This window comes from Methylobacterium sp. A54F, from assembly GCF_053346035.1.
In genome coordinates this window covers 1-55,446 of the sequence record NZ_JBKFBF010000003.1, presented here as the reverse complement: position 1 = coordinate 55,446, position 55,446 = coordinate 1, and the positions used below count along the sequence as shown (strand labels likewise).

49 protein-coding genes, 1 tRNA gene and 1 pseudogene (1 of these 51 only partly in view) are annotated in these 55,446 nt (G+C 73.2%); 26 read left to right on the top strand and 25 right to left on the bottom strand.

Annotated elements, in window-relative coordinates; translation table 11 throughout:
• Positions 1-537 carry the 5' end (the start) of an acyl-CoA dehydrogenase family protein gene (locus tag ACLBXP_RS06535; protein WP_447666783.1) on the bottom strand. The gene continues 606 nt to the left of window position 1, outside the view, so 537 of the gene's 1,143 nt are visible here — the first part of the coding sequence; its start codon is at positions 535-537; its stop codon lies off the left edge, out of view.
• A 65-nt stretch (positions 538-602) separates the two neighbouring features.
• Positions 603-2,099: a CoA-acylating methylmalonate-semialdehyde dehydrogenase gene (locus ACLBXP_RS06530; protein WP_447666782.1), complete on the bottom strand. Its 1,497-nt coding sequence runs from the start codon at positions 2,097-2,099 to the stop codon at positions 603-605.
• Positions 2,100-2,271: 172 nt separating this feature from the next.
• Between ACLBXP_RS06530 and ACLBXP_RS06525 the strand changes: the two genes are divergently transcribed.
• A complete protein-coding gene (locus tag ACLBXP_RS06525) occupies positions 2,272-3,189 on the top strand; it encodes a LysR substrate-binding domain-containing protein (RefSeq protein WP_447666781.1) in 918 nt (305 codons plus the stop codon).
• A 149-nt stretch (positions 3,190-3,338) separates the two neighbouring features.
• Positions 3,339-4,502 (top strand): iron-containing alcohol dehydrogenase, encoded by a 1,164-nt coding sequence (locus ACLBXP_RS06520; protein ID WP_447666780.1) that lies wholly within the window; start codon positions 3,339-3,341, stop codon positions 4,500-4,502.
• A gap of 88 nt (positions 4,503-4,590) precedes the next feature.
• Here the strand turns inward: ACLBXP_RS06520 and ACLBXP_RS06515 are convergent, their stop codons facing one another.
• The 3 genes from ACLBXP_RS06515 to ACLBXP_RS06505 all read right to left on the bottom strand — a co-directional run bounded on the left by ACLBXP_RS06515 (position 4,591) and on the right by ACLBXP_RS06505 (position 8,070).
• Positions 4,591-5,814, bottom strand: a complete 1,224-nt coding sequence (locus tag ACLBXP_RS06515) for an ABC transporter substrate-binding protein (RefSeq protein ID WP_447666779.1) — start codon at positions 5,812-5,814, stop codon at positions 4,591-4,593.
• Between the two features lie 290 nt (positions 5,815-6,104).
• Positions 6,105-7,154 (bottom strand): substrate-binding domain-containing protein, encoded by a 1,050-nt coding sequence (locus tag ACLBXP_RS06510; protein WP_447666778.1) that lies wholly within the window; start codon positions 7,152-7,154, stop codon positions 6,105-6,107.
• A gap of 145 nt (positions 7,155-7,299) precedes the next feature.
• Positions 7,300-8,070, bottom strand: a complete 771-nt coding sequence (locus tag ACLBXP_RS06505) for an ABC transporter ATP-binding protein (RefSeq protein WP_447666777.1) — start codon at positions 8,068-8,070, stop codon at positions 7,300-7,302.
• A 388-nt stretch (positions 8,071-8,458) separates the two neighbouring features.
• Between ACLBXP_RS06505 and ACLBXP_RS06500 the strand changes: the two genes are divergently transcribed.
• Together ACLBXP_RS06500 and ACLBXP_RS06495 are read left to right on the top strand one after the other, a co-directional pair.
• Entirely contained in the window at positions 8,459-8,752 is a 294-nt protein-coding gene (locus ACLBXP_RS06500) for a type II toxin-antitoxin system RelE/ParE family toxin (protein ID WP_447667104.1), read from the top strand.
• Positions 8,721-9,047 (top strand): helix-turn-helix domain-containing protein, encoded by a 327-nt coding sequence (locus ACLBXP_RS06495; protein WP_447666776.1) that lies wholly within the window; start codon positions 8,721-8,723, stop codon positions 9,045-9,047. The genes ACLBXP_RS06500 and ACLBXP_RS06495 overlap by 32 nt, the downstream gene beginning before the upstream one ends.
• Positions 9,048-9,283: 236 nt before the next feature.
• Here ACLBXP_RS06495 and ACLBXP_RS06490 read toward each other — a convergent pair whose 3' ends face one another.
• The 4 genes from ACLBXP_RS06490 to ACLBXP_RS06475 form a co-directional block, all read right to left on the bottom strand.
• A complete protein-coding gene (locus tag ACLBXP_RS06490) occupies positions 9,284-10,321 on the bottom strand; it encodes a FecCD family ABC transporter permease (RefSeq protein ID WP_447666775.1) in 1,038 nt (345 codons plus the stop codon).
• The gene (locus tag ACLBXP_RS06485; RefSeq protein ID WP_447666774.1) at positions 10,321-11,376 is read right to left on the bottom strand and encodes an ABC transporter substrate-binding protein; all 1,056 of its coding nucleotides are present in this window, start codon (positions 11,374-11,376) and stop codon (positions 10,321-10,323) included. The genes ACLBXP_RS06490 and ACLBXP_RS06485 overlap by 1 nt, the downstream gene beginning before the upstream one ends.
• Positions 11,377-11,491: 115 nt before the next feature.
• Complete coding sequence (locus tag ACLBXP_RS06480; RefSeq protein ID WP_447666773.1) at positions 11,492-13,642, bottom strand: molybdopterin-containing oxidoreductase family protein; 2,151 nt, start codon at positions 13,640-13,642, stop codon at positions 11,492-11,494.
• A 176-nt stretch (positions 13,643-13,818) separates the two neighbouring features.
• Positions 13,819-14,523, bottom strand: a complete 705-nt coding sequence (locus ACLBXP_RS06475; RefSeq protein ID WP_447666772.1) for an ArsR/SmtB family transcription factor — start codon at positions 14,521-14,523, stop codon at positions 13,819-13,821.
• Between the two features lie 243 nt (positions 14,524-14,766).
• On the opposite strand from ACLBXP_RS06475, the gene ACLBXP_RS06470 reads away from it, so the two are divergent.
• Positions 14,767-15,114: an antibiotic biosynthesis monooxygenase family protein gene (locus ACLBXP_RS06470; protein ID WP_447666771.1), complete on the top strand. Its 348-nt coding sequence runs from the start codon at positions 14,767-14,769 to the stop codon at positions 15,112-15,114.
• Between the two features lie 17 nt (positions 15,115-15,131).
• Here ACLBXP_RS06470 and ACLBXP_RS06465 read toward each other — a convergent pair whose 3' ends face one another.
• A complete protein-coding gene (locus ACLBXP_RS06465; protein ID WP_447666770.1) occupies positions 15,132-16,052 on the bottom strand; it encodes a LysR family transcriptional regulator in 921 nt (306 codons plus the stop codon).
• 137 nt (positions 16,053-16,189) lie between these two features.
• Between ACLBXP_RS06465 and ACLBXP_RS06460 the strand changes: the two genes are divergently transcribed.
• The 9 genes from ACLBXP_RS06460 (at position 16,190) to ACLBXP_RS06420 (ending at position 24,112) form a co-directional block, all read left to right on the top strand.
• Positions 16,190-17,167, top strand: a complete 978-nt coding sequence (locus ACLBXP_RS06460; protein ID WP_447666769.1) for a ring-cleaving dioxygenase — start codon at positions 16,190-16,192, stop codon at positions 17,165-17,167.
• 76 nt (positions 17,168-17,243) lie between these two features.
• Positions 17,244-17,864 (top strand): alpha/beta hydrolase, encoded by a 621-nt coding sequence (locus tag ACLBXP_RS06455; protein WP_447666768.1) that lies wholly within the window; start codon positions 17,244-17,246, stop codon positions 17,862-17,864.
• A gap of 96 nt (positions 17,865-17,960) precedes the next feature.
• Positions 17,961-18,377, top strand: coding sequence for a MarR family winged helix-turn-helix transcriptional regulator (locus tag ACLBXP_RS06450; RefSeq protein WP_447666767.1), 417 nt, complete (start codon positions 17,961-17,963; stop codon positions 18,375-18,377).
• Positions 18,378-18,419: 42 nt separating this feature from the next.
• Positions 18,420-19,736, top strand: coding sequence for an MFS transporter (locus ACLBXP_RS06445; RefSeq protein ID WP_447666766.1), 1,317 nt, complete (start codon positions 18,420-18,422; stop codon positions 19,734-19,736).
• A gap of 43 nt (positions 19,737-19,779) precedes the next feature.
• Entirely contained in the window at positions 19,780-21,219 is a 1,440-nt protein-coding gene (gene selA, locus ACLBXP_RS06440; protein ID WP_447666765.1) for an L-seryl-tRNA(Sec) selenium transferase, read from the top strand.
• Between the two features lie 101 nt (positions 21,220-21,320).
• Positions 21,321-21,413, top strand: a tRNA-Sec gene (locus ACLBXP_RS06435).
• Positions 21,414-21,634: 221 nt separating this feature from the next.
• A complete protein-coding gene (locus ACLBXP_RS06430; RefSeq protein WP_447666764.1) occupies positions 21,635-22,654 on the top strand; it encodes a calcium-binding protein in 1,020 nt (339 codons plus the stop codon).
• A 62-nt stretch (positions 22,655-22,716) separates the two neighbouring features.
• Positions 22,717-23,124 carry an Ivy family c-type lysozyme inhibitor gene (locus tag ACLBXP_RS06425; protein WP_447666763.1) on the top strand — a complete coding sequence of 136 codons (408 nt, stop codon included), beginning with the start codon at positions 22,717-22,719 and terminating at the stop codon, positions 23,122-23,124.
• Positions 23,125-23,155: 31 nt separating this feature from the next.
• Positions 23,156-24,112, top strand: coding sequence for a hypothetical protein (locus ACLBXP_RS06420; protein ID WP_447666762.1), 957 nt, complete (start codon positions 23,156-23,158; stop codon positions 24,110-24,112).
• Positions 24,113-24,162: 50 nt separating this feature from the next.
• On the opposite strand, the gene ACLBXP_RS06415 is transcribed toward ACLBXP_RS06420, so the two are convergent.
• From ACLBXP_RS06415 to ACLBXP_RS06385, 7 genes are all read right to left on the bottom strand, one after another.
• Complete coding sequence (locus ACLBXP_RS06415; protein WP_447666761.1) at positions 24,163-25,197, bottom strand: hypothetical protein; 1,035 nt, start codon at positions 25,195-25,197, stop codon at positions 24,163-24,165.
• A gap of 79 nt (positions 25,198-25,276) precedes the next feature.
• Complete coding sequence (locus ACLBXP_RS06410) at positions 25,277-26,449, bottom strand: glycosyltransferase (protein ID WP_447666760.1); 1,173 nt, start codon at positions 26,447-26,449, stop codon at positions 25,277-25,279.
• A gap of 63 nt (positions 26,450-26,512) precedes the next feature.
• Complete coding sequence (locus ACLBXP_RS06405) at positions 26,513-27,568, bottom strand: glycosyltransferase family 2 protein (protein ID WP_447666759.1); 1,056 nt, start codon at positions 27,566-27,568, stop codon at positions 26,513-26,515.
• Between the two features lie 175 nt (positions 27,569-27,743).
• Positions 27,744-27,974, bottom strand: coding sequence for a DUF6894 family protein (locus ACLBXP_RS06400; protein ID WP_447666758.1), 231 nt, complete (start codon positions 27,972-27,974; stop codon positions 27,744-27,746).
• Between the two features lie 271 nt (positions 27,975-28,245).
• Complete coding sequence (locus tag ACLBXP_RS06395) at positions 28,246-28,515, bottom strand: DUF6894 family protein (RefSeq protein ID WP_447666757.1); 270 nt, start codon at positions 28,513-28,515, stop codon at positions 28,246-28,248.
• Positions 28,516-28,911: 396 nt separating this feature from the next.
• On the bottom strand, positions 28,912-29,742 hold the full coding sequence (locus ACLBXP_RS06390; RefSeq protein WP_447666756.1) for a family 16 glycosylhydrolase: 831 nt from the start codon (positions 29,740-29,742) through the stop codon (positions 28,912-28,914).
• A 53-nt stretch (positions 29,743-29,795) separates the two neighbouring features.
• Complete coding sequence (locus ACLBXP_RS06385) at positions 29,796-30,665, bottom strand: sugar transferase (RefSeq protein WP_447666755.1); 870 nt, start codon at positions 30,663-30,665, stop codon at positions 29,796-29,798.
• Between the two features lie 316 nt (positions 30,666-30,981).
• Here ACLBXP_RS06385 and ACLBXP_RS06380 point away from each other — a divergent pair, with 316 nt between their 5' ends.
• The 3 genes from ACLBXP_RS06380 (at position 30,982) to ACLBXP_RS06370 (ending at position 34,156) form a co-directional block, all read left to right on the top strand.
• On the top strand, positions 30,982-31,998 hold the full coding sequence (locus tag ACLBXP_RS06380) for a glycosyltransferase family 2 protein (RefSeq protein WP_447666754.1): 1,017 nt from the start codon (positions 30,982-30,984) through the stop codon (positions 31,996-31,998).
• A complete protein-coding gene (locus ACLBXP_RS06375; RefSeq protein WP_447666753.1) occupies positions 31,998-32,969 on the top strand; it encodes a glycosyltransferase family 2 protein in 972 nt (323 codons plus the stop codon). Before ACLBXP_RS06380 ends, ACLBXP_RS06375 begins: the two co-directional genes overlap by 1 nt.
• A gap of 236 nt (positions 32,970-33,205) precedes the next feature.
• Positions 33,206-34,156, top strand: coding sequence for a glycosyltransferase family 2 protein (locus ACLBXP_RS06370; protein ID WP_447666752.1), 951 nt, complete (start codon positions 33,206-33,208; stop codon positions 34,154-34,156).
• Between the two features lie 12 nt (positions 34,157-34,168).
• Here the strand turns inward: ACLBXP_RS06370 and ACLBXP_RS06365 are convergent, their stop codons facing one another.
• Positions 34,169-35,227 (bottom strand): glycosyltransferase family 2 protein, encoded by a 1,059-nt coding sequence (locus tag ACLBXP_RS06365; RefSeq protein WP_447666751.1) that lies wholly within the window; start codon positions 35,225-35,227, stop codon positions 34,169-34,171.
• A 322-nt stretch (positions 35,228-35,549) separates the two neighbouring features.
• Between ACLBXP_RS06365 and ACLBXP_RS06360 the strand changes: the two genes are divergently transcribed.
• From ACLBXP_RS06360 to ACLBXP_RS06350, 3 genes are all read left to right on the top strand, one after another.
• The gene (locus ACLBXP_RS06360; RefSeq protein ID WP_447666750.1) at positions 35,550-36,437 is read left to right on the top strand and encodes an ABC transporter permease; all 888 of its coding nucleotides are present in this window, start codon (positions 35,550-35,552) and stop codon (positions 36,435-36,437) included.
• Positions 36,437-37,714, top strand: a complete 1,278-nt coding sequence (locus tag ACLBXP_RS06355; RefSeq protein WP_447666749.1) for an ABC transporter ATP-binding protein — start codon at positions 36,437-36,439, stop codon at positions 37,712-37,714. Before ACLBXP_RS06360 ends, ACLBXP_RS06355 begins: the two co-directional genes overlap by 1 nt.
• A 129-nt stretch (positions 37,715-37,843) precedes the next feature.
• Entirely contained in the window at positions 37,844-38,935 is a 1,092-nt protein-coding gene (locus tag ACLBXP_RS06350) for a glycosyltransferase family 2 protein (protein ID WP_447666748.1), read from the top strand.
• Positions 38,936-39,123: 188 nt separating this feature from the next.
• On the opposite strand, the gene ACLBXP_RS06345 is transcribed toward ACLBXP_RS06350, so the two are convergent.
• From ACLBXP_RS06345 to ACLBXP_RS06315, 7 genes are read right to left on the bottom strand one after another with little or no spacing between them, the layout of a single operon-like run.
• The gene (locus ACLBXP_RS06345) at positions 39,124-40,077 is read right to left on the bottom strand and encodes a glycosyltransferase family 2 protein (protein WP_447666747.1); all 954 of its coding nucleotides are present in this window, start codon (positions 40,075-40,077) and stop codon (positions 39,124-39,126) included.
• Between the two features lie 23 nt (positions 40,078-40,100).
• Positions 40,101-40,937 (bottom strand): polysaccharide deacetylase family protein, encoded by an 837-nt coding sequence (locus tag ACLBXP_RS06340; RefSeq protein WP_447666746.1) that lies wholly within the window; start codon positions 40,935-40,937, stop codon positions 40,101-40,103.
• Positions 40,934-42,079 (bottom strand): DegT/DnrJ/EryC1/StrS family aminotransferase, encoded by a 1,146-nt coding sequence (locus ACLBXP_RS06335; protein ID WP_447666745.1) that lies wholly within the window; start codon positions 42,077-42,079, stop codon positions 40,934-40,936. The genes ACLBXP_RS06340 and ACLBXP_RS06335 overlap by 4 nt, the downstream gene beginning before the upstream one ends.
• Positions 42,080-42,087: 8 nt before the next feature.
• A complete protein-coding gene (locus ACLBXP_RS06330) occupies positions 42,088-43,071 on the bottom strand; it encodes an NAD-dependent epimerase/dehydratase family protein (protein WP_447667103.1) in 984 nt (327 codons plus the stop codon).
• Between the two features lie 28 nt (positions 43,072-43,099).
• Entirely contained in the window at positions 43,100-44,215 is a 1,116-nt protein-coding gene (locus tag ACLBXP_RS06325) for a DegT/DnrJ/EryC1/StrS family aminotransferase (protein WP_447666744.1), read from the bottom strand.
• Complete coding sequence (locus ACLBXP_RS06320) at positions 44,212-45,240, bottom strand: Gfo/Idh/MocA family protein (RefSeq protein WP_447666743.1); 1,029 nt, start codon at positions 45,238-45,240, stop codon at positions 44,212-44,214. The genes ACLBXP_RS06325 and ACLBXP_RS06320 overlap by 4 nt, the downstream gene beginning before the upstream one ends.
• A gap of 2 nt (positions 45,241-45,242) precedes the next feature.
• Positions 45,243-45,773 carry an acyltransferase gene (locus ACLBXP_RS06315; protein ID WP_447666742.1) on the bottom strand — a complete coding sequence of 177 codons (531 nt, stop codon included), beginning with the start codon at positions 45,771-45,773 and terminating at the stop codon, positions 45,243-45,245.
• 441 nt (positions 45,774-46,214) lie between these two features.
• Here ACLBXP_RS06315 and ACLBXP_RS06310 point away from each other — a divergent pair, with 441 nt between their 5' ends.
• From ACLBXP_RS06310 to ACLBXP_RS06285, 6 genes and pseudogenes are all read left to right on the top strand, one after another.
• Positions 46,215-47,528, top strand: a complete 1,314-nt coding sequence (locus ACLBXP_RS06310; protein ID WP_447666741.1) for a polysaccharide biosynthesis/export family protein — start codon at positions 46,215-46,217, stop codon at positions 47,526-47,528.
• A gap of 94 nt (positions 47,529-47,622) precedes the next feature.
• Positions 47,623-49,980, top strand: a complete 2,358-nt coding sequence (locus tag ACLBXP_RS06305; protein ID WP_447666740.1) for a GumC family protein — start codon at positions 47,623-47,625, stop codon at positions 49,978-49,980.
• A gap of 130 nt (positions 49,981-50,110) precedes the next feature.
• Positions 50,111-51,373, top strand: coding sequence for a glucosyl transferase (locus tag ACLBXP_RS06300; RefSeq protein WP_447666739.1), 1,263 nt, complete (start codon positions 50,111-50,113; stop codon positions 51,371-51,373).
• Positions 51,374-51,685: 312 nt separating this feature from the next.
• Positions 51,686-53,128 (top strand): hypothetical protein, encoded by a 1,443-nt coding sequence (locus ACLBXP_RS06295; RefSeq protein ID WP_447666738.1) that lies wholly within the window; start codon positions 51,686-51,688, stop codon positions 53,126-53,128.
• Between the two features lie 242 nt (positions 53,129-53,370).
• Positions 53,371-54,636 (top strand): O-antigen ligase family protein, encoded by a 1,266-nt coding sequence (locus tag ACLBXP_RS06290; RefSeq protein WP_447666737.1) that lies wholly within the window; start codon positions 53,371-53,373, stop codon positions 54,634-54,636.
• Between the two features lie 620 nt (positions 54,637-55,256).
• Positions 55,257-55,446, top strand: a pseudogene (locus ACLBXP_RS06285) (hypothetical protein); the annotation flags it as partial.

The window sequence follows — 55,446 nt, the reverse complement described above, 5'->3', positions numbered from 1 at the left end:
GATCCCCTTCGGCCCCGCCTCGCCGGTGCGCACCAGGCAGACGTAGAGGTCGCTGACCCCGGCCCCCGAGATGAACTGCTTGGCGCCGTTGAGGACGTAGGTGTCCCCCCGCCGCTCGGCCCGGGTGCGGAGCGCCGCCGCGTCGGAGCCGGAGCCGGCCTCCGTCAGGCAGTAGCTCGCGATCGCCTCCATGGACATCAGGCCCGGGAGCCAGCGGGCGCGCTGCCCGTCGTCCCCGTAGGCGTCGATCATCCAGGCGCACATGTTGTGGATCGACAGGAAGGCCGCCACCGTCGGGCAGCCCGTGGCCAGCGCCTCGAAGATCAGCGCCGCCTCGAGGCGCCCGAGCCCCGAGCCGCCATGGGCCTCGCCGACGTAGATCCCCGCCATGCCGAGGCCTGCCGCCGCCCGCAGGGTCTCGACGGGGAAGTGCTTCTCCGCGTCCCAGGCCAGCGCCTGCGGGGCGATGTGCTCGGCGGCGAAATCCGCCGCCATCGCGCGGATCGCGATCTGGTCCTCGTCGAGCCCGAAGCGCATGGCGGTCCTCCGATGGGTGTCTCGGGCTGCCCTCCCCCCGCGGAGGGGGAGGGACGCGGCGGGCCTCAGCGCATGGTCGGGATCGAGAACTCGGCGCCGCTCTTGATGCCGGAGGGCCAGCGCGAGGTGACCGTCTTGGTCTTCGTGTAGAAGCGCACCGAGTCCGGCCCGTGCTGGTTGAGGTCGCCGAAGCCGGAGCGCTTCCAGCCCCCGAAGGTGTGGTAGGCGATCGGCACCGGGATCGGCACGTTGACGCCGACCATGCCGACGTTGACCCGGGCCGTGAAGTCGCGCGCCGCGTCGCCGTCCTGGGTGAAGATCGCGACGCCGTTGCCGTACTGGTGCGTCGTCGGCAGCGCCAGCGCCTCCTCGTAGTCCTTCGCCCGCACCACCGAGAGCACGGGGCCGAAGATCTCCTCCTTGTAGATCGTCATCTCGGGGGTCACCCGGTCGAACAGCGAGCCGCCCATGTAGAAGCCGCGCTCGTAGCCCTGGAGCCGGAAGTCGCGCCCGTCGACGGCGAGCTCGGCACCTTCCCGGAGCCCCGTGTCGATGTAGCCCCTGACCCGCTCCACGGCCTCGGCGGTGACGAGCGGCCCGTAATCGGCCGAGGCGTCGTGCGAGGGGCCGATCTTGAGCGATTCGACGCGCGGGATCAGGCGCTCCATCAGGCGGTCGGCGGTCTCCTCGCCCACGGGGACGGCCACCGAGATCGCCATGCAGCGCTCGCCGGCCGAGCCGTAGCCGGCGCCGATCAGCGCGTCGACCGCCTGGCCCATGTCGGCGTCGGGCATCACGATCATGTGGTTCTTGGCCCCGCCGAAGCACTGGGCGCGCTTGCCCGTCTGGGCGGAGCGCACGTAGATGTACTCGGCGATCTGCGAGGAGCCCACGAAGCCGACCGCGCGGATGTCCTCGTCGTCCAGGATCGCGTCCACCGCCTCCTTGTCGCCGTTGACGACGTTGAGCACGCCCGGCGGCAGGCCGGCCTCGAGGAACAGCTCGGCGATGCGGATCGGCACGCTCGGGTCGCGCTCGGAGGGCTTCAGGATGAAGCTGTTGCCGCAGGCGATGGCGGGCGCACACTTCCAGAGCGGGATCATCGCGGGGAAGTTGAACGGCGTGATGCCGGCCACCACGCCGAGCGGCTGGCGCATCGAGTAGACGTCGATGCCGGTGCCGGCCCCTTCCGTGTACTCGCCCTTCAGGAGGTGCGGGATGCCGGTGGCGAACTCCACCACCTCGACGCCGCGCTGGATGTCGCCCTTGGCGTCCGGCACCGTCTTGCCGTGCTCGGAGGCGAGGAGCTCGGCCAGCGCCTCGTGCTCGCCCCGGATCAGCTCCAGGAAGCGCATCAGCACGCGGGCGCGCTTCTGCGGGTTCTGGGCGGCCCAGCCGGCCTGCGCGTCGCGGGCGTTCTCCACGGCGGCGCGCAGCTCCGCGCGGCTCGCCAGGGCGACCCGGGCCTGGACCTCGCCGGTGGTCGGGTTGAACACGTCGGCGTAGCGGCCGCTGGTGCCGGCCACCGCCCGGCCGCCGATGAAATGCCCGATTTCGCGCATGGTCTCGCGCTCCCTTGCTCGACGCTTCCTCAGGATCCGGGCACGCCACGGGCGCCCCGATTTTGGCGTGAGCCTATCAGCGTTTCGCGCACGGCAAAGCGCCGCGTCTTCCCATCGGCTGTGCATCCATGCACAGTCGGGGCGGATCACCGCGCGGGATCGGGGGCGTGCGATGGGGGGCCGCAGGCCGGGGCGGAACTGGGATGACCTGCGCTTCTTCCTGGCGGTGGCGCGGGCCGGCACGCTGACGGCCGCGGCTGCCCGCACCGCGACGGAGCACACCACGGTGGCGCGCCGCATCCAGGGGCTCGAAGAGGGCCTGGGCCTGCGCCTGTTCCACCGCAGCCACCTCGGCTACGGCCTGACGGAGGCCGGCGAGGGGCTGCTCGCCGCCGCCGAGGCGATGGAGAGCGCCTTCGTGGCGGCCACCGCCGGGGCGGGCTCCACGGCCCGCACCATCGTGGGCACCGTGCGGATCGGCGCCCCGGACGGGTTCGGCAGCGTGTTCCTGGCGCCCCGCATGCACCGGCTGACCGCGCGCCACCCGGGGCTCGAGGTCGAGATCCTGGCCACAGCCCGGATCTTCAGCCTCTCGAAGCGGGAGGCCGACATCGTGATCAGCCTGTCGAGCCCGCAGCAGGCCCGGGTGGTGGCCCGCCGCCTCACCGACTACCGCCTGCATGTCCACGCCGCGCCGGCCTACCTCGCCGGGGCGCCCCCGATCCGAACCGTCGCCGACCTGCGCGCGCACCCGTTCGTGGGCTACATCGAGGACATGCTGTTCGCCAAGGAGCTCAACTACCTCAACGTGGTCGGGCCGGAGGTGGCCGCGCGCCTGCGCAGCACGAACCTCCTCGCCCAGGTCCACGCGACCCTCGCGGGGGCGGGCCTGTGCATCCTGCCGGCCTTCATCGCGGCGGCCCATCCGGGGCTGGTCCCGGTGCTGCCGGGAGAGCTCTCCCTGACCCGCGCCTTCCACATGCACATCCACGAGGACCACCGGAAGGCCGCCCACATCCGCGAGGTCGCGGCCTTCATCGCCGCCGAGGTCGCGGCCGCCCAGGCGCTGTTTGCCGGGCCGGCCGGCTGAGGGGACCCGCCCGCGCCGGGGCGCACGCAATCGGCCGTCCCTGTCTCGCGGCGGGCCCCCGCAACCCTTGCGGGCGGCCCCGAACCGCGCCAGCCTCGGTTCCCACCCGGCCCCGCCAGGGCCCACGGACAAGAAAGCCGGAGGAGACCATGGTCAGCGCGATCGCCCTGCCCCGCCTGATGCGGATCGGGGCCGGAGCCTCGGGGCTCCTGCCGGAGGTGCTGGGCCAGCTCGGCCTGAGCCGGCCGTTCGTGGTCACCGACCCGTTCCTGGCCGGCAACGGCCGGGTCGAGACCCTGATGGCCCGGCTCGCCGCGCGGGGCATCGCGGCCGTGGTGTTCTCCGAGACGGTGCCGGACCCGACCGTCGACGCCGTCGAGGCGGCGCTGGCCGCACTGCGCCGGGGCGAGCACGATTGCGTCGTCGGCTTCGGGGGCGGCAGCCCGATGGACACCGCCAAGGCGGTGGCGGTGCTCGCCCGCCGCGGCGGCCACATGCGCGACTACAAGGCGCCCCACGTCCAGGACGAGCCCGGCCTGCCGATCATCGCGATCCCGACCACCGCCGGCACCGGCTCGGAGGCGACCCGCTTCACCATCGTCACCGACGCCGAGACCGACGAGAAGATGCTCTGCATCGGCCTCGCCTACCTCCCCGTGGCCGCCCTCGTCGACTACGAGCTGACGCTGACGAAGCCCAAGCGCCTCACCGCCGACACCGGCATCGACGCCCTGACCCACGCGATCGAGGCCTACGTGTCACGGCGCGCCAACCCGTTCTCGGACGGCTTCGCGCTCACCGCCATGCGAGCGATCGCCCCGAACCTGCGCCGGGTCTGGACCGACCCGGGCGACCGCCACGCCCGCGAGGCGATGATGCTCGGCGCGACCCAGGCCGGCATCGCCTTCTCGAACAGCTCGGTCGCCCTGGTGCACGGGATGAGCCGGCCGATCGGCGCCCACTTCCACGTCGCGCACGGCCTCTCGAACGCCATGCTGCTGCCGGCGGTGACCCGCTTCTCGATCAACGCGGCGCCCGGCCGCTACGCCGACTGCGCCCGCGCCATGGGTGTCGCGCAGGACAGCGACGGCAACGCGGCGGCCTGCGAGCGGCTGGTGGCGGCCCTCGTCGAGCTCAACGACGACCTCGACGTGCCCTCCCCCCGCAGCTACGGCCTCGACGCCGAGCGCTGGGCGACCCTGCTGCCCCTCATGGCCCGCCAGGCGCTGGCCTCAGGCTCGCCGGCCAACAACCCGGTCGAGCCGAGCGCGGAGGCGATCGTGGACCTCTACCGCGAGGTCTGGGACGGGTGAGGCGCGGGGTGCCGGAAGCCCGAAGTCCCTTGGACCGTCCCCCTCGCGCACGGGCGAGGGGGACGGTCGCGTCGCCCGAAGGCCGCCGTCAGCGCGCGGCGCTCACGGTGAGCGGGCAGCCGCTCTCCTCGGCCTTGGCGAAGGCCTCCGCGCCGGGGATCGTGGCGAGGTGCTTGTAGAGGTCCCACTCGCTCTTCGAGTCGGCCGGCTTCTTGACCTCGAACAGGTACATGTCGTGCACCATGCGGCCGTTCGGCAGCACCTTGCCGCCGTGGGCGAACACGTCGTCGACCGGCATCGTGCGGAGCTGCTTGTTGACCGCATCGGTCTCGTCGGTGCCCGCGGCCTTGGCGGCCTTGAGGTACTGCAGCACCGCCGAGTAGGTGCCGACATGGACCATGTTGGGCATCTTGCCGGTGCGCTTCAGGAACCGCTGGCCAAAGGCCCGGGTCTCGTCGTTGAGGTCCCAGTACCAGCCCTCCGTCAGCGTCAGCCCCTGGGCGACCTTGAGGCCGAGGCCGTGCACCTCGGCGAGGGTGAAGAGCAGCGCGGCGAGGCGCTGCCCGCCCTCCACGATGCCGAACTCGGCCGATTGCTTGATGGCGTTGGCGGTGTCGTTGCCGGCATTGGCGAGGCCGATCACCTTGGCGCCGGACCCCTGCGCCTGCAGCAGGAAGGAGGAGTAGTCCTGCGCGGCGAGCGGGTGGCGCACGCTGCCCAGCACCTTGCCGCCCTTCGACTTCACGTAGCGGCTCGTCTCCTCCTCCAGCGAGTAGCCGAAGGCGTAGTCGGCGGTGAGGAAGTACCAGGTGTCGCCGCCCTGCTGCACCAGCGCGCCGCCGGTGCCGACCGCGAGCGCCCGGGTGTCGTAGGCCCAGTGGAAGCCGTAGGGCGTGCACTGCTTGCCGGTGAGCTCGCTGGTCGCGGCCCCCGTGACCATGGTGATCTTCTTCTTCTCCTTCGAGAGGCCCTGCACCGCGAGAGCCACCGAGGAGGTGGTGAGATCGACGATGACGTCGACGCCGTCGCGGTCGTACCAGCCGCGGGCGATGGAGGAGGCGATGTCGGCCTTGTTCTGGTGGTCGGCCGAGAGGATCTCGATCGGGGTCCCGTTGAGCTTGCCCCCGAAATCCTCCACCGCCATCTTCGCGGCCTCGACGGAGGAGCGTCCGCCGAACTCGGCGTAGGTGCCCGACTGGTCGTTCAGGACGCCGATCTTGATCGCCCCGCCCGAGAAGGCGCCGTCCTGCGCCTGGACGGGCCCGGCGAGCAGGAGCGTCGCGGCGAGCGCGAGGCCGTTGCGTGTCTTCATTCCCGAATTCCTCCCGTGTGCGATGCGCTGAACCCGCCCGTCCGCGCCGCCCGGTCCCGCGGGGGTCTCCCACGAGGCACGGCGGTCGGGTCCGGGCCGTCGCCGGGGGCCCGCGCGGGGCTCCTCGGGGCGTCGGCGGCCCGGGGCGGGTGCGGCCGGCCCGCGTTGCTGGTTCCCGGCCGCCGCGGGGCGATCTTGCGCAGCGCCCGCGCGCCTCGGCAAGATTGAATTCAGTTGGCGGGTGCCCCGGCGCGACGATCGCCCCGGGAATGTCATAGGTCGCGGCCCCCTCAGGCGCGGGCCGGGACCTTGTAGCCGGGGCTGCGGGCGACGCGCGCGGCGACCGCGGCGGCGAGCCGGTCCAGCACCGGCTCCGGCAGGGCGGCGGCCGCGGCGAGGTGGTAGGTCTCCCAGCCGATGCTGAGGAAGTGGAGGCCGAAGCGCTCGGCCGCCGAGCGGGCGCCGAGGCCGGCATCGGCCGCGCCGGTGGCGATCACCGCCGCCACCGCCTGATGGGTGAACTCCTCGACCCCGTAGCCGGCGATCTCCCCCGGCGCGATGCCGTGCTCGGCGAGGAGCCGGTCGAACCAGAGCCGCGTGCCGGAGCCCTTCTGGCGATTGACGTAGCGGACGCGGCGCCCCGCGAGGTCGCCGAGGTCGCGGATGCCGAGGGGGTTGCGGGGGGCGAGCAGCAGCCCCTGCTCGCGCTCGAACAGCGGCCGCACCACGAGGCCCGGATGCGCGGGCAGGTCCGCGAAGGGGGCGCCGGCGGCGGCGAGCGGCAGCGCCCCGCAATGGAAGCCCGCCACGTCCGCCCGCCCGTCGAGGAGGCGGGCCACCGCCTCGTGGCTGCCCACCACGGCCACCTCCGCCTGGACGTCGGCCAGCGCGTCGGCCTCTCCGGCCGCCTCGATCGCCTCCATCAGAAGGAGGTCGTGGCTCGCCGCGATCGACAGGCGCGGGGCCGGGGTGCCGAGGAGCGCCTTGAGGCGCAGCTCCACCGCCCGGCCCTCCCGGGCCAGCGCGGCCGACAGCCCGGAGGCGGCGACCGCGAGGGCCTCCCGCAGGGCCTCCCCGGCGGGGGTCAGGGCGCTGCCGTGGCCCCGCGTCTTCTGCACGAGCTGGCGGCCGAGGGCGGCCTCCAGGGTCCGCAGCCGGTCCCAGGCGGCGCGGTAGGACAGGCCGAGCTCGGTGGCGACCCCCTGCACCGAGCCCGTGGCGTGGATCGCCGCGAGCAGGGTGAGCGCGTCGGCGACGGCGACCCGGCGCGGGCCGACCCGCAGGAGGCCGCCGAGGCCGAGCTCCACCGCGACGGCGTCGTTGACCGAAGGTGCATCCATGGGGCCGCCGCGACCTCGTCCGAGAGCCAAGGGGCCCGCCTCCCGCGCCGGCGCGGGGCGCGCGCGGGCCCACGCGGACCCCCATAGCACGAGGATCCGGGGGTTGGGGCGGGGCCCCGCCGCGCCGTCCCCCGCCGGCGGCCCGTCAGGGCAGCAGCGGCGTGCAGACCGTGGTGCCGTGGCCGGGCAGCGGCACCACGGCGGTCGCCACGCCGTAGAGCCCGCGCAGGCTCTCCGGGGTGATCGTCTCGGCGGGGGCCCCGAGCGCGGCGAGGCGCCCTCCCTGCAGCAGCGCCACCCGGTCGGCGCACAGGAAGGCGTGGCCGGGATCGTGCGTCGCGAGCACCACCGCGATGCCCCGGGCCCGCAGGCGGCGGATCTCGCCGAGCACCCGCGCCTGGTTGCCGAAATCGAGGCTCGCGGTCGGCTCGTCCATCACGAGGAGGCGCGGCTCGCCGGCGAGCGCGCGGGCGATCAGGACGAGCTGGCGCTCGCCGCCGCTGAGCTCCGTGTAGACCCGGTCCGCCAGGTGCCCGATGCCGAGCGCCGCGAGCGCCGCGGCAGCCGCCGCGCGGTCCGCCGCCCCGGGGCTCGCGAAGGGCGCGATCCGGCTCGCGCGCCCCATCAGCACCACCGCCTCCGCGGTGAACGGGAAGAGCGCCGCATGGGCCTGCGGCACGTAGGCGATCGCCCGCGCGACCTGCGCCCGCGGCCAGCCCGCGATGTCCGCGCCGTCGAGGCGGACGCGGCCCCCCTGCGCCGGCAGCAGGCCGAGCAGCGTCTTGAACAGGGTGGTCTTGCCGCCCCCGTTCGGCCCCAGCAGGCACAGGGTCTCGCCCGCCGCCAGGGTGAAGCTGACCCCCTGCCCGACCGTGCGGGCGCCGTAGCCGAAGGCGAGGTTCTCGACGCTGAGCATGGGGGGAGGCCATATCTCGATCGCGCGGGTTCCGATACGATGGCGCATGCCCGTCGTCCTCGACCCGCCCTTGAAACATAGTACCGAGTTCTATAGTTAGACCCGTTGCGGGACGCGTCCCCTGCGCCGAGGGCAGCACCGTTCGGTGCAGCGCGCAGCTGGCTCCTGTCAAAGTGCGGCCGTAATACAGGAAAACCGCTCAAGCACATGACAATAGGGCGACCCCTGGAAGGAAGTCGCCACATGCTCGGAATCCATGTCGGGCTTCGTCCTGGCGGAAGAAGCTATGAAGACTTACGCCACGTCCGCGTTCTCGAAGCTTGCTGCGAAGGAGGACGTCTCTGACGACGACTTGCGGGAAGTGGTCGCCCGTGCCGAGCGCAATTAGATCGACGGGCCTCTCGGAGGCTATCTGATCAAGCAGCGCGTTGCACGCCGAGGGCAGGGCCGCTCGGGCGGCTTCCGTACCATCCTGTTCTACAAGCGTGGCAAGGTCGCCGTGTTCCTGCACATGTTCGCCAAGAGCGAACGAGCGAACCTGACCAAGAAGGAGCAGGTCGCCTATCACGACTACGCCGAGCAGTTGGCGAAGCATACCGATGAACAATTTTCCCGCCTCGTCATCGAGCGCGGATGGAGACGGATCGAGGATGAGCAGCTCGAAGAAGACGTACCGAAGTGATGCACTTCGGTCGCTTCACCTGGCCGCAGTGGATTCCCGGGCGGTTGGGGCGATCGACAAGGCAACTCTGCGCCGGTTTGATGTCGCCTGCCTCACGCCTGTGGAGCCCTTGGCGCCGGAGGCGATCAAGCGCATCCGGGAAACAGCGAAGATGAGCCAAGCCATCTTCGCCCTGGCCCTCAACGTGACCACATCGCTGGTCAGCCAGTGGGAGCGGGGTGAGAAGAAGCCGAGCGGGCCCTCACTCAAGCTCCTTTCGCTCGCGGCCCATAAGGGCATCGACGCGATCATCTGACTAGCAGCCCTGAACCCTCGCCGGCTGGCGCGGTGTGAGCCCCGTGCGACGATCGGGACGCGGTCCAGGGGCGAGCCCGAGCAGCGCATGGCGGTGCTCCGCGCGGCAGGCCACGCCGTCTCCGTCCGCTACGACCGCCGCCGGTCGCGGATCGTGGCGGCGCTGAGCAACCGGCGTCGAGCTGGCCTTCCCCCCCGCGCGCGGAGACCGCCCGCGGGGGCGGCCGCAAGGGCTGATCACCCCCAGCCCCGCCGCCCGCTGGCCAGGAGCCACAGGAAGAACGGCGCGCCGATCAGCGCCGTGAGGATGCCGAGGGGGACCTCGATGCGGCCGGCGGTGCGGGCCACGAGGTCGACGCCGGTGAGGTAGGCGGCGCCGAGGAGGAGCGAGGCCGGCAGCAGGCGGCGGAAGTCCGGGCCGACGAGGAGGCGGGCGACGTGGGGCACGATCAGCCCGACCCAGCCGATCACCCCCGTCACCGAGACGGCCGCCGCCGTCACGAGGGTCGCGGCGGCGACGAGGAGGGGGCGCAGGCGCCGGGTCTCGACGCCGAGCGCCCGGGCCTCCTCGTCGCCGAGGCTCATCAGGTTCACGCGCCAGCGCAGCAGCACCAGGGGCACGAGGCCGAGGGCGATGGCCGGCAGGATCGCGCCGACATCCCCGAGGGTGACCGAGGCGAGGCTGCCCAGCAGCCAGTAGGTGATGGCGGGCAGCTGGTTGTAGGGGTCGGCCAGCACCTTGAGGAGCGCGATGCCGGCGCCGAGCACCGCCCCCACGGCGACGCCCGCGAGGACGAGCGTCAGCACCGGGTCGTGCCGGCGCACCGCGGCGCCGACGCCGTAGACCGCCGCCACCGCCGCGAGCCCGCCCCCGAAGGCGAGCCCCTGCACGACGGCCGCCGGCAGCCCGAGGAAGATGCCGAGCACCGCCCCGAGGCTCGCCCCCGCGGAGACGCCGAGGATGTCGGGCGAGACCAGCGGGTTGCGGAACAGGCCCTGGTAGGTCGCCCCCGCCGCCGAGAGGGCCGCCCCGACCACGAGGGCCGCGGCCACCCGGGGCAGGCGCACCTGCAGCACCACCGTGCGGGCGGTGGCATCGACCTGCGCCGCGGGGCCGAGAAGCTTTTCGAAGAGGATCGCCAGCACGTCGCCGAGGGGCACGCCGTAGCGCCCGGTGCCGAGGGACAGGAGCACGAGGAGCAGGAGCGCCAGCGCCGGCAGCGCGACGCGGGCGAGCGCGGAGGCCCGCGGCCGGGCCAGGATCGCCGCCCGCATCAGGGCGCGGTCCCGGTGCCGTCGAGGAGGGCGGCGAGCTGCGCCTCGCTCAGGTCCACGTGGTAGTAGCGCCGGTAGAAGGTCCGCACGGTCGCCCCGAGGGGCTCGGGGAAGAGGTCCGGGTAGAGGAGCTTGGCGAGCCAGCGCAGGCCGATCAGCCGGTTGACGCCGGGCGGCGCGTCGAACCAGCCGAAGGGCAGGGCCGGCGCCCGGTAGACCCGGTTCGCCCGCACCGCCGCGACCCCGCTCCAGAGCGGGTCCGTGCGGAAGGCCGCCTGCACGGCCGGGTCGACGGTGAGGATCACCTCGGGGTCCCAGGCGAGCACCTGCTCGGGCGAGACCGCCGCGAGGCCGCCGGTCCCGGCCGCTGCCGCGACGTTGCGGGCGCCCGCGGCCTCCAGGATCTCGACGTTGATCGAGCCCGCGAGCCCCGTCTCCAGTCCCTTGGGGCCGCGCCCGTAATAGACCCGCGGCCGCCGGGCCTCCGGCACGGTCGCGACCCGGGCGGCGATCTCGGCGATCGTCGCGGCGGCGTCGTCCGCGAGCTCCCCGGCGCGGGCCTCGACGCCCAGGATCGCGCCGAGGCGGCGGTAGGTCTCGGGCAGGCCCGCGAACGTGCCGTCGAGGAGGAGGTAGGGGATGCCGGTCTGCGCCTGCACCCGGTCGGCGAGCGACGCGTAGGTCGGGCCCGTGCTGCCGACGTCGAGGACGAGGTCGGGGGCCGCCGCCAGCACCGCCTCGACGTTGGCGGTGCCGCCGCGCCCGGTCAGCCGGCCGTAGCCCGGCAGGTCGCGGGCGGGGGCGGCGAGGAGGGCCGCCTCCGCGGGGCTCGGCGCCCGCACCCAGCCGGCCATCTTCCCCGGCGCGAGGGTGTAGAGCAGCACCGAGGCGGGCGGGCCCGCGGGCAGCACCCGGGCGACCGTCCCGGGCACCGCGACGGTGCGGCCCGCCGCGTCGGTGACCGGCCGCGCGGCGGCGGGGACGGCCGCGAGCAGGGCGGCCAGCAGGCCGAAGGGGCGGACCCAATGAAGGCGGACCCAGAGGGGGCGGATCATCGCGCGGGGGCTCTCCGTCGTGGACGGCCGGCACCCTAGCGGCTCGCCGCCGGCCCGCCTATGCGGCGCCGCGGACCCAAATCGGGGGCCGGAGGCGTCCTCCGGCCCCGCAGCCTCAGTTCGCGCGCGAGACCTCGACGAGGTTGTCGGAGAACGAGGGCGCGTGGCCCATGTCCGTGAAGGCCGCCGAGGAGATGCTGTTGACCGTGCCCTCGTTGTGCTGGCGCCAGTAGCCCAGCGTCGCCACCACGACGCCGTGGCGCACGTCGTCTGTGATGCGCGCCACGCCCTTGAAAGCGCCGCGGGCGTTGGCGACCTGCACGCGGTCTCCGTCGAGGATGCCGCGCGCCTCGGCGTCGGCCCGGCTGATCATCACGAACTGCTCACCCTGGCCCTTCTGCTTGTCCTCCATGTTCGCGTAGCAGGAGTTCAGGAAGTAGTGGCTCTTCGGCGAGACGATGTTGAGCGGGTAGCGCTTTGCCAGCTCCGGATCGTTCGTGTGGGATTCCCGCGCGCCGACGTAGTCGGGCAGCGGGTCCAGCGCCTCGCCGGGCTGGAAGCCCTCGTACATCTGTCGGAAGGGCGGCGCGACGAAGTTCGTGGCGCCCTCGACCTTGAGCATGCACTTGCCGGTGGGCGTCGGGAAGTTGCCCTCCCGGTGGGGTGCCCGGTCGTCCGGCGTGCCCACTTTCAGCCGGGCGAAGCCGTGCTCGCGCATGTAGGCGAGGTCGTAGCCCTCGCAGGCCGGGGCGGACCAGTCGACGTAGTGCTCAAGGCACTCGCTGTCGCTCCACTTGAAGTTCTCCTCCTCGTAGCCGAGCCGGGCGGCGAGCCGCCGGAAGATCTCGTTGTTGGGGATGGCTTCGCCCGGCGCCTCGGCGCACTTGGTGTTGTAGGTCAGGTAGAGGTGGCCCCAGGAGAGGATCATGTCCTCCATCTCGGCCCCCATGGTGGCCGGCAGCAGGATGTCGGCGTAGGAGGCGGTGTCCGAGATGAAGTGCTCGGCCGAGACCAGGAACAGGTCCTCGCGCATCAGCCCCTCGACGATCTTGTCGGTCTCGGGCGCCTGCGTCACGGGGTTCGAGTTCCAGCACATCATCGAGCGGATCGGCGGGTCGAGGGGCATCTCGCCCGTGAGCGCGCGGCCGATCTGCAGGTTCGAGACGACGCGGGTGCCCTCGGGGATCAGGTCGGGCCGGCACATCACGTCGAACCGGTAGGGGTGCTCCCAGACCGGGAACTGCGTGACGCCGCCGCCGACGTGGCGCCAGGCGCCGGTGAGCGCCGGGATGCAGGTGACCGCCCGGATGGTCTGGCCGCCGCCGTAGTGCCGCTCCAGCGCCACGCCCATGCGGATGCCCACCGGCTGCTCGGTCGCCATCTCCCGGGCGAGCTTGCGGATGTCGTCGGCGGAGACGCCGGTGATCTCCGCGGCCCATTCGGGCGTGCGGTCGGCGGCGCGCTCCTTCAGCTCCTCGAAGCCGACCGTGTGGTTGTCCACGTAGTCCTGGTCGACGAGGCCCTGCGCGATGATGGAGTTGATGAGCGCCATGGCGAGCGCCCCGTCGGTGCCGGGCTTCGGGCAGATGTGCCAGTCGGCCGCCTTGGCGGTGCGGGACGCGTAGGCGTCGATGACGACGACCTTGGCGCCCTTCTTCTGCGCGTCCTTCACGATGGCCCAGTGGTGCAGGTTGGTGCTGACCGAGTTGCAGGCCCAGATCACGATGTACTTGGAGTGGATGTAGCTCTCCGGGTCGAGCCCCGCCGTCGGGCCGACGGTGAGGAGCCAGGCGGTGCAGGAGCCCTCGCCGCAGAAGGTGCGCTCGGTGACGGTGGCGCCCATGCGGTTGAAGAAGGCGTCGCCGCCGTTCAGCCCGTGCACCAATCCCTGGTTGCCGAGGTAGCTGTAGGGGATGATCGCCTGGGGTCCGTGCTCGGCGATGATCGCTGTCCAGCGCGCGACGATGGTGTCCAGCGCCTCGTCCCAGGTGATCCGCTCGAACTGCTTGGAGCCCTTCGGACCGACGCGCTTCATCGGGTAGAGCAGGCGGTCCGGGTGGTAGTGGCGCTTCTCGTAGTCCTTCAGCTTCACGCAGAGGCCGCCGCGGGTCATCGGGTGGACCGGGTTGCCGCGCACGCTCAGGAGCTCGCCGTCCTTCACCTCGAACAGCATCGAGCAGGTGTCGGGGCAGTCGTGCGGGCAGGCGCCGAAGAAGGTCTCGGTCTTGCCGTCGAGCAGGGTCTCGGGGTCGACGATCTCGTTCATGGTCCCTCCGCCGGGCGCCCCGGGTCGCTGCGTGGCCGGCCGCGGGCGATCCTCGCCCCCCGGCCGTGCCGGAAGGCAGAAAAGTTCTAAACTCGCCGCCTGTCAAACGGCGGGTGTGCCCGCGCCGGGCCCGTCCCGCCCGAAAGCAGGCACGATCCTGCAGGACGCCGCCGGAATCAGGCCCCGTCGTCCGGGCCGGCCTGCGCGGCGGGCCCGAACGCGGCCCCGAAGGCCGCGAGGCCCGCGGGGCTGAAGGCGACGACGCGCCCGGCCCCGCGCCGGGCCCAGCGCCGCGCCAGCACGTGGTCGAGGAGCGCCGCGCCGAGCGCGCCGCCGAGGTGGCTGCGCCGCTCGCTCCAGTCGAGGCAGGCGCGGCACAGGGGGCGCCGGCCCCGCTCGAGGGCCGGGACGTCGATGCCGGCCGCGCACAGAGCGGCGCGCCCCCGCGGGGTCAGGCCCGGCGCGGCGCCGTCCTCGATCCAGCCGCGGGCCGCGAGCCCCCGCATCAGCATCACGCCGCGGGCGCCGGCGAGGTGGTCGTAGCACACCCGCGCCTCGCGCAGCGCCGGGTCCCGCGGGCCGGTCCGCGCCCGGACGGCGCCCGTGCGCTGCGCCAGCCCCATCAGGCCTTCCAGCACCTGCGCCACGTCATGGCCCGAGAGCCGGTGGTAGCGGTGGCGGCCCTGCCGCTCGGCGACCACCAGCCCGGCCGCGTCGAGCCGGGCGAGGTGGCCGCTCGCGGTCGGCAGGGTGACGCCCGCGGCCTGGGCGAGCTCGCTCACCGTGAGGGCGCGGCCGTCCATCAGCGCCGTCAGCATGTTCGCCCGCGCGGGGTCGCCGACGAGCGCCGCGACCGCGGCGATGACGGGTCCGTCCTTCATGCCGGCCTCCCCGGGTTCGTAGCCGTGACAGACAAGAATTTAGCATCCCGGCTGCCGGCATGCTTCGGCGGTGGCCGAAGCGTGCGCCCGCGTCCCGCGCTAGGTTCGGGAGATCCGGGCGACGCGCGCCGGCCGATCCGCGTCCGTGCGTCCGCCCCTCACGAGGTCCGTTGCCATGCGTCCTTCGCCGATGATCCCCCGCCCCGCCCGCGCCCGGAGCGCCCCGCCGCGGAGGGCCGCGCCATGATCGCCGTCATCTTCGAGGTCTGGCCCGCCGAGGGGCGGATGCAGGACTACCTCGGCCTCGCCGCGGCCCTGCGGGAAGACCTCTCCACCGTCGACGGCTTCATCTCGGTGGAGCGCTTCCGCAGCCTCACCGATCCCGACAAGCTGCTCTCGCTCTCCTTCTTCCGGGACGAGGCCGCGGTCCGGGCCTGGCGGGAGCGCCCCGGCCACCGTGCGACCCAGGCGCGGGGCCGGGCCGGGGTGTTCCGGGATTATCGCCTGCGCATCGCCGGCGTGGTGCGCGACTACGGCCTGACCGACCGGGCGGAAGCGCCCGCCGACAGCCGGGCCGCGCACGCGGCCTGACCCCGGGCCCCTGAACCTCAGGCCGCCTCCCCGCTCGCCCAGGGCGCGCCCGCGAGCGCCCGCTCCAGGAAGCCGATCAGGGCGGTGACCCGGGCGGGCCGCAGGGGCCCCGGCGGCATCACGAGGTTGAGGGCGATGGGCGGCGGCGCCCAGCTCGGCATCGCCCGCTCCAGGCGCCCGGCCGCGAGGTCCTCCCAGATCATGAAGTCCGGCTGCACGGCGAGTCCCAGCCCAGCGCGCAGCGCTGGCGTCAGCGCGTCGGCGTTGTTCGCCCGCAGCGGCCCGCGGGGGCTCGCGACGGCCTCCTGGCCGTCCTCCGCCCGGAAGTGCCAGCGGTCCGGCGTCGGCAGGTAGGCGTAGCCCAGGCAGGCATGGGCGGCGAGGTCGCGCGGGTGGCCGGGCCGGCCGTGGCGATCGAGGTAGGCCGGCGTCGCCACGAGGGAGCGGCGCACCGCGCAGAGCCGGCGCACCCGCAGCGAGGAATCGGCCAGCGCGGCGATCCGCAACCCGAGGTCGAAGCCGCCGCCCACGAGGTCGACGAGGGCGTCGCTGAGGTGCAGGTCCACCGACACCTCCGGGTGCGCGGCCAGGAAGTCCGGCAGGCGCGGGGCGACGTGCAGCACCCCGAACGACATCGGCGCGGCGAGCCGCACCGTGCCGCGCAGGCTCGCCGCCCCGGAGAGCGCCCGCGCCTCGGCGGCCTCGCCCGCGGCGAGGAGGGCCGCCGCATCCGTGCGGGCGAGCCGCCCGGCCTCGGTGAGGGCGAGCCGCCGGGAGGTGCGGTGGAACAGCGGGCTGCCGAGGCGCGCCTCGAGGCGGGCCACCGCCTTCGAGACGGTGGCCTTCGAGAGCCCGAGATCCTCGGCGGCGCGCGCGAAGGCGCCGGTCTCGGCCACCTTGGCGAAGACCGCCCAGGCTTCGAAGTCGGGAAGGCGCATGGGGTTTTGGGTCCGGATCCGGAAACGATGGGTTTCCATCGTTTCCGTTTCGGCCATGCGGGGCAAGGGCCAGATTGGGTGCCAGGCAATGCAGACTGCCGGCGAGAGCCGGCGACCCGCCCGAGGAGACCGGACCCATGACCCAGTCCAGCACGCAGCACGGCATCCACCACGTCACGGCCATCGCGGGCCCGGCCCGGCGCAACCGCGACTTCTACACCCGCGTCCTCGGCCTGCGGCTGGTGAAGCGGACCGTGAACTTCGACGACCCGGGCACCTACCACCTCTACTACGGCGACGAGGCCGGCAGCCCCGGCAGCCTCCTGACCTTCTTCCCCTTCGCCCACGCCGCGCCCGGCCGGGCCGGCATCGGCGAGAGCAGCGAGACCGCCTTCCGGGTGCCGCGGGGCTCCATCGGCTGGTGGACGCAGCGCCTCGTCGCCATGGGCGTGCCCTTCGAGGCGCCCGCCCAGATCTTCGGCGAGACGGTGCTGCCGTTCCGCGACCCCGACGGTACCGCCCTCGCCCTGGTCGGCGTCGACGGGGACGAGGCGGCGGACGCCGTGACCGGCTCCGACGTGCCGGCCGAGCACGCGATCCGCGGCCTGCACGGGGTGACCCTGCTGCTGGCCGAGGCCGGCCCCACGGCCGCGATCCTCACGGATGTGCTGGGTTTCAGCGAGACGGGCCGGGAGGGCGTGCGGACGCGGTTCTCCGCCGGGGCCGGCGGCACCGTGACGCTGCGGGCGGTGGGCGGGTTCCTGCGCGGGCGCCCCGGGGCCGGCACCGTGCACCACGCCGCCTTCCGGGCCGCCGACGACGCGGCGCAGGCCGCGATGGTCGCCCGGCTGACGGAGGGCCACGGCCTATCGGTCACCGAGCAGCGCGACCGCGCCTACTTCCGCTCGGTCTACTTCCGGGAGCCCGGCGGCGTGCTGTTCGAGATCGCCACCGACGCGCCGGGCTTCGCGGTCGACGAGCCCGCGGCCGAGCTCGGCCGCACCCTGAAGCTGCCGCCGGCGCTGGAGCCCCACCGCGCCACGATCGCGGACGCCCTGCCCCCGCTCGACCCCGCCGAGGCCGGGACGGCCCGCGCGCCCGAGGTCGTCGCCTGAGGCCACGCCCGAACCCCTGCCTGAAGACCGCGCCGCCCGCCTCCGCGGGCGGCGCACACCCCCGGGAGATCCTGCCATGACCGAGACCCTCGCGGGCTTCGCCCACCGCTTCGAGCCCGCCCGCGCGGCGGGGCGTGCGCCCCTCCTCCTCCTGCACGGGACCGGGGGCGACGAGGACGACCTCCTGCCCCTCGGGCGGGCGCTCAGCCCCGGCGCGGCCCTCCTGTCCCCGCGCGGCCCGGTGCTGGAGAACGGGATGCCGCGCTTCTTCCGGCGCCTCGCCGAGGGCGTGTTCGACGAGGCGGACGTGGTCGCCCGCGCGGCCGACCTCGCCGCCTTCGTGGCGGCGGCACGGGCCCGCCACGGCCTCGCGGCCCCGGTGGCGGTGGGCTTCTCGAACGGGGCGAACATCGCCGCCGCCCTGCTGCTGCTGCACCCGGAGGCGCTCGCCGGCGCCGCGCTGCTGCGGCCGATGGCGCCGCTCGCCGCGCCCTCCGTCCCCGACCTCGCGGGCCGGCCGGTGCTGATGCTCTCCGGCGCCGCCGACCCGGTGGCGCCCCCGGAGAGCCCCGCCGCCCTCGCGGCGAGCCTGCGGGCGGTCGGCGCCCGGGTGGAGCACCGCACCCTCCCCGCGGGCCACGGCCTCGGCCAGGCCGACCTGAGCCTGACGCAGGCCTGGCTCGACGCCCTGCGCTGACGCGCCGCCCGGGGGCGACGTCGCCGCCCCCGGAACCGTGGGCCGGACCTCGACGTCCCGCTTGCCATCGCCGAGACGCGGGCATATACCCGCACCATGGAATCCGACGCACCCTGCACCTGCGCCACGCTGCGCCGCGCCACCCGCGCGGTGACGGCGGCCTACGACGCCGCCCTGCGCCCGGCGGGCCTGCGGGTGACGCAGTTCGCGATCCTGCGGACCCTGGCCCGGCTCGGGCCGGTGGCGGTGACGCGCCTCGCCGCGGAGGCGGCGCTGGACCGCTCCACCATGGGCCGCAACCTCGACCCGCTGGAGCGGCGCGGCCTCGTCCGCCTCGCGGTGGGGGAGCGCGACCAGCGCGAGCGGGTCGCCCACCTCACGCAAGCCGGCACCGCCGCCATCGCGGCCGCCCTGCCCCATTGGCGCGCCGCGCAGGCGCAGGTGGCCGGCCTCGTCGAGCCCGCCCTCGTGGCGAGCCTCGCCGCGCGGATCGACGCCCTGCCGCGGGCCTGACGCGCGCTCCGATCCCGCCTCCCGAGACGCCGGAAGCCCCCGATGAACCCCGCCGCCCAGCCGACCTCGCGCCCCACCCCTCCCCCTGCCCGGCTCCACTACGCCTGGACCGTCGCGGCCGTGACCTTCCTGGTGCTCCTCGTCGGCGCCGGCGTGCGGGCGAGCCCGAGCGTGATGATCGTGCCCTGGGAGCGCGAGTTCGGCTGGTCGACCGCGACGATCAGCGGGGCCATCGCCCTCAACATCTTCCTCTACGGCATGGTCGGGCCCTTCGCGGTGGCGATCATCGAGCGCTTCGGCCTGCGCCGCTCGGTCTGCGTCGCCCTCGCGGTGCTGGCGCTCGGCACCGCCCTCACCATCTTCATGCGGGCGCCCTGGCAGATGGTGGCCCTCTGGGGCGTCCTCGTCGGGTCCGGCACCGGCATGGTGGCCAACGTCCTCGGCGCCACCGTGGCGGGCCGCTGGTTCGGCGCCCGCCGGGGCCTCGTCCTCGGCCTGCTGACCGCGAGCAGCGCCACCGGGCAGCTCGTCTTCCTGCCGCTCCTCGCCCACCTCGTGGTCGACCACGGCTGGCGCACGGTGGCCCTCGTGGTGGCCGCGACCGCCCTCGGGCTCGTGCCGCTGGTGGCGCTGCTGATGCGCGACCGCCCGGCCGACCTCGGCCTGCCGCGCTACGGCGAGACCGCCCTGCAGCCGCCCGCGGCCCCCGGCGTGAACCCGGCGCGGCGGGCGCTCACGGCGCTCGCGGCGGGCCTGCGCTCGCGGGATTTCTGGCTCCTGTCGGGCACCTTCTTCGTCTGCGGCGCCTCCACCAACGGGCTCGTCGGCACCCACCTGATCCCGGCCTGCCTCGACCACGGCATCCCGGAGGTGACGGCGGCCGGGCTCCTCGCGCTGATGGGCTTCTGCGACCTCCTCGGCACCACCGCCTCGGGCTGGCTCACCGACCGCTTCGACAGCCGCAAGCTGCTCGCCTGGTACTACGGGCTGCGCGGCCTCTCGCTGATCTTCCTGCCCTGGTCCTTCGACCTGTCCTTCTACGGCCTGTCCCTGTTCGCGGTGTTCTACGGCCTCGACTGGATCGCCACGGTGCCGCCCACCGTGAACCTCGCCGGCCGCGCCTTCGGGGAGAACAACGCGGCGCTGATGTTCGGCTGGATCGCGGCCGCCCACCAGATCGGGGCCGCCGCGGCGGCCTGGGCGGCCGGCACGGTCCGGACCGGCACCGGCGACTACGGCCCGGCCTTCATGGCCGCCGGCATCCTCTGCCTCGTCGCCGCCCTGATGGCGCTGTTCGTCGGCCAGCGCCCGCAGGCCGCGGAGGCGCTGGCCGGCGACGCGCGGCCGGCCGGCGCCTGAGGCACCGCTGCCCCGGCGCGCCGGGCGTGGTAGGGCTTGGGCCATGGACGAGACCAAGCCGGACCGGATCAGGCCGGACCATCCCAGCCCGGATCCGGACAGGGGCCACCCCCCGGCCCGGCCCCCCTCCGTCGAGCGCCTGCTGGCGGGCGCCGGCGGCCTCGCGGAGGCCTACGGCCGCTCCGCCGTGACGGCGGCGGTCCGGGCCGTGCTCGCCGAGATCCGGGCGGGCCGCGCGCCGCTCGCCGAGGCCCCCGCCCTGCTGGCCCGGGCGGAGGCGCGCCTCGCCGCGGAGAGCCGGCCCAGCCTGCGCCCCGTGCACAACCTCACCGGCACGGTGCTGCACACCAACCTCGGCCGGGCGCTGCTGCCGCCGGAGGCCGCCGCGGCGGCCGCCGCCGTGATGACCCGGGCCTGCAACCTCGAATTCGACCTCGCCCGGGGCGCGCGGGGCGAGCGGGACGACCACGCCGAGGCGCTGATCTGCCGGCTCACCGGGGCGGAGGCCGCGATCGTCGTCAACAACAACGCGGCCGCCGTGCTCCTCGTGCTGAGCGCGCTCGCCCGCCGCCGCGAGGTGCCCGTCTCCCGCGGCGAGCTCGTGGAGATCGGCGGCGCCTTCCGGGTGCCGGAGGTGATGGCCGCGGCCGGCTGCCGCCTCGTCGAGGTCGGCACCACGAACCGCACCCACCTGCGGGACTACGCCGAGGCCATCGGGCCGCGCACCGGCCTCGTCATGAAGGTGCACCCGAGCAACTACGCCATCCAGGGCTTCACGGCGGCGGTGCCGGAGGCCGAGCTCGGCCGCCTCTGCGCGGAGCGCGGCGTGCCGCTCGCGGTCGACCTCGGCAGCGGCAGCCTCGTCGACCTCGCCGCCTACGGCCTGCCGCCGGAGCCCACCGTCGGGGCGGCCCTGGCGCAGGCCGACCTCGTCACCTTCTCAGGGGACAAGCTCCTCGGCGCGGTCCAGTGCGGGCTGATCGCCGGGCGGCGCGACCTGATCGCCCGGATCCGCCGGCACCCCCTGAAGCGCGCCCTGCGGGTCGACAAGATGACCTACGCGGCGCTCGCCGCGACGCTCCGGCTCTACCTCCACCCCGAGACCCTGCGCGCGCGCCTGCCGACGCTCCGCCTCCTCACCCGGGACGCGGCGGCGATCCGCGCCCAGGCCGAGCGCCTGCTGCCCGAGGTCGCCGCCCGCCTCGGCGCCCGCGCCGCCGTCGCGGTCGAGCCCTGCACGAGCCAGATCGGCTCCGGGGCGCTGCCCGTCGAGAGCCTGCCGAGCGCCTGCCTGGCGCTGCGGCCGCCCGGCAGTGCAGTCAAGGGCAGCGGCGCCTGGCTCAACCGCCTCGCCGCCGCCCTGCGCGCCCTGCCGGTGCCGGTGATCGGGCGGGTCGGCGACGGGGCGCTGCGCCTCGACCTGCGCACCCTGGAGGACGAGGCCGGCTTCCTCGCCGCCCTCGACGGCCTGGAGATGCCCTGACGCCGCGCCGCCTTCCGTCGCGACGTCTCCTCTCGCGCCGCCTTCTGTCGCGACGCCTTGGCCCCTGTCGCGGCGGCGCCCGGCCTGCTATCAGCGATCCCGGAGGCGAACGGGGTCTGGTGGCCCTCCTGGTCTTCAAAACCAGCGGCACGCTCAACACGTGCGGTGGGTTCGATTCCCATCCGCTTCCGCCAATTCCCCGCCATCGGCGGCGCCGGCCGTTTTAATCCCGGACCCGCCGTCACGCTTTGGACGTAGCCGGACCGGGCGGGATCGCGGTCCCGCCCGCCGGCGCGGTAGGGCGTTAACGCTTTTTGACTCCGCCCGCTTTTCGGTTGCGGCCAAGTTTATCGTTGCGCCGATAGACAGTCCGTCGTCTCGTTCCTGCGGTTTTCGTGCAGGAATCGGGGTCGTCATGAGCTACTTGGATCAGCAGGTGTCGCTGGATTATTACTATCCGAACTACGGCACCCCGGTCATGACTGCGCAGGTGGCGACCGTGTCGCCGCTCTCGACGGAATTCCTCGACATCCAGCGGTTCGACAACGACCCCCGCGATGCGCACACCATCGTCAACGCGGACATCGACATCACCAGCACGCGCATCCAGTACAAGGCCGACGAGACGCGCTTCCGGAACTACCGCGACTTCGCCTTCGACGGCATCTCGATCCGGGGCCTGTCGGCCGCCTTCCCGGCGATCCGCGGCTACGGCGTCGACCAGGCCTACAGCTCGCCCGATCTCCGCCCCGGGCAGGTCACGTTCGACGACCGGACCATCTCGGTCAACTTCGCGACCACGGACGTCTACGCGGGCCAGTTCGCGATCAACGTCATCTTCCAGAACGGCTCGGCCATCGACGGCTTCGCGACGAGCGACTTCATCTTCGGCTCCGGCATCGGCGAGAGCATCGTCGCGCGCGAGGGCAACGACACCGTCCTGGGGGCCGGCGGCGACGACCTCATCTTCGGCAACCTCGGCGACGATTCCCTGTTCGGTAACCTGGGCCTGGACACGATCTACGCCGGCCAGGGCACCGACACGGTGTTCGGCGGCCAGCAGGACGACCTGATCTTCGGCAATTTCGGCAACGACATCGTGCTGGGCAACATCGGCACCGACTCGCTCTTCGGCGGGCAGGGCCTCGACACCCTCTACGGTGGCCAGGGCGACGATTTCCTGTCGGGCGATCTCGGCGGCGACGTCCTGTCGGGCGACCTCGGGGCGGACCGCTACGCCTTCGGGCTCAACTCGGGGCCGGACCTGATCCTCGGCTTCAGCCAGGCGGGCGGCGACCGCCTCCTCCTCAACGGGCAGACCTACACGGTCGGGACGACCACCACCGGCAACGCGCTGCTGACGCTCTCCGGGGGCGGCACCATCGAGCTGGCCGGCGTCCGGGCGGCCGAGGTCAACGCCGCCTTCTTCGCCTGATCCCCGGTCGGCGTGGTGCCGGTCTCGCCGGGCCCGCGCGTCCCGAACCACGGAGCGCCGCGATGCGATCGTGCCTGTTGCTGCTGATGCTGCTCGCCGGCACCGCGAGCCTCGCCGGGGAGGTCAAGTTCAGCGACCTGATCCGGCGGGCCCCCTGGCGGCAGAGCTGGGACGCCCTGATGGAGGGCCGGCGGTTTCCCAAGTGGGACAGCTGGATCCCGACCCTCGCGGGCGTGGAGGAGCCGGTCGCCTCCATCGATGTCGGCGGGCAGCGCCACCTGAAGTCCGCGCTCTGTCAGCCCCACAACTGCCTGGACAATCAGGTGGTCGTGATCGCGGACCCGCGGACCCGCCGGATCTGGATGGCGCACCGCGAGGTCGGGCCCCAGAACCGTGTCGGCATCACCTACCTGGGCGACCCGGACGAGCCCATGCGGGCCGCCCTCGCCCGGTCCTTCATGAGCCCGTGAGGCCGGCCGCGCCGGCCCGCAGGAGAGCGCGATGCGACGGATCCCGTTCCTCCTTCCGGCCGCAACCCTGCTGGCCGCGATCCTCGGCGCGCCGGCGCGCGCGGAGCCGCGCCTGACCGAGGCGCCGGACGGGACCATGACGGCGATGGCGAACCTGCAGCCGGCCGAGGGCTGCCTGCCCGCCCGCGAGTCCGGGCGGATCGGGGCGGTGGAGCGCGAGCAGGGCGCGATCAGCGGCTTCCGTTTGCGCGCCAAGCGAGGGCCGGAGATCTTCGTGAACACGGCCCCGGTCGCGGAATTCCGGTCCGAGGCGACCCGGGCTGCGGTCCGGCGGGGCTACGAGGCGCTGATCCGGACGGGCAACCGGGTCTCGGTCGGGATCTTCTCGTGCGGCGCCTCGGGCAGCGTCAACGTCCTGCACGCCATCGCGGCGGACAAGCCCGCGACCGAGGCACCGCCTCCCGCCGCGGCACCGCAGTGGCGCTACGGCCAGCACCCGGTCCTCGGGCTCACGGCGCATGTTGGGGTGGGCGAGGACGCCTTCGGGCTCGCCTGCGGCACCGGCGGCGCGACGCGGGGCTTCTTCGTCCGCATGTCCCCGCGGCTCGGCAGCCGGCCCGGGCACAAGCCCTCCTTCGCCCTCTACTTCCCGGGCGGGGGCGGCATGGGCGGCTACGCGCCGACGCAGGAGGCGGGCTTCCTGCAGGTCGCGGAGCAGGGATGCGGGATGGATAAGTACCTGCGCGGGCGGGAGGTTCTGATCCTGAACGCGGAGTTCGTCGCCCTGGAATGGCGGGACCGGCGCACAACCCTGACGATCCGCCAGGACGGGCGCCCGGTGACGATCCGGTCCGACGCCGACCTCGCCCGGGTCGAGAGCCCGACGCGGATCCCCCTCGCCGGGATCGGGCCCGCCGTGCGGAGCCTGATCCGCGCCTGTCCGATGCTGCGGGCCGGCATCGCGGAAGGCTGCGACAGCGGCGATTGAGGCGCCGCTCCGGCCGGCGAACGAGCGGGTGCCGCTCGCCGGGGGCGGTCTCACTCGAGCTTATACTTCTTCACGCCGAGGTAATACAAAGCCAGGTTGGCGACCCGCATGAGATCCGCGCTCGCCGCCAGGGGCATCCCGGTCAGGGTGACCGTGCGGGCGCCGAGCAGGCTCATGGCGCGCATCACCCATCCGGGCCGGGCGAGCCAGGCCGGGTTGCCGACGCGGCCCGCGTACCGGCGCGCCGCGAGGATGTAGGGCGAGATGTCGTAGTAGAGCTGCGAGAACGCCGCGTAGGCGCTGCCGGCGCGCCCGCGCCCGCCCGTCAGCCACGGCCGATGCCCCTGCGCGTGGATGAAGTACGGCCCCCCGTGGGTCAGCTGGTGGATGCGCTCGGCGACGGTGTAGCCGTAGGGGCCGAAATACTGGACGATGTGGAACTTCCGCCGGATCAGCGCGACGGGATGGTGCGCGTGATCCCGGCTCGCGAGGACGGCCGACAGGACGTCCTGGTCGCCGAACAGGTGGCAGGGCCGGTGGTCCCAGGGCTTGCTCTGCGCGGTCCGGTAGGCCTCGGTCTGCAGGAGGCTCATCCAGAAATCGACGAGCGGCGCGTGCTGGCGCGTCACCCGCAGGATCGCCGTGTTGAGGGTGAAGGGGAAGCACCGCCCCACCGGGAAGCCCCAGCCCCGGGCCCGCCGGGCGCCGGCATCCGAGTGGTTGTGGCAGAGCGCCTCCTCCGCGACGTGCACGGTCTCGGGCCCGGCGCCCGCGAAGAAGCCGCGGATGTCCCGGTACACGATCAGGTCGGAATCCAGCCAGATGACCTCGTCGTAGCCCATCCCGAACAGCGCCGTGATGGCGTGCGGCTTCACGTCGTAGCGCGTGTCGGCGGGCAGGATCTGCCCCGACAGGAGCCGGACCTGCCCGTAGGGGGCGAGCCAGTCGCGGAAGGCGGGGCTCGGGTTCGGCACGAAGATGTTCACGTCGGTGCCCGGACAGTGCTCGTCCAGGCTGCAGACGAGGATCTTCACGGCGATCTCGAAGGACGCGCGGTCTTCCGCGATGCAAAATGTCGATCTCATCCCCGTCGCCCCCTCTCCTGGTCCGCGGCCGGGCGGACTCCGTTCGTGATCCCGCCCGCGCGTCCCAGCGGCGCCCGGGTCAGGCGCCGCGCCTCAGGTCCGCCAGCGGGTGCAGCGGCCCCAGGCGGCCCAGGATGTCGACGTAGGCCTCCGCCGAGGACGCCAGGGTCAGGGTCTCGAGGACGTAGTCGCGCGGCCGGTACGTCGCGACGCGCGACCAGAAGGTGTCGAACCGCGCCTCGATGTCCGCCCGCCGGAACCGGATTCCGCAGCGGGCATCGAAGTAGGGCACGGAGCTCACCGCGAGCCCCGGGGGCAGGAACGGGATCTGCTGCGGGTCGACGAGTTCGCCCTCGTCCCAGGCGAAGACCGGGACGTTCATGCTCATCGCCTCCTGGCAGGCCAGGCCCTGGGTCTCGTGCTCGCAGATGAAGGCGAAGCTGCGGGACCGGCGCAGCTTCTCGAGGAAGCTCGGGTAGGTGTGGCTCCCGTAGCGGACGATCTCGTAGCTGAGGCCCCGGGCCCTGAGATGGGCCTCCAGCCGGGCCACGACCGCGGCGTAGACCGCGTCGTGGTGCCAGCGGATCTTGTCGTAGATCAGGACGTCGACGCTCTTGGGCGCGGTGCGCTGGTCGCCCAGGCGCTCCGTGTCGAGGCCCACCGGCCAGCGCACGACCCGGTCGCCGCAGGTGGTGCGGTAATGCTCCACGAACCAGTCCGAGGGCTGGATGATGGCGCGCACGTTCGTTTGGTCGAGGACCTCCCGCGCCCGGTCGGGGAAGCCCGGATCGCCGGGGCCGAAGAGCATCGGGTTGGCGAGGCCCGACACGCCCTCCAGGACGCTCGGGTAGCCGGCGATCCCGACCGGATAGGTCGGGAAGCGCCTCGCCAGGCCGAAATCGTTGATGCGCACGTCGTAGCCGCCGGCCCGCAGGGCCCCGACGAGGTTCAGGAAGGCCGCGTAGAAGCCGGTGTTGACCTGCATCCCGCGCGCGCTCCGGTAGGCGGCGCGCAGGCGCGCGCGGAGGTTCGCCTTCAGGCGCCGCGCGGGGTTGGCGTGCGCGCTCCGCTCGTAGCCGTCGTAGAACAGGAGCACGAGCTCGCCCTGCGCGTCCGCCTTGCCGGGACCCTTGCCGGGACCCTTGCCGGAATCCTCGCCGGAATCCTCGCCGGGAGCCCCACGTGGAGTCTCGCGTGCGATCGTGCCGGCGGCGTGGGGCGGGCGCAGGTCCTGCGAGCTGAAGTAATTCACCGGCCAGACTTCTCGATGGGGGTTTCGGATGCGGCGCGGGTCGCCGGATATCGGCTGCGGACCCTAGGACGCGCCCGCGACGCCGGCTCCGCCGATGAGCAGGCGGGGCGGCCGCGGCGCCTGCGGCCGCGCCTTTCCGAGAGCCCGGTCCCAGCCTCTCGCCCAGCCTTGGGTCCTGGCCCGCACCGTGGCGTCGAGGATGTGCGTCCAGGCGTGGGGCGCGCGCAGCAGCTCCGCCAGCGCCGCGCCGTAGCCCCGCTCCCGCCGGCGGTCGAGCACGCGGCGGTACTGCCACTTGCGCAAGGTGGCGTCCCGGTGCGCGCGGAGCGCATTCCGCTCGGCCGCCGTCAGCGGCTCGGGGCCGGCCAGGAGGCGGGCGTCGAAGGCGGCGATCCGCGCGAGGTCGGCCGTCGCGTGCCGTCCGCTGAGGGAGCCGGCGCGCTCGACGGCGACGTAGCCGCAGGCGGCCGTGAGCCCGAAGACGGCGCCGCGCGCGAGCGCCTCCACGTAGAGGGCGTAATCCTCGCCGAGCCGCAGCTCCGGGTCGTAGGCCAGGCCCGCCGCATCGAGGAAGCTGCGCCGCATGAGCGGCTTGAGGAAACCGAACTCCTGGCGGTGCGAGCGCGGGTGCTGCAGGTTGCCGGCCACGAACTCCGCGAGGCCGAGGGTGCGCGCCGCCGGATCGCCCGGCTGGCGCAAGGGGATGCCGAGGGCGCCGGTCCAGGCCTCCGGCACGATCAGCATGTCGTCGGCCAGGAAGTCCCAGTGCCCGGGCGCGGCCGCCAGGAGGCGCCGCATGCGGCCGGGCAGGAGGTAGTCGTCCGCGTCGAGGATCGACAGCAGGGGCGCCCGCGCGTGCGCGATGGCGGTGTTGCGCGCCGCCGCCGGGCCGCGGTTCCGGCCCTGCCGGATGAGCGTGAACCGCTCGGAGCCGCCGCCCGCCGCGTAGGCGGCGAGCGCGGTCCGGTCCGGCGAGGCATCGTCGACGACGATCACCTCGGCGACCTCCGGCTCGGCGAGGGCGGAGGCGACCGCGCGCGCGATCGTCGCCTCGGCGTTGAAGGCCGCGATGATGACGCAGACCCGCTCAGAGCTCTCCGTGCGCGCGTGGGATGTCACGGCCATGATCCTCGATGCACCGCCGGTTCCGGCGCCGACCGTCCGAGGATGGGCCGAGTCGCCCGGAGCCTCACGCGCGCCATTCTCGTGATCGCCCTCCGCCGTAGGAGGTAGGACGCCCGCGGCACCCCACCCGGACGGGGGATCCCGCCGGGGCGCGGGGACCGTCCGGGCGTCACCGCGCCGAGGGACGGATCTGGACCTCGCGCAGGGTCGTGCCGTCGGCGTCCTTGATGACCATCCGCCAGCCCTCCTCCACGCCGACGAGCTCGCCGCTGCGGCCCATCTCCTCGAGCACGATCTCCGCCTGCCGCACCGCCTCGTCGAGGTCCGCCGCCTCGACGCCGCTGTCGTCGGGCACGATCAGGTCGTCCTTGCGCAGATTGAAGTGATAACGCTTCAGCACCCGATCCTCCCGGCGGCACACGTCTCTCGGCCCAGCACGCTTCGTTAGGCCACGTGCGTCGTCGGGAACCGCGCGCAACCGCGCGCGGCGCCGAGCCGTGCGTGACGGCCATCGTGCGCCGCTCGTCACACTCTACCGCCCCCCGCAACGCGGGCTCGGAGTCCATTCTGCTAAGAATCCGCCCGGGCCCGGGGTGGGGCTCGCCTGATCGGCGGATCGCCTTAGCAGAAGGCGGTAGGCGTCCCGCGCCTGGAACGCAGGCCCCCTGCCCTCAGTGGCGCCGCGCGTCGTCCTCCGGCGGCAGGGAGAGGGCCTCGGCGAAGGGGAATTCCAGCACCACCGCGCCGTCCGCGTCGGTCACGACGAGGCTCGCGGCCATCAGCCGCTCCTGGTTCTTCGGGTCGCTCATGGTCGCCAGGATGGTGCGCCGGGCCGCCTCCCAGGCCTGATCGGCATCGCCGAGCTCGGCGCCGTTCAGGTCGGTGATGACATCCTCGCCCAGGGGCGTGCGCACGTGGGTGTGGAAGAAGTAGCGGGGCATGGTCGCACCTCCCAGATCCACGTCTCCCGGATCCGGACCTCGCCGGGCGCGTCCGCGCCCGGCCGCGACCCGGGCGGCGGCGGAACCGGCGACGGTCTGGACCCGGCCCGCGAAAGCCTTAACAATCCTGCCCCTGCGATGAAAGCCACGTCCAGTCTGTCGGGGAGGAGCCCGTGATCGTCACGGGAGCATCGGCCATCGTCGGCGGGTTCGCCCTGGGGATCCTGCTGGTCCCCTACGGGCCGTGGCTCGCCGTGCTGGCCGCCCCGGTCGGCGGCGGCCTCGGCGCCCTGCTCGGCGGCCTCGTCCTCGCCGCCCTCCGTGGCCGGGACCGGGAGCCGCGGCGAGCGTGGCCCGGCCCCCGCGCGGCGGCGCGGGCACTCGGGTCGAGAGCGCTCAGTTCGAGGGCGCCCGGCAGGCCAGGGAATCCGGGAAGGCGCAGGGCTCGCCCATCCGCGTGAAGGCGATCCGCTCGTAGGTGGCGGTCAGGGGCTTGTCGAGCGCGGCCGAGGGGCCCACCCAGTCCGCGACGAGATCGGTGCCGTTCCAGATGCTGATGATGATCCGGCCCGGGCGCTCCGGGAACGGCGCGTCGGCCGCGCGGGTGACCTCGTGGACGAGCTTGCCGTTCACGTACCAGCGCACGCGGTCGGGAAACCACTGGAGCGCGTAGTCGACCGTCTTCTTCGAGGCGTCTCCGCCGAGGTCGATCAGCGTCTCGTGGCCGCCCTGCCCGCTCGCGAAGTAGTTGAGCTGGACCTTGCCGGGCTCCTTGCCGAGGAACTCGAAGTCGATCTCGTCCTGGGGCGTCCCGTTCGGGGGCCCCGTGAAGGTGAAGAAGGTGCTGACGACGCCCGATCCCGCGGCCGGCCGCATGCGCACCTCGTAGGTGCCGTAGCCGTAGAAGGCCGTGCTCTGGATCTCGGCGCAGCTGAACTTGCGGTCCTTGTAGGGAATCGGGCTGAGGGACAGCGTCAGGCCCCCCGCGCTCCCGATCGCGATGTTGCGCGGCGACCACGTGCAGGCCTGGATCGGGCCGTTGGCCCAGCCGTCCGCCACGAACCAGCGCTGGTGGTCGAGGTGGTCGAAGCGGTCGACGAAGGAGGCACCGCCCGGCGGCGGGGCCTTCGGTTCGCCCTCCGCCGCGGCCGGGCGCGGGGCGACCGCCGCGAGAAGGGCCAAGGGCAGGAGGGCCGTGCGCAGGCAGGGGCGGCGATGGGCGACCATGTCGGCCTTTCCGTTCTTCCAGGGTCGGAGCGATCAGGCCGCGGCGGCCGGTCTCAGCCCGCTTCGTGCGTGCGCAGGACGGCGGGCACCGTCATGCAGAGGATCTTCAGGTCGACCCACGGGGACCATTGCGCCACGTAGGTGCGGTCCAGCTCGACTCGCATCCCGTAGCCCACGCAGCTGCGCCCGCTCACCTGCCACAGCCCGGTCAGGCCCGGGCGCCCGCGCAGGTAGCAGTTCCGGAACAGGCCGTAGCGGTCGAGCTCGTCCGCGACGATGGGCCGTGGCCCGACGAGGCTCATCTCGCCCCGGATGATGTTGATGAGCTGGGGCAGCTCGTCGAGGCTCGTGAGGCGCAGGAACCGCCCGACCGGGGTGATGCGGGGGTCGTTGCGGAGCTTGCGCGTCTCCTCCCACTCCCGCGCCGCGGCGGGGTTCGCCCGCAGGTGGCGCTGGAGGACCGCGTCGCCGTCCACCACCATGGTCCTGAACTTCAGGCACCGGAAGGTCCTGCCGTCGAAGCCGATGCGGGTCTGGGCGAAGAAGACCGGGCCCGCGCTCGTCGCCCGCAGCAGCGCCATCAGCACCACGATCAGGGGCAGCACCAGGAAGGCGACCAGGAGGGCGATGACGAGGTCCATGGCACGCTTGCGATGCCCGCCGAGGGGGCGGGCGTCGAAGGCCTCGACGCTCCGGGCCCGGCGTCCGCGCCAGCCCACCGCGGCCGGCCGGCCGGAGCGCGCGAGCTCCGCCATGCTGAGCTCGCGGATGCCGAGGTCGCCGAAGCCGAGATCCTGGATGCGCGGACCCGGAATCAGCGCCCCCGGGGAGGCCGCGCCCGGAAGGGCGGCCTGCAGGGGCTCGGCCGGGGCTTCCTCGGGCACCGGCGTGTGTTCGGATTCTCCGAGCCGTGCGCGTTCCATCGTCGTCCTCGTGAAATGCTCCGCGACGAGGGTTCAGGCCAGGACGGCGGCGGCGCTAGACACCCCAGAGTCGTAGGGATTCCGCTCCGGGGGCGCCGGACGCCGACTTTCGGCGGAGGGGACGCTCCGCGGGCGCCGCCGGGCCGCGGCGGGTGCCCCACCGGCATCGGGCGATGCCGCCTTCGGGGTAGCGCGGCGCGGCGCGCAGCGCCGGCGCCTACCCTGTTTGGGGGACTCGGGCGGCCCGGGACGGCGGCGGACAGTGGAGGCCGCGCGTGCGGAACCCCGCGCGCCAACGCCACGGCGCGGAGCCCCGATGCCTGATCCGACCGCCCGCGGGGCCGAGCTGCCCGCGCCCGACATCTCCTTCCTGATGGCGGCCCGCAACGCCGCGCCCGTCATCGGAGCCGCCCTGCGCAGCGCCCTCGACCAGCGGCGGGTGCGCGTCGAGGTCGTCGTCGTCGACGACGCCTCGACCGACGACACGGCCGCGGTCGTGGCCCGCCTCGCCGAGGCCGACCCGCGGGTCCGGCTCGTCCGGCACGAGGCCGCGCGCGGGCCCGCGGCGGCCCGCAACGCCGCGATCCGGGCCGCGCGGGGACGCTGGCTCGCCGTGCTCGATGCCGACGACATCGTCCTGCCGGACCGCGCCCGCATGCTCCTCGACCTCGCCGAGGCGACGGGGGTCGACTGCGTCGCCGACAACGTGGTGCCGTTCACGGGCACCTTCGATCCCGCGGGCGCGCCCCTGATGCCGCGCGGCCGCGAGCCCTACCTCTTCGAGGTCGGCATGGCCGCCTACCTCGACAGCAACGTCCTCCTGCGAGCGGGCTTCCCCCTCGGTTACCTCAAGCCGATGATCCGGGCCGGGCGCGTGCGCGACCTCGGCCTGCGCTACGACGAGGACGTGCGGATCGGCGAGGACTTCCTGTTCTGCCTCGCGGCCCTCGCGCAGGGGGTCCGCTACCTGGTGACCTCCGAGGGCGCCTACGGCTACCGCCGCTCGGCCTCCTCCCTGTCCCACCGCCTCGCGGAGGCCGACGTCGCGCGTCTGGCCGCCGGCTACGACAGGCTGGAGGCCCGGTTCGGCCTCGACGCCGACCCGCGGACCCGCGCCGCCTCGCAGCGCTACCGGAGCGGCCTCGCGACGGCGCGGATCGTCACCGGCGTGGTGGCGCGGGCGCAGGCGGGCCAGTGGCGCGCCGGCGCCGGCCGGGCCCTCCTGCACCCGCCGGCCTGGCCGATCCTGGCGAACCAGCTGCGGCAGGCGGTCCGCAAGCGGCTGTCCGCCCGCCGGTTCGCCCGCCCCGCCGTGACGTCGGAGGCCCTGTGATGGCCCGGACCTGCATCGCGATCTGCACCTGCGAGCGCCCCGAGGGTCTGGCGGCCCTGCTCGCAGCCCTCGACCGCCAGCGCCTCGCGAGCCTCGACCCGGAGGAGGTCGAGATCGTGGTGGTCGACAACGGGCCCGGCGCCGAGGCCGCCGCGGTCTGCGCCGCCTACGCGGTCTCCGGACGGTTCCGCCTGACGGCGCGGCACGAGCCGCAGCGCGGGCTGACCTTCGCGCGCAACCGCGCCCTGCGGGAGGCCCAGGCCCTCGGCGCGCGCTGGGCGGCCCTCGTCGACGACGACGAGATGCCGGCGCCCGACTGGCTCGAGGGCCTCGCGGAGACGATGCGCGCCACGGGCGCGGCGGCCTGCGTCGGCCCCGTTGTCCCGGTCTTCGCCGCGCCCCCGCCGGCCTGGGCGGCGGCGGGCGGCTACTTCGCCAAGCGCCTTCCCGTGCGGGACGGGCTCGTCGCCGACGCCTACACGGCGAATGCGATGATCGACCTCGCCGTCGTGGCCGAGCTCGGGCTGAGCTTCGATTTGCGCTTCAACCTGCTCGGCGGCGAGGACACCTACTTCTTCCTCGCCCTCCTGCGCGCGGGCCACCGCATCGCCTGGGCGGAGGGCGCCCTCGTCTACGACGCGATCCCCGAGCGCCGCATGCGGCCCGCCTGGCTGCTCGCCCGCTGGTACCGCACCGGCAGCATCGATGCCCATCTCGGCCGCTATCCGGTGGAGGGCGCGGCGGGCCGCGTGGTGAGCGGCCTGCGCGGGCTCGCCCGCCTCGGCGGCGGCGGCCTGCGCCTCCTCGCCGCCCTGGGTCTGCGGCGGCGCCCGCTGATCGGCAGCGCCTTCACCCTGTGCCGCGGGGCGGGCCTGATCGCCGCGGCCCTCGGCCACGGCTACCGGGAATACGACCCCGTCCGCTACGGGCGGGAAACCGCACCGGTCAACGTCAGGCCGGCCGCCCCGTGAGGACGGCCGATCCGGCATCGCGCCCCGGCTCGGAGGGGCCGGCCCGTCCGCGGACGGGCCATCGGCCGTTCGAAGGAGCGCGGGTGCCTCGGGGCCGCCGAAAGGCTTGGTTCGCAGCCTCACGGTCCCACGCTATCCCGCACAGGGCGGGCCGGGCGACCGGACGGTTTTGCGATCCGTGTCCGCGACGATTTCGCGAACGTGCCGAGGCGTCACGTGCACGCCGGTGAGGGGTGATGGAGATGGACTGCTCGATCATCGTTTGTACGCGCAACAGTGCCGGGCACCTGGCGGCCTGCCTGTCCGCCATCGTGGCGGCGATGGAGGCCGCGCGGCCCGCGCGCTGCGAGCTGGTCGTCGTCGACAACGCATCGAGCGATGCGACGGCATCGACGGCCGCCGAGCTGCTCACGCGCGCCGAGGTCTCGTTCGACGTCCTGGCCGAACCGCGGCCCGGGTTGTCCTTCGCGCGCAATGCCGGCCTTCGCCGGGCGGCCGGCGCCCTGGTCGCGTTCACGGATGACGACTGCCGGATGGCGCCCGACTACCTCGTGCGTGCGCTCGCGCTTCACGGCCGCGACGACCGTCCGGTCCTCAGGGGGGGGCGCGTCGAGCTCGGCGACCAGGACGATCTGCCCTTCACGGTGATCCGGGATCGTGAAGCACGCCGCTTCGATCCGGGCAACGTCCAGAACCAGATCGGCGGCTTCATCCTCGGCTGCAACATGACCGCGCCGCGGGCCCTGTTCCGCGAGGTCGGCCCCTTCGACACCCGCTTCGGCGTCGGGGCGCCGCTGAAGGCCGCCGAGGACAGCGACTACCTGTACCGGACGCACTTCAGCGGCTTCGACATCGAGTACTGCCCGGACCTGCTGATCCGGCATCATCATGGCCGCCGCGATGAAACGGCCGTGCAGCGGGTGATCGATTACTACAACGAGGGCGAGGGAGCCCTCTACGCGAAGTACATCCTGAGGCCCAGGCTGTTCGTGAACCAGCTGAAGTGGGATCTCAGGGATGCCGTGCTGGAGCTGGTCCTGAATCGCCGGGACCGATACACCTTCGGGGTCAGCAAGCGCAGGAAGATCCTCCGTACGGCGGTCGGCTTCCTGAGATACGCAGCCTTGTCCGTGCGAGGGTCGCTGGCGGGGCGGCGCGCGCAGGCCGTGGTCCCCGACCACGGCTGAGCGCCTCCGCCCTCAGGGCGTGCTCGGGCCCGAGCGCAGGCCCGGCGCGGGAAGCCCGCGGCGGGCGCCCCGCAGGCGCAGGAGATAGCACCCGCGCGAGAGGAAGCCGGCGCCCCAGGCGAGGTGCATCGTCATCGCGGCCGGGCCGCTGAGCAGGGCCGCCCGCTGGCCGCTGCGGAGGGCCAGGATGAGGCCGATCAGGCCGCAGGACGCCGCGTAGAGGATGGCCACGGCGAGGAAGGCCGGGTGCCAGGCGGCGAGCCCCAGGGAGGCCAGGCACGCGAGAAGGATCAGGGGCGGAAGCGCCTGGCGCGGCCGCGGAAGGGCGCCGTGCTTGAGGAGCGTGCGGGCCGCGCCGCGGCCGTAGTTGAAGTACTGCCGCGCGAGGGCCGGCAGGGTCCGGCGCGGATAGTAGCCGATGGAGAGGTCGCCGGCGAGCCAGATCCGCCCGCCCGCGGCCGCGAGGCGCCGGTCGAACTCGGCGTCCTCGTTGTGCGAGAAGGTCTCGTCGTAGCCGCCGGCGCGCAGGAAGGCCGCCCGGTCGAAGGCCGCGTGGTGCCCGTGCTCCACGTAGGCCGAGCGGCCGCCCAGGCGGTGGGCGGAGCCGCCGTTGCCGAGCCGGCTGTTCTGCGCCGCCGCGATCGCGCGCTGCAGGGGCGCCGCACCGAGGGTGCGCAGGGGCACCACCACCGAGGCCGCCCCCCGGAACCGCAAGGTTCCGGCCAGCGCCGCGACCCAGCCGGCCGGGTAGGCGGCGTGGCAGTCGGCCCGCACCAGGATCCGCGCCGCCGGGTGCCCGAGGCGCGCTGCGAGGTTGACGCCGGCCGATTGCAGCCGGCCCGGATTGTCGACGAGCCGGATGCGCGGGTCGCCGGCCGCGAGGCGCCGGACGATCTCCTGGGTGCCATCCCGGCTGCCGCCGTCGAGGACGAGGAGTTCGCAGGCGATGTCGCCCGGTGACGGCAGCACCGAGGCGATCGCCTCCGCGATGTGCTCGGCCTCGTCGAGGGCTGGCATCGCGATGGTCACCTGCGGTCCCGTGCCTGCCGCTGCGGCGTCCTGTTCCGGCATCGCGCGCTTTCCCCGTCTGGCGCCCGGCCGACGCTTCGGCGGGCGGGATGGGCTCACCTCGCGCGGGGCCGGGCGGGACGGAAAGACGATCCTTCGGGGTGGGGGCTCCCCCCGGGGCGCGGGCCCACCCCCGCCGGCGGGGTGATGCATCGGCCGTTCGGAGGAGGGATGGGGGCTCGCGCCCACCGAAAGGCGTGGTTCGCCGGTTCCGGGTGCCGAGCTATCCCGGAAGCAGCGGGCCGGCGGCCTCCCGTCCGCCGCCGGGCCTCGCGCCCCGCGGCCGGACCGCCCGTCCCGGCCGAACGAGAGCGGATCAATCACGATGACGAACGGACCGGTTTCCGCCCTGGCGAGCCCGCCGGGCGCCCTCCTGGCCGAGACGCCGCCGCCCCTGCAGGTGACCGAGATCCGGCCCGAGGGCGGCCGCCTCGATTTCGGGGCAGCCGGCCTCTGGCGCTATCGCGGCCTCATGATGGTCCTCGTCGGGCGCGACCTCAAGGTGCTCTACCGGCAGACCGCGCTCGGCGCCGCCTGGGCGATCGCCCAGCCGCTGTTCACGGTGGCGATCTTCACGGTGATCTTCGGCCACTTCGCGAAGATGCCCGCCGACGGCCTGCCCTACGCGCTCTTCGCCGGCACCGCGGTGGTGCTCTGGACCTACTTCTCCGAGGCCCTGCGCCGCAGCGCCTCGGGCCTCGTCGGCGAGGCGGAGCTGATCCGCAAGATCTACTTCCCCCGCCTCGTGATTCCCCTCGCGGCGGTGATCTCGCCCCTCGTCGACCTCGTGATCGCCCTCGCGGTCCTCCTGACGCTGATGGCTTGGTACGGCTTCGTCCCGGGCTGGCGGCTCGTCCTCGTGCCGCCGGTGGTGCTCGCCACCGGCGCCCTCGCCCTCGGCGTCGGCCTCTGGCTCGGGCCCACCAACGTGCGCTTCCGCGACGTGAAGCACACGCTGCCCTTCCTCGTGCAACTCTGGATGTACGCCTCGCCGGTGGCCTACGCGGCCAGCATCGTGCCGGCCGAGTGGCGCTGGCTGTTCGCCCTCAACCCGATGGTCGGGCTGATCGAGGCGTTTCGCTGGGCCCTCCTCCCCACCGCCGCCCCGGACCTCTTCGCCCTCGGGGTGAGCGTCGTCGCGGCCGCGGTCCTCGTCGGGAGCGGGCTCCTGTTCTTCCGGCGCATGGAGCGCTCTTTCGCGGATGTGATCTGATGTCGACGGCGATCAGCGTTCAGGGATTGGGCAAGGAATACCGGCGCGCGCCCCGCGCCGCACACCAGAACTCGCTGCGCGACGCCCTCGGCGACGGGCTGCGGCGGCTCGGGGACGGCCTGCGCCGTCCCGCCGGGCGGCGGGCTTCCCCGGCCCGGGAGAGCTTCTGGGCCCTGCGCGACGCGAACTTCGAGATCGCGCGCGGCGAGACGGTCGGCATCATCGGCCTCAACGGGGCCGGCAAGAGCACCCTTCTCAAGATGCTCTCGCGCATCGTGACGCCTTCCGAGGGCCGGGCCCGCATCACCGGGCGCCTCGGCGCGCTCCTCGAGGTCGGCACCGGCTTCCACCAGGAGTTGAGCGGGCGCGAGAACATCTTCCTCTACGGCTCGATCCTCGGCATGGACCGGGAGGAGATCCTGAAGAAATTCGACGCCATCGTCGAGTTCTCGGAGATCGGCGCCTTCATCGACATGCCGGTGAAGCGCTACTCGAGCGGCATGTACGTGCGCCTGGCCTTCTCGGTGGCCGCGCACCTCGAGCCCGACATCCTGCTCCTCGACGAGGTCCTGGCGGTCGGCGATTACAGCTTCCAGAAGAAGTGTATGGACCTCGCCCACCGCCTGGAGCGGAGCGGGGCGACGATCCTGCTCGTCTCGCACAACATGTTCAGCATCAAGACGATGTGCAGCCGGGTGATCTACATCCGCAAGGGGCGCATCGCCTACGACGGTCCCACCGACGAGGGCCTGCGGCTCTACGAGGCCGACAGCTACCTCGCGGCGCCGACCTGGTTCCGGGACGACGGCACCGCCCCCGTCGACATCCGGGGCATCGAGGTCCTGGACGAGGCAGACCAGCCCAGGACCCTGTTCGAGCCCGGCGAGCGCCTGCGCGTGCGGGTGCATTATGGGGCCTCGCAGCCGGTCCGGCGGCCCAATGTGCGGATCTCGCTGACGCGCTCCGACGACGTGCTTTGCTGCAACTACTCCACGCTCCTCGACGGCGTCGGCCCCCTGGAGCTCGGGACGGCGGGCACGGTGGAGCTGACCACAGGCCCCCTCTCCCTCACGGCGGCCTCCTACGCGGTCTCAGTCACGCTCCTCGCCGAGGATGCAGGGCGGCCCCTGGCGGCACGGCTCGGCCCGCGCTTCCACGTCGCCGATCCCGACCTCGAGCCCGACGTGTTCGGCGTGTTCCACGAATCTGGGGCGTGGCTGCACCGGCAGGGCCCGCTCGATTTGCTGACGGGCACGGGCGAGCCCGGCGGTCGGTGAGGGTAGCGATGCGACGGGCCGACCCCTCGAAGGCAATCGCTCTCGGCGGGCTCGGCTCCATGCGCAGCCGCCTCACCTCTCCGGCGCTCACCCGGAAGCGCTACGCTGTCGGTTCCATGCCGGCGCGCCGTGGCGGAGCCGTACATCGGATCCCTGGGGAAGATCATGCCCTGCGTTGATATCGTCGTACCCTGCTACAATTACGCTCACTATCTGGAGGGCTGCGTCGCGAGCGTCCTATCGCAACGTGACGTGCACGTGCGCGTGCTCATCGTCGACGACGCCTCGCCGGACGACACGCCGGCGGTGGCCCGGCGCCTCGCGGCGGCCGATCCGCGGGTGACCTACCTGCGCAACGCGAAGAACCTCGGCCTCATCGCCACCGCCAACCGTGGCGTGATGGATTGGGCCACGGCCGACTACGTAGTGCTGCTCTCGGCCGACGATCTCCTCGCGCCCGGCTCGCTGGCTCGCGCGACAGCGCTGATGGAGATCGATGCCAATATTGCCATGGCCTACGGCATGGCCCTGATGCTGGCCGACGATGGCGGAGAACTCACGCTGCCCGACCCGCACGAGGCCTCCTGCCAAGTCGTTCCGGGCCGGGCCTTCCTGCATCGGATCTGCGCACAGGGAAATGCCGTACCGACGCCCTGTGCGGTGATGCGCACCAGCGTCCAGCACCGAATTGGCGGCTACGATCCCGCTTTCCGGCACACCTCCGACCTCGATATGTGGATGCGGGCGGCCATGACCGGCTCGATCGGCATCGTCAACGCCGTACAGGGCCTTTATCGCTGGCACGCCGCGAACATGAGCGCTGCCTATCAGCTCCGTCCCATCGGAGACCGGCGGGAAGTGATTGAGACCTGCCGGGCCTTCGAAGCGAGCCATGTCGGCCGTGTCCCGGAACTCTCCGCCTGGATCTCCCAGATGGAGCGACGGTTCGGCGAGGAAGCACTCTGGATTGCCAGCACCTCCCTCGGAGACCCCGCCGATGGGACTTGGCGGGACAGTTTGGCCTTCGCGGCCCGCTACTATCCGGGCTACCGGCGCTCGCCGGTCTGGTTGAAGCTCACCCTGAAGCGCATCGCTGGCCGCCGCTTCGCCTCGCTGTTCAGGGCCTTGCGTCGGCGCCGCAAGGGCGCGGACGAGCGGCCCTGGTACGCCCATGGTTCGCAAATCGGCTGGTGGCCAAGGGCGGATGAGGTCCGAGTCTGATACCCGTTCGGCTCGATCACGGCGCGATCGGCAATTCCAAATCCATTCCAGACCGGGAAATCGCCGGACGCACAGACCACATCAACGTATGGCCTGAGCTCAGGCCAACGACATCGCCTGCGTCCGATGCGCGGCGCCGACCGCGAGCTTCCCGCCGTTACGGGAGGCCGCCAGCCGGCCGCACCCGCTCAGCCGCGCAACGCGCTCGCCATCATGGCCCGGCGCAGCTTGGCCCGGCGGAACAGGTGATAGATGGCGCGGATCGGGAAGACCATGATGGCGCCTCGGACGGCATTGAGCACCTCTGTGCGCTCGCCGCGCTCGCCGGCCTGCTCCGCAGTTGCCACGAAGTACCAGTAGAAGTGCTGCAGCGTGCCCGCATAGGCCTGCAGGAACGCCCGCGGCGAGCGCCAGACCCGCCATTCCGGCAGGCTGTGGCGGAGGAAGATGAGGCGGTCGTAGCGCTGACGCCGGATCTGTAGGGCCGTGAAGCTCCCGAAGGGACGGCCGCGCAGCATCACGCCCAGAACGGGGATGAAGGCGAAGGTGCGCCGGCGGGCGAAGCGCAATTGCCAGTCGTGGTCCGAGCCGAAGATCAGCCGCTCGTCGATGAGGCCGATCGCCTCGTAGGCGGACCGGCGCACCACGAGGGTCCCGACCTGCGGGAAGTAGCCGCTCAGCATCGCGCGGATCAGGTCGTCGCCTGCGCCCGGGTGCGGGTCCGGCCAGGGTCGGCCTGGGTTCTGCAAGCTGTAGTCCACGATGATGGCTTGGCCCGTCACGGCCTCCAGCTCCGGGTGAGCCGCGAGGTGCGCGAGCTGCGGGCGGATATTCTCCGGCAGCCAGACGTCGTCGTCGTCCAGGAAGGCGATGAAGTCGCCCGTGGCGGCACTCAGGGCGGCGTTGCGGGCGCCGGCGCAGCCCGTCCGGGCCGTCGGGACGTAGACGGCGCCGAACCGCTCCGCGACCGCCCGCGTCTCCGGGGTGCTGCCGTTGTCCCCGACGAGGATCTCGCAGGCGAGGTCGTCGCCCTCGAGGCGCCGGATGCTCGCGAGGGCCTCGGCGAGCATCGCGGGCCTGTTGCAGGTGGGGACGATCACGGAGACGCGGGCCGGGCCGGCTGGCGGGGTGCGGTCGTGCATGTCGGGTCTCCGGGTCGGCCGCCTCACGTCCACTCCTCCCAGGCGTCGAAGTGGCCGCGCAGGAGCGCGCAGAAGATCAGGTCGTGGTCGAAGCGCGTCACGAAGGTCCGCGCCACGGTGTCGGCCGGCCGCGTCTCCTCGGCCTGGGCGTAGAGGGCCCGGTAGCCGGCCTCGCGGGCGGCCGCCTGCGCGAACGGCGTCCAGTTCATCGACTGACCCAGGGGGATCGCGAAGCTGTCGGGCCGGAAGCCGAGGCGCCGCTCGATCATGGCCCGGGAGGCGACGAGCTCCTCCACGGTCCGGGCCTCGTCGAGGCGGCCGAAATCCGGGTGGGTCACGGAGTGGCTGCCGATCTCGACGCCGGAGGCCGCGAGGGACTCGATCTCGCCCCAGGTCAGGATCGCGTTGGCGGTGTCCGTCCCGATGGTCTCGCACCAACCCGGCACCACGAAGAGCGACCAGGGCACGCGGTAGTCCGCGAGGATGGGCGCCGCGGCCGTGAGGACGGAACGGTGCCCGTCGTCGAAGGTGACTGCGAGCTCGTCCGGCGCGCCCCCGGTCTCGGCGATGACGGAGGCCGGCACGAAGCGGAAGCCGAGGGCGAGGGCCGTCTCGATCTGGCGCCGGAAGAGCGCCGGGCCGACGTCGTTCACGCCCTGATCCGGCTGTCCCACGGAATGGTAGCAGAGGACGCGCCCGCCCGTCCGCCGACGGCGGCGCCCGCCCACCGCCAGGGCGTGGCGCTCGCAGGCCATCCGGGCAGCGGCGACGCGGCCGCGCGTCAGTCCGACGGCCCGAGCCGCGCGCTTGAGGTGGCGCAGGGCGCCGGGCGACCGGGCGGCGGCCTGGGCGGCCGTCACCGCAGCACCGCCCGCAGGCCCTCGACCACCCGGTCCTGCTCCGCCTCGGTCATCGCGGCGTAGAGGGGCAGCAGGATCGCGTGGTCGCGGGCGCGCTCGGATTCGGTCAGCGCGAAGGGCCGCGGCGTCTCGGCGTAGGGGGGCTCGAGGTGGGCGCACATGATGCCCCGGCGGGTGGCGATGCCCCGGTCGAGCATCCCCTGCATCACCGCGCCCTGGTCCGCGTCGTCCGGCAGGCGCACGCAGTAGCTCTGCCAGTTGCTGCGCAGGCCCATCGGCTCCGGCGGCGCCACCACGTCCGGCACATCGCCGAGGAGCGCCCGGTAGCGCTCGGCCAGGGCCCGGCGCCGGGCGATCAGGTCCGGCAGGCGCGTGAGCTGGCGGCGGCCGATCGCGGCCTGCACGTCGGTCATCCGGTAGTTGAAGCCGGCGACCGGGTAGGATTCCTGCACCACCCGGGCGCTGCCGTGGCGGGCGACGTCCGAGACGTTCATCCCGTGCTGGCGCCAGAGCCGGAAGCGCCGGTCCCAGTCCGGGTTGGCGGTGGTGATCATGCCGCCGTCGCCGGTGGTGAGCACCTTGCGGGGGTGGAACGAGAAGCAGGCGGCGTCGCCCGCGACGGGGCCCGACCCGCCGACCGGCCGCCAGGCCCCGCTCGCGTACCATTCCGAGCCGATCGCGCAGGCGGCGTCCTCGATCACCGGGATGCCGTGCCGGCGCCCGATCGCGACGATCTCCGCGAGGTCGCAGGGCATGCCCATCTGGTGCACGCAGACGATGGCCTTCGTCCGCGGCGTCACCGCGGCGGCGGCCGCCGCGGGGTCCATGTTGAAGGTCGCCGGGTCGATGTCGACGAAGACCGGCCGGGCCCCGCACTGGGCGATGGCGTTGGCGGTGGCGATGAAGCTGTGGCTCACCGTCACCACCTCGTCGCCCGGGCCCACCTCGGCGGCGAGGAGGGCGAGGTGGAGCGCCGTCGTGCAGTTCGAGACCGCGCAGGCGTGGCGGGCGCCGACGCCCTCCGCGAAGGCCCCCTCGAAGGCGGCGACCTCGGGCCCCTGCGTGAGCCAGCCGGACATCACCACCGCGGCGGCGGCCTCGGCCTCGGGGGCACCGACCTCGGGCTTGGCGATCGGGATCATGCCGACAATCATGCCGACACCTGCCGGAGGGGCGCGAGGGCGTTGGTGTCGAGCCACCAGGCGACGAGGTCGGCGAGGCCCTCCTCGGCGCCGATCTCGGCCTCGAAGCCGATCAGCTCGCGGGCCCGCGTCGTGTCGCAGAGCCGGCGCGGCACCGGGTTCACGGCCCGCTCGGCCTCGTGCACCAGGGCCAGGCCCTCCCGGCCCATGATCCGGGCGAGGTGGTGGGCAAGGTCCTTCAGCGAGGTCTCGGTGCAGGTGCCGACGTTGAGCACCACGTCGCTCGCGCTCGACGTCGCCGCCAGGATGTTGGCGCGGGCGACGTCGCGGACGTGGACGAGGTCCATGGTCTGCAGGCCGTCCCCGAACACGATCGGCGGCTCGCCGGCGGCGAGGCGCTCCATCCAGCGCACCATCACCTCGGTGTAGCGGCCGGTGAGGTCCATGCGCGGGCCGTAGACGTTGAAGTAGCGCAGCGCCACGTAGTCGAGGCCGTACATGTCGTTGAAGGAGCGCAGCAGCCCCTCCCCGAAGGACTTGGCCGCCCCGTAGAGGGTGCGGTTGCCGTAGGGGTGGTGGGCCTCCCCCGTGGGGAAGCTCTCGGCCATGCCGTAGACGGAGGCCGAGGAGGCCATCACGACCTTGGGCACCCGCGCCTCGACGCAGGCCTGGAGCAGGTCGAAGGTCGCGTCGACCATCACCTCCATGGCGGCCCGCGGCTCGGCGGCGCAGTGCGTGATGCGCAGGGCCGCCTGGTGGAACACCACGTCGCGGCCCTTCACCAGCGTGCCCATCAGGTCGCGGTCGCGGATGTCGCCGTGGACGAGGTGCACGCGGCCCGAGCCCAGCGCCTGGGCGAGGTTCTCGGGGCGTCCCCGCACCATGTTGTCGACGGCCACCACCTCGCGGACGCCGGCCTCGACCAGCAGGTCGATGATGTGGGAGCCGACGAAGCCGGCGCCCCCCGTCACCAGGACCTTCGCGCCCTTCAGGGAACCGCCCGCCGGGGGCGTCCCGTCCTCATGCAGCCTGAGCATCGGAGACCTCGCAGAGCTTCGTGACGGCCTCGCAGACCCGCGCCACCTGGGCGTCGGTCATCTCGGGGAACATCGGGAGGGAGAGGGTGCGGGCGGCGAGCCGCTCGGTGACGGGCAGGCTGCCCGGGCCGTAGCCGAGATCCGCGTAGGCCGGCTGGCGGTGCACCGGCACGGGGTAGTGGATGCCGGTGGCGACGCCCGCCCGGGCGAGCCCGTCGCGCAGCCCCTCGCGGTCGTCCGTGCCCACCGCGTAGACGTGGTAGGCGTGGTCGCGGCCCCCCGGGGCCGGCAGGTCGAGGGGAAGCCCCGCGAGCCCCGCCGCGTAGGCGGCGCCGACCCGCTGGCGGGCCCGCGTCCAGCCCTCGAGGTAGGGCAGCTTCACTCCGAGCGCGGCGCCCTGCACGCCCTCCATGCGCAGGTTGAACCCGTGCATGACATGGTTGTACTTGCCCCGCTGCCCCCAGTCGCGCAGGCAGCGCACCGCCTCGGCGAGGTCGTCGCGGTCGGTGACGATGGCGCCGCCCTCGCCGCAGGCGCCGAGGTTCTTGCCCGGGTAGAAGCTGAAGCAACCGATCGCCCCGAAGGTGCCGGCGCGCCGCCCGTCCCGCTCGGCGAGGTGGGCCTGCGCGGCATCCTCGACGAGGGGGATGCCGTGGCGGGCCGCGATGGCTCCGAGCGCCGCCACGTCGGCGAGGCGCCCGTGCAGGTGCACGGGCATGATCGCCTTCGTGCGGGGCGTGATCGCCGCCTCCACGAGGGCCGGGTCCATGGTCCAGGTGGCGGGGTCGACGTCCACGAGGACGGGCGTCGCGCCGGTGTAGAGCACCGCCGCCGCCGTCGCCACGAAGGTCGCCGAGACCGTGATCACCTCGTCGCCGGGGCCGACGCCGAGGGCGAGGAGGGCGAGCTGGAGCGCGGCGGTGCCGCTGCTGACGGCGACCGCGTGCCGGGCCCCGCAGGCCTCGGCCCAGGCCGCCTCGAAGGCGGAGACCGAGGAGCCGAGGATGAACTCGCCGCTGCGCAGCGTCTCGATGACGGCGGCCTCGATCTCGGGGCCGATGGCGGCGTACTGCGCCTTGAGGTCGAGGAAGGGGATCACGAGGCCCTCGCGTACGGCTGGAGGTCGAACGGGTAGCCGTTGCGGCGCAGCGACTGGGTGGCGGCTTCGATCAGCTCGACGACGCGCAGGCCGCTGTGGCCGTCGGTGCGGGGCGTCGCGCCGGTCGCGATGCAGTCGCGGAAGTGCTCGATCTCGACGATCAGCGCCTCGCGGAACGAGAGGTGGGGCGCCCACATGTCGCCGGTCCGGTAGGAGACCATCAGCTCGGTGATGTCGTCGCCCCGCTCCGCGACGTTGACGCCGCGGTCGTAGACCTTGACCTTCTCGATCGGGTCGAGGTCGTTGTAGACGATCATCTTCTTGCTGCCGCCGATCAGCGTCTGGCGCACCTTCACGGGGGCGAGCCAGTTGACGTTGATGTGGGCGACGACGCCGCCGGGGTAGAACACCGACAGGTGGGCCATGTTCTCGGGGCGGCCCGTGACGTGGCCGACGCCGCTCGCCGAGATCGCCACCGGCTTCTCGGGCAGGATGTGGTCGAGGATCGCGAGGTCGTGGACGGCGAGGTCCCAGATCACGTTCACGTCGCGCTGGAACAGGCCGAGGTTCACCCGGGTCGAGTCGTAGTAGTAGACCTGGCCGAGCGAGCCGTCGCGCATGAGCTCGTCGATCTTCTCGACGGCGGGCGTGTACACGAAGGTGTGGTCGACCATCAGCGTCAGGCCGCGGCGCTCCGCCTCCTCGATCAGGATCCGCGCCTCGAAGGCCGAGGCGGTGATCGGCTTCTCGATGAAGACGTGCTTGCCGGCCTTGAGGGCGTTGACGGCGATCTCGAAGTGCGAGGAGACCGGCGTCGCCACCATCACGGCGTCGATCTCCGGATCCGCGACGAGGTCGCGCCAGTCCGCGTCGAGGCGGGCGGAGGGATGGCGCTTGGCCGCGCGCTCGCGCGCCGCGGGAGCCATGTCCGCGATGGCCGCGAGGCGGAGGCCCTCCGTCTCGGCGACGCAGCGCGCGAGGTTCGGGCCCCAGTAGCCGTACCCGACGATGCCGATGGCGATCATGCTCAGTGCTCCTGCGAATGCGTGCGGTGATGGTCGGGGGCGGGGGCGTGCGCGGCGGCCGAGCGCTCGCGGGTGTCCCCGATGATCCGGGCCGGGCAGCCGGCCACGATGGCGAAGGGCGGCACGTCGCGGGTGACGACGGCGCCGGCGCCCACGAGCGCGCCCTCGCCGATGGTGATGCCCGCCACGATGGTGGCGTTGGAGCCGATCGAGGCGCGGGCCTCGACGTGGGTCTCGACGAGGGTCCAGTCGCCGTCGCGCTTGAGGCTGCCGTCGGGGTTCTGGGCCTCGGGGTAGAGCTCGTTCGTGAACATCACCCCGTGGCCGACGAAGACCCCCTCCCCGAGGCTCACGCCCTCGCAGAGGAAGCTGTGCGAGGAGACCTTGCAGCCCGGTCCGACCGTGCAGTTCTTCTGGATCTCGACGAACGGACCGACGCGCGATCCCGCCCCGATCGAGCACCCGTAGAGGTTGACGAGGTCCGGGTAGAAGATCCCGACATCCGGACCGAGCGCGACGTTGTTGACCGGCATGGTGCCCCTGGCCCCCGTGTGACTGCCCCGGAGCGCCCCGCGGGCCGGGGCCCCGGCCGACGCTGCGGCGGGAGCCCCGTGGGACGCTCTCGTCGCGCCGCGAGACCGCGGCGCCAACGCAAGCTGCCCCCGGCTGCGACGATCGGCGCATCTTCATTTCGGCGGCCGCGGTTCCCCTGAAGGTCGGAATTGGTGCCGCCCCGGGGGATGGCCGGCGCGGCGGGGGGATCCTCCGGGTGCGGTGCAGCGCCCGAAAGGCGGACCGGGCCTCCCTTCGGCGGCGCCCCCTACCCCGTTTGGCTGAGTTCTTCCGGTCCCCGGCGCCCTCTTACCGTGCCGGACGAGCCCCGCCGGCCGGCGCTCGCCCGGTGCCCCATGGCCCCGGCGGCGCGATCGGGCCCGGCGGTCGAGGCATCCCCTCAAGGTCCCAGGAGAGCGAGCGTGTCGAGGCGCATCGGCGAGAGCCCCGAAAATCCCGCAGCGGCCTCCCCCGCGCCACGCATGCCGGTCCGGTCCGGCCCGCGGCGTCGCCGGGCCGGCTGGCTCGCCCTCGCGGCCCTCCTGGGCCTGCCGGGGCCGGCCCTGGCGGAGTACCGCATCGCCACGGGCGACGTCCTCGAGGTCTCGGTGCTCAGCCTGCCGAACTTCCGCCAGGAGGCGACGGTGGGCGTCGACGGCACCATCGCGGTGCCCCTGGCCGGCGAGCTCACCGCCCGCGGGCAGACCGTGACGGAGCTGCGCCAGAAGCTGCAGGGCGCGCTCTCCGCCAAGGCGATGCGCCAGCGCGGCGCCGACGGGCGCGACGCCATCGTGGTGATCGACCCCAACGAGATCACCGTCCGGATCGCCCGCTACCAGCCGGTCTACATCAGCGGCGACGTCTCCAAGGCCGGCGAGCACCCCTACCGCCCCGGCCTGACGGTCCGGCAGGCGGTGGCCCTGGCGGGGGGCTACAACGTGATGCGGTTCAAGATGGACAACCCCATCGTCGAGACCGCGAACCTGCGCGCCGAGTACGAGACGGTCTGGGCGAGCATCGCCCGCGAATCGGCCAACGTCTGGCGCCTCAAGGCCCTGATCGCCGATCGCCGCGACGGGTCCGTGAAGTCCGCCGAGAGCCGAAGCGCCGCCCAGGTCCTCGCCGAGGCCCAGCTCCAGGCCCAGAACGCCGACACCAACCGGGAGAAGACCTACCTGCAGCGGGCGATGAAGCAGTCGCAGCTCCAGCTCGCGAGCCTCACCGAGCAGCAGGTCAAGGAGCGCGAGGGCGTCGTCGCCGACACCGCCGACTTCGACCAGGTCCGCGGCCTGTTCCAGCGCGGCGCCGTGGTGGCGACCCGCCTCGCCGACGCCCGGCGCTCGGTGCTGCTCTCCTCCACGCGCGCCCTCCAGACCACCGTGCAGGTGACGCAGCTGGAGCGGGACCAGAACGAGATCGGCCGCAAGCTCGATCAGGTCGACGACAAGCGCCGCCTGGAGGCGATGGAGCGCCTTCAGATCGCGGAGGCCGAGCTGACGAGCCTCCAGGGCCGCCTGCGCAGCGTCAACGACAAGCTCGTCTACACCGGCGCCCTGCGGGCCCAGCTCCTCCACGGCAGCGGGATGCGGCCCGACATCGTCGTCCATCGGGCGGGCGTGGCGCAGCGCCTCGTCGGCAGCGACGACCTCGAGCTCCAGCCCGGCGACGTCATCGAGGTGTCCCTCCTGCCGGAGCTCGGCATGAACGTGGCGGGCAGCACCAGCGGCCAGGACTGAGGTCCGCGCCCGCGCGAACCGACCGAACCCATCAGGGGCCGCCCTCGGCGGCCCGCCAGGACAGATCCGGCAGCCAGCTTCGGGAACGAGAGCGATGACCAACCTTCGTGAGACCGGCGCCGACGGCGCGCGGCGGCCCTGGCTGCAGCCCGTGGGCTTCGCCCCGGCGGGCGGCGAGAGCGAGCTCTCGCAGATCCTGTCCGTGATCGGGCGCCACCGCTGGTTCCTGGTGGCCTCGGCGAGCGCCGGGATCCTGGTGGCCGCCGCCTTCGCGGCCACGGCGCCGTCGATCTACACCGCCCGCGCCCGCCTCATGATCGAGAGCCGCTCGAGCCCGGTCACGGCGCGGGACAGCCCCGGCGGCGGCACGCCCCTCGAGATCCCGGAGGTCGAGAGCCAGGTCGAGTACATGCGCTCCGAGAAGCTCGCCCTCGCGGTGGCGCGCCGGCTCAACATCACCTCCGCCAGCCAGCTCTCGGTGCCGAGCCACCCGGCCCTGCGCTGGGTCCGCGAGCGGATCGCGGCCGGCCAGGCGGATGCGCGCGCCTGGCTCGAGGCCGCGGGCCTCGCCAGCCCGCATCCGAAGGGCGGTGCCGGCAAGCCGGAGCAGGACCAGGTCGCCGGGACGATCCGCGACGGCCTGGAGGTCTACCGGGTCGGCGCCGCCTACGTCATCGAGATCGGCTACAGCCTCGACAATCCCGCCCTGGCGGCGGCCGTGGCCAACGCGGCCGCGCAGGTCTACGTGAGCAACCAGGTCGAGACCCGCTCGCAGGTCTGGAAGGTCGCCAGCGACTGGATGCTGCAGCGCCTGACCGAGCTGCAGCAACTCGCGAGCCGGGCCTCGCGCGACGCCCAGACCTTCAAGGCGGAGAACGCGATCATCGACGCCGGCCGGCGCGGCCTCGTGGGCGAGCAGCAGGTGGAGGAGCTGAACACGGCCCTCGCCAGCGCCCGCGCCAAGACCGTCGAGGCCCGGGCGCTGCGCGACCAGTTCCGCCGGCTGCTCACCGCCGACATCGCCGATCCGGGCATGACGGACGCCCTGCGCGACAGCGTCGTGGCGGGCCTGCGCAAGCAGTACGTCGACCTCCTGCAGCGCGTCGACGAGCTGCGGCGGCGCCTCGGGCCGAACCACGAGGCCGTGGTGGCGCTGACCAAGGATGTCGGCGCGGTCCAGCGCTCGCTGCACGCCGAGCTCGAGCGCATCGCCTCCGCGGCCGACAGCGACTACCAGATCGCCAAGGCGCGGGAGGACAGCACCGCCACGGCCTTCAACGACCTGCTCTCGAAATCCATCGTCACGAGCCAGGCCCGCGTCCGGGCGCGGGAGCTCGACCGGGCGGCGGAGGCCTACGAGACGATCTACACGAACCTGCTCCAGCGCTACATCGACGCCGTCAACCAGCAATCCTACCCGCAGCCCTCCGCCCAGGTGATCACCCGGGCCGAGGTGCCGGACCGCCCGAGCGCGCCCCGCACCGGCCTGCTCCTGCTCCTGGGTGCCCTCCTGGGCGCCGGCCTCGGCATCAGCGTCGTGTTCGGGCGGCAGTGGTTCGATCGCTCGGTGCGCACCCCCGCCCAGCTCGCCGAGCGCGGCATCCGCTGCCTCGCGGCGCTGCCGCGGCCGCAGGTCGAGCCCGGCTTCGGCAAGGCCTACCGGCAGGCCCGCCGCCTCGGCGACCCGGCCGCGCGCCCGGGCAGCGTGGAGGCCTTCGCGGCCGGCGCCGCCCGCGCCATGCCTCACTCGGCCTTCGCGGAGGGGCTGCACGGGATCAAGTCGGAGCTGTTCGGCAGCGAGCGGCGCCGGCCGATCCGCGCCGTCGGCATCACGTCCTTCGGGTCACACGACCGGACCCGGGAGGACCGGACCTGCCTGGCGAGCAACCTCGCGCTGCTCCTCGCCCACGCGCGCCAGCCGGGCCGCGGCCGCCCGCTGCTGATCGACGGCGACACCGGCACGGCCGGGCTCTCGCGCCTCCACCGCCTGTCGGATGCGCCGGGCCTCCTCGACGTGCTGGCCGAGCGCTGCGAGCTCGCGGAGGCCGTGGCCCTCGGGCCCGCGGGCCTCTCGATCCTGCCCACCGGCCACGCCCCGGGCGCCGACGTCCACGTCAGCGACCTCATCACCGAGGAGGGCGTCGCGAGCCTGCTCGGCAGCCGCGGCCTCGCGGAGCGGGTGATCGTCGATCTGCCCCCGCTCCAGGCCCTGGTGCCGGCGCGCGCGCTCCTCGACCAGCTCGACGGCGTCGTGGTGGTCGCCGAATGGGGCGTCACCGATCTGGAGGCCCTCTCGGGCGCCCTGCGGGCCTTCGCCGAGACCGGCTGCGACGTCCTCGGCGTGGTCATCGCCGGCGTCGCCCGCCCGGCCGACGCGGTCATCGGGCGCGGGACGCCCATCCGGGCGGCGGCCCCCGCCCCCACGCTCGTGGCGGAGCGCGGCGCCGCATGAGCCGGCCTCCCTGCCGTGCCGCCGGCCGCCCCGGCGGCCGGTCCGGCCTCGTCCCCCAAGGGATCGTCCTCCAAGGGATCGTACCCGGCTTCGTCCCTCACGGGTCTGCGTCCGGCCGCCGGGGGCGTCGATGAGCGCATCCGGGCCGGGCGGCCGCGAGGCGGGCGGCGTCGTCTTCTTCGGGCACGATCGCGCCGAGCGCACGGTGATCAAGCGCGTGGCCGCGCTGCGGGCGGCCGGCTGGCCCGTCCTCGGCTTCATGTTCCGGCGCGACCGGGGCGCGACGGCCGCCGCCCCCGTGCGGGACGCGGCGGACGGGAGCATCGACCTCGGCCTGACGGTCGACCGGAACTACCTGCGCCGGCTGCCGGCGCTGGCGGGCGGGCTGGTGCGCGCCCTGCGGCACCGGCGCCGGCTGCGCGCCGCCCGCCTCATCTACGCCCGCAACACCGACATGGCCGTGCTGGCGCTGCTCGCCTGCCGGCTCGCCGGCGCGCGGGCGCCCTTCGTGTACGAGGTGCTGGACGTCCAGCGCGCCTTCCTGCGCCCCGACCGGGTCGGGGCCCTGTTCCGTGCCGTCGAGCGCTGGGTGCTCGCCCGCACGACGGTCCTCGTCGTCTCGGCGCCCGACTTCCTGACCCGCTACTTCGGGCCGGTCCAGGGCTATTCCGGGCGCGCGTTCCTCCTTGAGAACAAGCTGTTCGGCCCCCAGCTCGCGGCGGTCTCGGCGGACCAGCGCACCCGGCCGCCCGGGCCGCCCTGGGTCATCGGCTGGTTCGGCACCCTGCGCTGCACCCGCAGCCTCCTGCAGCTCGCCGCCATCGCGGACGCCCTGGGGGATCGCGTCCGGATCGACCTCCGGGGCCACCTCTCGGAGACCGACGTCGACCCCAAGCTGTTCCGGGAGGTGGTCGCGAGCCGGCCCAACATGCACTTCCTCGGCCCCTACCGGAGCCCGGAGGACCTCGCCGGAATCTACGCGCCGGTGCATTTCAGCTGGTCCGTCGACTACCACGACGGCGGCCCGAACTCCGACTGGCTCCTGCCGAACCGGATCTACGAGGGCGGCCTGTTCGGGGCGCTGGCGCTGGCGCGCGCCGGGACGGCGACGGGACGCCACGTCGAGGCGCACGGCCTCGGCTGGGCCCTGCCCGAGCCCATCGACGGCCCGGCGATCGCGCTCCTGGCCGGGCTGGACCGGCAGGACTTCGCGCGGCGCCAGGCCGCGGTCGCCGCCCTCGGGACCGAGCACTTCATCGACCACGACGACGTCGCCCGGCTGATCGACACGGTCCTCGCGCCGGCGGCGTCGCACCGGGAGCCGTCCCGGCGGCCGGCCGCCGACGCCGGAGCCCCGGCGGCCGGCGCGCCCGGCTGCGGGAATCCGGTCTGACGAGGCCCCGGCCGCCGGCTCCGCCTTTCGAGGTAGGGGCTGCGTTCCCAAAGAATGACGAAGCGCGGAAAATGGCTGAGGTGCCGGCATTCCGCCCAGGGGCGACAACGGTCGCAGGACGCCCCGCGCTTCGGTCCGACGCGGCGGGGCGCCCCCTGACCAACCATCCTGTCCGACGGCGCGCCGGACACCCGATGTCCGGCGCTCGGTAGGGGGCCCGTCCGCGCAGCCCATGCGCGCGGCCCCGCCCGACGGCTCGACCCGGGCCCCGGACGAGTGCCAACCCACGACCTGCAGGCGGAGAAGCCATCCATGAGCCGCTCGACCATTCTCCTGGAGTTCAACGAGCTGACGCCGATGCTGATGGATCGGTTCATCGCGCAGGGGCACCTGCCGGCGTTCAAGAAGCTGCGCGACCAGTCCCTCGTCTGCATCTCCGATGCGGACGAGAAGGCGCCCGAGCTGGAGCCCTGGATCCAGTGGGTGACGGTCCACACCGGCCTGCCCTACTCGGACCATCGCGTGTTCGACCTCGGCGACGGCGTCGAGCTCAAGGCGAAGCGGACCTGGGACTACGTCGCCGATGCGGGGATGACCTCCTGGGTCTGCGGATCGATGAACGCCGCCATCAACACGGACCGGTCGGAGAACCTCTACATCCTGCCGGACCCCTGGTCCCAGGGCCTCAAGCCGAACCCCGAGGCGAAGTTCTCGGCCTTCTACCACCTCGTGCGCAGCTACGTGCAGGAATACACCCGCGATAAGCCGCCGCTGACGCGCAACGACTTCCTGCGGTTCGGCCAGTTCATGCTGACGCACGGCCTGTCGCCCGCCACCGTCCAGGCCACGGTCCGGCAGCTTCTGGGCGAGCGGGTGGGGGCCACGTCGCGCTGGCGGCGGGCGGCGATCCTTGACCGCCTGCAGTGGGACGTGTTCCGGCACTTCTATCGGGCGCTGCGGCCGGCCTACTCGACCTTCTTCCTCAACAGCACCGCCCATTACCAGCACTATTACTGGCGCAACATGGACCCCGAGAGCTTCAGCCTCAAGGACGCCGAGGCGCGCCAGGCCGAGTACAGCGACGCGATCCTGTTCGGCTACAAGAAGATGGACGGCATCGTCGCGGAGTGCCTCGAGCTCGCCGGCCCGGACACGACGATCGTGCTGGCGACGGCGCTGAGCCAGCAGCCGCTCGCCAAGTACGACGGCGTGGGCGGCAAGCAGATCTTCAAGATCAACGACGTCGACCAGCTGATGAAGTTCGCGGGCATCCAGGGCCGCTACGAGTACGCGCCGGTGATGGCGGAGCAGTTCCACATGTTCTTCGAGACCGAAGGCGAGGCCGAGGCCGCCCTCGCCCGCCTGGAGGCCCTGCGGACCTCCGACGGCCAGGACGTCATGGCGGTCCGGCGCGACGGCGCGAAGATCTTCGGCGGCTGCCAGGTCAACACCCCGCCGGGCGAGGACACCGTCGTGCGCAGCGCCCACAGCAACGCCACGCCGCGCTTCAACGCCCTGTTCTACCCCGTCGACGGGCTCAAGAGCGGCATGCACCACCCGGACGGCATCCTCTGGATCCGGACGCCGGAGGGAAGCCACCGGACGATCGAGCGGAAGATCCCGATCCAGGAGATCGGCGCGACGCTGCTCGAGCTCACCGGCATCTCGACCCGCGCGGTCGGCTTCCCGCACGCGCCGATGCCCGAGGTGACGGCCATCCTGCGCGGCCGGACCGAGCTCCGCGCGGTCGCCTAGGGCGTCTCGACGGCCGGCCCGGCGCGCGGAGGCGTCGGGCCGCCCTTCGCGCGGGTCGCCCTACCCCGTTTGACTGAGTTCTGACCCGTTCCGGCGCCCCCTACGGTCCGGACGGCAACCGCGGGCGGAGTCAGGCCCGGTTCGAGGAGAGCGAGCGTGGCGCGGCGCATCGGTGACAGCCCTGAGACGTCGGCTACCTCTCCCGGGGGGCCGTTCGGCCGCGCGTCCGGGGCAGGCGCGCCATGAGCGCCGGCCTGACCCTTGCCGGCCCCGGCGCGGCGGGCGGCCGGGCGCAGGCCCGGCTGCACGCGGCCGAGCTTCCGTCCCTCGGCCCCGTCGGCCTAGCCTGGATCGGCTTCCTCCTCCTGTCGACCTCCGTCGCCTCAGTGCGCGGCCTCGACGCCCTCGAGCGCACCGCGTGGCTCGCCGCGGACGCGGGCGTCGTCGTCGTGGTGCTGATGTGGCGACAGCGGATCGCGACGGCGGTCGCCGCCAACTGGATCTTCGTCAGCTGGGCCCTCCTCGCGATACTGTCGACGGCCTGGTCGCTGACGCCCGGAATCAGCTTTTATCACGGGCTGCAGCTCCTGATGACGATCCTCGTTGGGCTCGTCCTGCGGATCACCCTGGGTCTGTCCGGGATCCTCCGCGTCCTGTTCATCTACCTGCTGATCCTGGAGGTCCTGTCGACGCTCGCGGGCGTGCTGATGCCGCGAACGTTTATCACGCCGGCGGGGGACTGGACCGGCGTCTTCTCGCACAAGAACGTTCTGGGCGGCACCATGGCGCTGCAGATGATCTGCGCGGCCTGCCTGTTCCTGGAGGGCTGGCACCGGTCTCTCACGCTCGCGGCCTTCCTCGCCGCCTTCGGGCTCCTCCTCCTGTCCCATTCCGCGACGGCGCTCATGGCGAGCTGCGTCAGCCTCGCGCCGCTGGCGGCCGTCTGGGCGTGGCGCCGGGGCGCACGGGTCGCGGGCTTCTGCTTCGGCCTCGCGATCGCGCTCGTGGGCGTGGCCATCAGCGTCGTGGCGACCCGGGGCGGGGAACTGTCCGGCGCCCTCCTGTCCGGCGTCGGCAAGGACGCGACGCTCACGGGCCGCACCGTTCTCTGGCAGTTCGGGATCGACCAGTTCTGGCGGGAGCCGCTGCTCGGTGTCGGCTACAAGGCGTACTGGGAGAGCCCGCTCACGACCGCGCGCTACCTCCACTTCACCGTCCAGCAGAAGCTGTGGTTCTTTCACAACAACTTCATCGATGTCGCCGTCGCCTTCGGGATCGTCGGGCTGACGCTCTTCGCCGCCGGCCTGATCTACGCCAGCCAGCGGGTGCTGCGGGTCTTCCTGCGCAAGCCCGGCTTCATCGAAGCGTGGCCGGTGCTGTTCATGGTGCAGATGCTGCTGTTCGTGTGCTTCGAGAACGTGCTCTTCAGCAACCACAGCCTCGCTCAAGCTCTGCTGGTCGCCGTGATGCCGCTCCCGGCACGGCACCTGGCGACGCCCGACCGCTGAGCGGGCCGCCCGGGACCGGCCGCACGGCGGGCTCCGATCCCAAGTCCTTACGCGACTGCGAATCAGTCAGTCGATGGTGCGCAATCGATAGCTTCGACCTGCCCCTGAGCAGCTGCCGCGCAACATACATTATGAGATTATGGTCTTCGATGCGGTCTATCTGCCGATGTTCGGCGGTCGCGCGAGCATCGCAAGATTTGCGTAGATTTTACGCATAAAATGACACGCATTTCCTCGTGAAACATCGGCTCGACTGGCGCGATATTGGCGGCAGCACAAGCATACCGTTCCTAAAAGCTCGCTGAGCCAAATCCGTGATGCTCCATGCCTGTCCAATCGGGCGGCGCGAAATACACCAAAAGGCGTATTAAGCCATGTTTACAACCTGTTAAGATTTAGTTAACTTTCGGGATAGGTCCTCGATGCGAGGTTCCTCTCGCTGGGAGCCTGCTCAAGCAGCGACCAGCACATAATAAAAAAAATTGACGATCAGGGCCGGGTTTTCACGTCGCGTCTTGCAAATCGTTAGCTTCGTTTGGAGGGCTAGTCAGATGGGAAATGTAGATCCCCAACGTAGTATTTCGCTGGCGAGCCCGGTCCAGGCCAGCGAGATCTACAGCATGTTCGAGGCGAAGACCGATGCGGAGGCCGGATCCGGCGCCGCGGTCTCCCCGGACGACCGCCTGATCGTGATCGTGGACCGTCGTCCGCTGGTGGGTCAGTGCCTGCTGGCCTCGCTGCGGGACGCGGACGCGCAGATGCGGTTCGAGACCTTCGCGAGCCTCGGGCAGTGGCACCAGGACACCAGCC

What these genes read in the sequence shown, in the direction of transcription:
- ACLBXP_RS06530 (WP_447666782.1), bottom strand. Translation starts at nt 2,099, where the DNA reads ATGCGCGAAATCGGGCATTTCATCGGCGGCCGGGCGGTGGCCGGCACC.
- ACLBXP_RS06525 (WP_447666781.1), top strand. Translation starts at nt 2,272, where the DNA reads ATGGGGGGCCGCAGGCCGGGGCGGAACTGGGATGACCTGCGCTTCTTC.
- ACLBXP_RS06520 (WP_447666780.1), top strand. Translation starts at nt 3,339, where the DNA reads ATGGTCAGCGCGATCGCCCTGCCCCGCCTGATGCGGATCGGGGCCGGA.
- ACLBXP_RS06515 (WP_447666779.1), bottom strand. Translation starts at nt 5,814, where the DNA reads ATGAAGACACGCAACGGCCTCGCGCTCGCCGCGACGCTCCTGCTCGCC.
- ACLBXP_RS06510 (WP_447666778.1), bottom strand. Translation starts at nt 7,154, where the DNA reads ATGGATGCACCTTCGGTCAACGACGCCGTCGCGGTGGAGCTCGGCCTC.
- ACLBXP_RS06505 (WP_447666777.1), bottom strand. Translation starts at nt 8,070, where the DNA reads ATGCTCAGCGTCGAGAACCTCGCCTTCGGCTACGGCGCCCGCACGGTC.
- ACLBXP_RS06495 (WP_447666776.1), top strand. Translation starts at nt 8,721, where the DNA reads ATGAGCAGCTCGAAGAAGACGTACCGAAGTGATGCACTTCGGTCGCTT.
- ACLBXP_RS06490 (WP_447666775.1), bottom strand. Translation starts at nt 10,321, where the DNA reads ATGCGGGCGGCGATCCTGGCCCGGCCGCGGGCCTCCGCGCTCGCCCGC.
- ACLBXP_RS06485 (WP_447666774.1), bottom strand. Translation starts at nt 11,376, where the DNA reads ATGATCCGCCCCCTCTGGGTCCGCCTTCATTGGGTCCGCCCCTTCGGC.
- ACLBXP_RS06480 (WP_447666773.1), bottom strand. Translation starts at nt 13,642, where the DNA reads ATGAACGAGATCGTCGACCCCGAGACCCTGCTCGACGGCAAGACCGAG.
- ACLBXP_RS06475 (WP_447666772.1), bottom strand. Translation starts at nt 14,523, where the DNA reads ATGAAGGACGGACCCGTCATCGCCGCGGTCGCGGCGCTCGTCGGCGAC.
- ACLBXP_RS06470 (WP_447666771.1), top strand. Translation starts at nt 14,767, where the DNA reads ATGATCGCCGTCATCTTCGAGGTCTGGCCCGCCGAGGGGCGGATGCAG.
- ACLBXP_RS06465 (WP_447666770.1), bottom strand. Translation starts at nt 16,052, where the DNA reads ATGCGCCTTCCCGACTTCGAAGCCTGGGCGGTCTTCGCCAAGGTGGCC.
- ACLBXP_RS06460 (WP_447666769.1), top strand. Translation starts at nt 16,190, where the DNA reads ATGACCCAGTCCAGCACGCAGCACGGCATCCACCACGTCACGGCCATC.
- ACLBXP_RS06455 (WP_447666768.1), top strand. Translation starts at nt 17,244, where the DNA reads ATGACCGAGACCCTCGCGGGCTTCGCCCACCGCTTCGAGCCCGCCCGC.
- ACLBXP_RS06450 (WP_447666767.1), top strand. Translation starts at nt 17,961, where the DNA reads ATGGAATCCGACGCACCCTGCACCTGCGCCACGCTGCGCCGCGCCACC.
- ACLBXP_RS06445 (WP_447666766.1), top strand. Translation starts at nt 18,420, where the DNA reads ATGAACCCCGCCGCCCAGCCGACCTCGCGCCCCACCCCTCCCCCTGCC.
- selA (WP_447666765.1), top strand. Translation starts at nt 19,780, where the DNA reads ATGGACGAGACCAAGCCGGACCGGATCAGGCCGGACCATCCCAGCCCG.
- ACLBXP_RS06430 (WP_447666764.1), top strand. Translation starts at nt 21,635, where the DNA reads ATGAGCTACTTGGATCAGCAGGTGTCGCTGGATTATTACTATCCGAAC.
- ACLBXP_RS06425 (WP_447666763.1), top strand. Translation starts at nt 22,717, where the DNA reads ATGCGATCGTGCCTGTTGCTGCTGATGCTGCTCGCCGGCACCGCGAGC.
- ACLBXP_RS06420 (WP_447666762.1), top strand. Translation starts at nt 23,156, where the DNA reads ATGCGACGGATCCCGTTCCTCCTTCCGGCCGCAACCCTGCTGGCCGCG.
- ACLBXP_RS06415 (WP_447666761.1), bottom strand. Translation starts at nt 25,197, where the DNA reads ATGAGATCGACATTTTGCATCGCGGAAGACCGCGCGTCCTTCGAGATC.
- ACLBXP_RS06395 (WP_447666757.1), bottom strand. Translation starts at nt 28,515, where the DNA reads ATGCCCCGCTACTTCTTCCACACCCACGTGCGCACGCCCCTGGGCGAG.
- ACLBXP_RS06390 (WP_447666756.1), bottom strand. Translation starts at nt 29,742, where the DNA reads ATGGTCGCCCATCGCCGCCCCTGCCTGCGCACGGCCCTCCTGCCCTTG.
- ACLBXP_RS06385 (WP_447666755.1), bottom strand. Translation starts at nt 30,665, where the DNA reads ATGGAACGCGCACGGCTCGGAGAATCCGAACACACGCCGGTGCCCGAG.
- ACLBXP_RS06380 (WP_447666754.1), top strand. Translation starts at nt 30,982, where the DNA reads ATGCCTGATCCGACCGCCCGCGGGGCCGAGCTGCCCGCGCCCGACATC.
- ACLBXP_RS06375 (WP_447666753.1), top strand. Translation starts at nt 31,998, where the DNA reads ATGGCCCGGACCTGCATCGCGATCTGCACCTGCGAGCGCCCCGAGGGT.
- ACLBXP_RS06370 (WP_447666752.1), top strand. Translation starts at nt 33,206, where the DNA reads ATGGAGATGGACTGCTCGATCATCGTTTGTACGCGCAACAGTGCCGGG.
- ACLBXP_RS06365 (WP_447666751.1), bottom strand. Translation starts at nt 35,227, where the DNA reads ATGCCGGAACAGGACGCCGCAGCGGCAGGCACGGGACCGCAGGTGACC.
- ACLBXP_RS06360 (WP_447666750.1), top strand. Translation starts at nt 35,550, where the DNA reads ATGACGAACGGACCGGTTTCCGCCCTGGCGAGCCCGCCGGGCGCCCTC.
- ACLBXP_RS06355 (WP_447666749.1), top strand. Translation starts at nt 36,437, where the DNA reads ATGTCGACGGCGATCAGCGTTCAGGGATTGGGCAAGGAATACCGGCGC.
- ACLBXP_RS06345 (WP_447666747.1), bottom strand. Translation starts at nt 40,077, where the DNA reads ATGCACGACCGCACCCCGCCAGCCGGCCCGGCCCGCGTCTCCGTGATC.
- ACLBXP_RS06335 (WP_447666745.1), bottom strand. Translation starts at nt 42,079, where the DNA reads ATGATCCCGATCGCCAAGCCCGAGGTCGGTGCCCCCGAGGCCGAGGCC.
- ACLBXP_RS06320 (WP_447666743.1), bottom strand. Translation starts at nt 45,240, where the DNA reads ATGATCGCCATCGGCATCGTCGGGTACGGCTACTGGGGCCCGAACCTC.
- ACLBXP_RS06315 (WP_447666742.1), bottom strand. Translation starts at nt 45,773, where the DNA reads ATGCCGGTCAACAACGTCGCGCTCGGTCCGGATGTCGGGATCTTCTAC.
- ACLBXP_RS06305 (WP_447666740.1), top strand. Translation starts at nt 47,623, where the DNA reads ATGACCAACCTTCGTGAGACCGGCGCCGACGGCGCGCGGCGGCCCTGG.
- ACLBXP_RS06300 (WP_447666739.1), top strand. Translation starts at nt 50,111, where the DNA reads ATGAGCGCATCCGGGCCGGGCGGCCGCGAGGCGGGCGGCGTCGTCTTC.
- ACLBXP_RS06295 (WP_447666738.1), top strand. Translation starts at nt 51,686, where the DNA reads ATGAGCCGCTCGACCATTCTCCTGGAGTTCAACGAGCTGACGCCGATG.
- ACLBXP_RS06290 (WP_447666737.1), top strand. Translation starts at nt 53,371, where the DNA reads ATGAGCGCCGGCCTGACCCTTGCCGGCCCCGGCGCGGCGGGCGGCCGG.